Genomic DNA, 57,671 nt, shown 5'->3' with positions numbered 1-57,671 from the left:
CCAGTCTCATCGTGCGGATTTCGCAGGTTGGCACAAGGTAAGTGGCCGTAACGAATACCGGCTTTCAACCGCGGCACTGCGAAAGCTGGCAATAGAGATGGGCATGCAGCCCGGCAATAAGGCGATTACACCTGAGCTGGAGCAGGCGTCGTCGGACGGTTACGTTGGCTTTTTGCGTGGCTTTTTTGATGCAGATGGCTCGGTTCAAGGTGGTCAAGAAAAAGGGGTAAGTGTTCGTTTGGCGCAGTCCGACCTTGCCCGGCTTGAAGCTGTACAGCGCATGCTGCAGCGCCTAGGGGTTATCTCCACGCTGTATCAAGACAGGCGTAGTGCTGCACAGCGACATCTTCCGGATGGAAAGGGCGGGCACCGTGCTTATGACGCCTTGCCTCAACACGAATTAATGATCAGCGGTGATAACCTTCGGCGCTTTGCAAGCCTTATTGGTTTTGGCGATCAAGATAAGCAGGTGAAGCTGGAAAAATTACTAGGCAGTTATCAACGCGAGTTGAATCGTGAGCGCTTTGTGGCTCGGGTGGTGGGACATACAGAAGAAGGTGTCGAAGAGGTTTACGATGTCCAGATACCAGGGGTCAATACATTCGATGCTAATGGCTTTCATGCACACAACTGTGGCGAACAGCCGTTACCACCAGAGGGCGCCTGCCTGCTGGGCTCGGTGAACCTGACCAAGTTCGTCATCGAGCCTTTCAGCGACACGCCGCGGTTCGACTGGGATCGCTACCGCAAGGTGGTGGCGATTTTCACACGCATGCTGGATAACGTGGTCGAGATTGCCGGCTTGCCGCTGCCCCAGCAGCAGCGCGAAATCGAAGCCAAGCGCCGCCATGGCATGGGGTTTCTGGGCCTGGGCTCGACCCTGACCATGCTCAAGATTCCCTACGGTTCCCAGGCGTCGCTGGCCTTCACCGAAGAAGTCAGCCGCCATCTGGCCATTGAAGGCTGGAAGCAGGCGCTGGAACTGTCCCGGGAAAAAGGCATGGCGCCGGCGCTCGCCGACGAGCACCTGATCACCCCGAAGATGATGCGCGAGCGTCCGCAGCTGGCCAATGACGGCTATGAGGTGGGCGATAAGGTGCCCGGGCGTATTCTCCACGCCCGCTACAGCCAGTACATGAACAAGGTGGCCGAGCTTGAACCCGAACTCGTGGCGCAGCTCGCCGAACACGGGGCGCGCTTTACCCATCACAGTTCCATCGCGCCGACCGGCACGATTTCGCTGTCCATGGGCAACAACGCGTCCAACGGCATCGAGCCGTCGTTTTCGCACCGCTATTTCCGTAACATCATCCAGTCGGGCAAGAAGACCAAGGAGCAGGTCGAGGTCGTGTCCTTTGAGCTTGCGGCTTACCGTCACTTCATTGCCGCCGATGCGGTGGACAGCGACCTGCCCGATTACTTCATCACTGCCGATGCGGTGACACCCGAGCAGCACGTGGCGGTTCAGGCCGCCGCCCAGCAGTGGATCGATTCGGCGATCTCCAAGACGGTCAACGTGCCTACCGAGTTCGCTTATGAACAGTTTCAGGATCTTTATCTGCAAGCCTATGAAAGCCGTCTGAAAGGCTGCACGACCTTCCGCTTCAATCCGGAAGCCTTCCAGGGCGTACTGGTGCGCGAAGACGACCTTAAAAGCACCACCTATGTGTTTGAGCTGGAGAACGGCGAAACCCTCGAACTGACCGGCGATGAAAAGGTGATCTACGACGGTGAAGAGCACAACGCCGCCAACCTGTTTGACGGGCTGAAAGAAGGCACCTACGGCAAATGGTGATGCCGGGCCACGCCCCATCACGCACAGCCCTGCACCCCTTTGCCAAGTGGAGAACGTTATGACAGTTGAAATCACCTCGAAGATCGTTGGTTACCGTATCAAGCAGCAGGAGACGGCGGCGCCCAGCCCGGCCCTGCCCGAGGAAGACCCGCTGACGGTGCGCATTCCGTCGCGCCCGGAAGGCACACTGGAAGCCGTCTCGGAAAAGATTTCCTATGTCGGCGCCGAAGGCCGCAAAAAGGTTTATCTACTGGTGTCCTTCATGCCGGTAGAAGGCGTGGTCGGCGGCAAACGCGTGGTCATCGAGCGCCCGGTGGAGTTTTTCTTCCCCTCGGGCCAGCTGTCGAGCGAGCACCAGTGGATTACCGCCACCATGCGCAGCCTGTCGCTGGCGGCGCGGGGCGGCTACGTCACCCAAGCCGTCGCGGATCTGCGCAAGGTGGCATGGGATAAGGGCCTGGTGCGCTGCGGGACGAACCGCTGGAACAAACCCATGTTCCATGATTCCGAAGTGGCCGCCATTGCCTGGTCGATCCAGCAGATTCTGTATCGCCGGGGCTTTCTGGATCAGGACGGCAATCAGGTGCCGGTGGAAAGCCTGGTCGAGCGTTACGCGCATCGCATGCAGCACGGCCACGCCTGGCAGCCACCTGCGGATGATACCCTCGGCGAAGTCGGCAGCGGGGCGGTCGAACCCATCGGTCAGGCGGCGTCGACCACTGACCAGGCCAGCGGTCCGGCGGTTGTCGGCCACTGCCCCGAGTGCCGCGGTGAGCTCATCATGATGGATGGCTGCCCGACCTGCTATGCCGGTTGCGGCTGGTCGAAATGTGGTTGAGGCAATACGGCTGAGGTGGACGCCAGGCACCCGTCAAAACGCCGCGAGCTCAGGCAGCTCGCGGCGTTTTTTTATCCCATGGCGTTGGCTGCTCAGGCGGAGGCGTGAAAGAACGGGCGCACGTTATCGGTCAGGTAGGCATCGTCGAACTCGCCCTCCGTCGATAGCGCATTCAGGTCGGGAATCGTGACGTTATGTCGATCTCTGAACACCAGTCCGTCCTCGCTGAGGGCGGTGAACGTCCGGCTGACGTGAACCGGGCTCAATCCCAGAATATCGGCCAGCTGCTCCTGGGAAAGCGGGAGCCGGAAGTGGCCACTGATATCGTCGTTGGTCTGGCGCAGGCGCAGGTACATTTCATGGAGGAAATGCGCCATCTTCTGGCGCGCGCTGCGCCGGGCGATGTTCACCAGTCGCTCGGTGAGCAGGGCCTGCTGGCGGCTGCCGATGGCGAACATGACGGACGTCAGCGTCAGCGACTGGCGGAAAAGCTCGAGCATGCGACGATGGGGAAAGTGACAGATGACGCCATCGTTGATCATGCGCACGTTTTCCAGCCGTTGGGCAAAGGCAAACTCGCGCAGGCCAATGATATCCCCCGGTAAAAAGACTTCCAGAATCTGGCGGTCGCCGTTTTCGAGGTGGCGATAGGAATAGGCCCAGCCGCTTCGCAGGGTGCAGAATTCGTCGGCGCTGTCGCCCATTTCCCACAGCAGGGTGCCCGCTTTAATCTCGGAAGGCGATTCCTCGAGGTTGCGCAGCAACTGCTTTTCATCTTCGTTGAGTGAGCAATAATGGCTGAAGTGGCGAATAATGCAGCTTTTTTCTTGGCCCACGGCTGACGACCTCTACGTAGTGACACTAAAAATCGATTGTTCAATCAAAAGCTACTATATACGACGTGAATGCAAAATAGGTAGCAGCGCGATGAGTATGGCGGCCAGGGATGCCTGCCGGGGTGAGGCCGTCCATGGCGAGCGCCATGGACGCTGTGGTGTCAGGCGGAGGCGCGCTGATGACGGGCGAGCAGCGGCGCCAGGAAGCGCCCGGTGTGCGAGACGTCCTGTTTGGCGATCTGCTCCGGCGTGCCTTCGGCGATGATACGGCCGCCCCCGGAGCCGCCTTCAGGGCCTAGGTCGACGATCCAGTCGGCGGTCTTGATGACATCCAAGTTGTGCTCGATCACCACGATGGTGTTGCCGTGATCACGCAGGCGATGGAGCACCGTCAGCAGCTGGCGGATGTCCTCGAAGTGCAGGCCGGTGGTCGGCTCATCCAGGATATACAACGTCTTGCCGGTGTCGCGCTTGGCCAGCTCCCGGGCCAGCTTGACCCGCTGGGCTTCGCCGCCGGACAGCGTCGTGGCGCTTTGCCCCAGGCGAATATAGGATAGCCCCACGTCGAGCAGCGTCTGCAGGCGCCGGGCAATCGCCGGTACCGGGCTGAAAAATTCCAGCGCGTCCTCTACCGTCATGGCCAGCACTTCGTGGATCGTCTTGCCCTTGTAATGAATATCCAGGGTCTCGCGGTTGTAGCGCTTGCCCTTGCAGACGTCGCAGGGCACGTAGATATCCGGCAGAAAGTGCATCTCGACCTTGATCATGCCTTCGCCCTGGCAGGCCTCGCAGCGGCCGCCCTTGACGTTGAAGCTGAACCGGCCGGGCTTGTAACCCCGCGAGCGGGCTTCCTGAGTGCCGGCAAACAGCTCGCGGATGGGCGTAAAGATCCCCGTGTAGGTGGCCGGGTTGGAGCGCGGTGTCCGGCCGATGGGGCTCTGGTCGATGTCGATCACCTTGTCCAACTGATCCAGCCCCTCGATGCTTTGGTACGGCGCCGGTGTCAGGGTGGTGGCCCGGTTCAGTTCCCGGGCGGCAATCGGCATCAGGGTGCCGTTGATCAGGGTCGATTTGCCCGAGCCCGAGACCCCGGTGATGGCGATGAAAAGCCCCAGCGGCAGCGAGAGCGACACGTCCTGCAGGTTGTTGCCCGTGGCCCCGCGGACGATCAGCTGCTTTTCCGGGTTGCCGGGAATGCGGTAGGGCGGCACGGCGATTTGCCGGGTGCCGGAGAGATACTGGCCGGTCAGCGAGTCGGGGTTGTCCATCACGTCCTGGGGGGTGCCCTGGGCGACAATTTCACCGCCGTGGACGCCGGCCCCGGGGCCAATGTCGAGAACGTGGTCGGCGGCACGAATGGCGTCTTCGTCGTGCTCGACGACGATCACGGTATTGCCCAGGTCGCGGAGCCGCTCCAGGGTTTTCAGCAGTCGGTCGTTGTCACGCTGGTGCAGGCCGATCGACGGCTCGTCCAGAATATACATCACGCCGACCAGGCCGGCGCCGATCTGGCTGGCCAGGCGAATGCGCTGAGCTTCGCCGCCCGACAGGGTGTCGGCGCTGCGCTCCAGGTTGAGGTAGTCCAGTCCGACGTTGACCAGAAACTCCAGGCGCGCGTGGATTTCGTTGACGATCTTGCCGGCAATCTCGCCTTTGCGTCCGGGCAGGCTGAGGTCGGCAAAATAGTCCCAGGCCTCGCCAATCGGCAAATGCACCATATCGGCAATGTTGCGGTCGTCGACGTAGACGTGGCGCGACTCCTTGCGCAGCCGCGAGCCCTGGCATTTTGCGCAGGGCTGCACGGCGATGTATTTGGCCAGGTCGTCGCGCACCATGTTGGACTCGGTTTCCCGGTAGCGGCGCTGCATATTGGGCAGCACGCCTTCAAAAGCATGTTCGCGGGTCACCTTGCGGCCGCGGTCGCCGACGTAGACGAACGGAATCGCCTCGTCGCCGCTGCCGTGGAGAATGATGTCCTGTTCGTGACGGGCAAGCTCGTTCCAGGGCGTTTCCAGCTCGAAGCGGTAGTGTTTGGCGAGCGCCTGAAGCTGGGTAAAGTAATAGATGTTGCGCCGATCCCAGCCCTTGATCACGCCTTCGGCAAGCGACAGCTCCGGGTGGCTGATCAGCTTGGCCGGGTCGAAGTACTGCTGGACACCTAGCCCGTCGCAGGTGGGGCAGGCCCCCGCCGGGTTGTTGAACGAGAACATGCGTGGCTCGAGTTCCGCCAGCGAGTAGCCGCATACCGGACAGGCAAAGCGCGAGGAAAACGCGAGGTCTTCCTGTTCGCCGTCCATGAAATGGATCATCGCGGTGCCGTCGGCCAGGTTGAGCGCCGTTTCGAACGACTCGGCCAGCCGCTGGGCCAGGTCATCGCGCACCTTGAAGCGATCGACCACCACGCTGATATCGTGCTTCTTGCGCTTGTCCAGCGGGGCAATGTCATCAAGCTCGAGCACCTGGCCGTCGATCAGGGCGCGGACGAAGCCCTGGGCACGCAGCTCGGCCAGCAGTTGGAGGTGTTCGCCCTTGCGGCCCTTGATCACCGGGGCCAGCAGCATCAGCTTGGTGCCCTCGGCAAGGTTCATCACCTGGTCGACCATCTGCGAGATGGTTTGCGCTTCCAGATCCTCGCCGTGTTCGGGGCAGCGTGGGGTACCGGCGCGGGCAAACAGCAGGCGCAGGTAGTCGTAGATTTCGGTAATCGTGCCCACGGTCGAGCGTGGGTTATGCGAGGTGGACTTCTGCTCGATGGAAATCGCCGGCGACAGCCCCTCGATGTGATCCACATCGGGCTTTTCCATCATCGACAGAAACTGGCGTGCATAGGTGGAGAGCGATTCCACATAGCGGCGCTGGCCCTCGGCGTACAGGGTATCAAACGCCAGCGACGACTTGCCCGATCCCGATAGGCCGGTGATCACGATGAGCTTATCGCGGGGCAGCTCCACATCGATCTGCTTGAGGTTGTGGGTGCGGGCACCCCTGACCAGAATGCTGTCCATCAACACCTCGAATCGCGCGGCAAAAGCGTAATTATACGGCTGTCGGCCCCCTCCCGGCAAAACGGTTTCGGTTATCCGCCAAGAGGGCCAACGTTTCGCCGATTCATCCAACGCGCTAGAATGGACGGCTATCTCACCTCCGGCGGCCATTGATCACCGGCGGTGGTTATCCTGACGACGATCCCAAGGGCTTTATGCGCAAGGTTTCCGCACTGTTGCTGACCTCCGAGCGCCGCGCTATCAGTGGCTTGGCGGGTCTCTATGCGTCTCGCATGCTAGGGCTTTTCATGGTGCTGCCCGTGCTGGCGCTGTATGCCGACACGCTGGCCGGGTCGACGCCGCTGCTGATCGGGGTGGCGCTCGGTGTCTACGGCCTGACCCAGGCGCTGTTGCAGATTCCGTTCGGCCTATGGTCGGATCGCATCGGCCGCAAGCGGGTGATTGCCATCGGCCTGGTGCTGTTTGCGCTGGGCAGCATCGTGGCGGCCCTGGCCGATACCATCGGCGCCATGATCGCCGGCCGCGCACTGCAGGGCAGCGGCGCGGTGGCGGCGGCGATCATGGCGCTGCTGGCGGATCAGACCCGTGAGCAGGTGCGCACTGCGGCCATGGCGACAATCGGCCTGTCGATCGGCGTGGCGTTCGGCCTGGCCATGGTGATCGGCCCCTGGCTGGCCGCCTGGGCGGGGCTTCCCGGCGTGTTCTGGCTGACCGCCGTGCTGACGCTGGTGAGCCTGGTGGTGCTCTGGCGATGGGTGCCGCCCGCGCCGCGCCGCGTTCAGCATCGCGATGTGGGGATGGATCGCCAGCAGTTGCGCAATGTCCTGACGCGCCCGGACCTGTGGCGCCTGGATCTGTCGATCTTTGCCCTGCACTTCGTGCTGATGGCAATTTTCGTGGCCGTGCCGTTTCGCCTGGTTGACGCCGGCATCAGCGCCGCGCACCACGGCCTGGCCTACCTGGCCATCATGGGGCTGTCGTTTGTGGCGATGCTGCCGCTGATGATCGTGGCCGAGAAGCGCCAGCGCATCACCCGGGTTTGCGTGCTGTCGATTGGGGCCATCACGGTCAGTCTGGCGGGTCTCGGGCTGCCGGTCTCCGATGGCTACTGGCTGTTTGCGTGGCTGTTCATGTTCTTTACCGGCTTCAATCTGCTTGAAGCCACGCTACCGTCGATGCTCAGCAAGCTCGCGCCGGCCGGGGCCAAGGGCACGGCCATGGGTATCTATTCCACCAGTCAATTCCTGGGGGCGTTTCTGGGCGGTACCCTGGGCGGCATGCTGGCAAGTGTTGGGGGGCTTAACGCGGTATTTCTCGGCTGTGCGCTGCTCGCGCTGGTATGGTGGGGCGCGATGCTGAACATGCCGTCGCCGCCGCCGCTGGCCAGCGAGGTGGTGGCGCTGGATGACACCGGCGCTGATACTATGGAGGTGCTGCTTGAGCACCTGGCGGACGTGGCGGGCGTCGAGGATGTGATGGTCGTGCCCGAAGAGCGGCTCGCGTATTTAAAGGTCAATCGACAGCAGCTTGATGAAGCGGCGCTTGCCAGGCTGGTAACGCCCCCCAGGACGTAAACGGGCAATGATGCGTCGTCGCGACGCTGTCGACGTTTAACGATATCAATTGAAAGGAGCGCCTTATGGCTCGTGGCATCAACAAGGTCATCTTAATCGGCAACCTCGGGCAGGATCCTGAGGTGCGGTTCACGCCCTCCGGCACCGCCGTCGCCAATCTCAACCTGGCAACCACCGATACCTGGATGGATCGTCAAAGCGGGCAGCGCCAGGAGCGCACCGAGTGGCACCGGGTGGTGATGTTCAACAAGACCGCCGAGATTGCCCAGCAGTATCTGAAGAAAGGCTCCAAGGTATACATCGAAGGGCGCCTGCAGACGCGCAAATGGCAGGATCAGAACGGCCAGGATCGTTACTCGACGGAAATTGTCGCCAACGACATGCAGATGCTCGATGGTCGTGGCGGTGATGCCCCGCAGCAAGGTCAGTACGGTCAGGCAGCGCCGGCACAAAACGGCTACGGCCAGAACCAGCCGCCTGCGCCCCCTCAGCAGGGTGGCGGCTATCCCCAGCAGGGCGGTGGACAGGCGCGTCCCGCGCAGCCGGCCCCCCAGCAGGGGCATCAAGCCCCCCAGCCGAACCAGCAGAACAGCAGCTATGGGGCGCCTGATCCGGGTAACTTTGACGATTTCGACGATGAGATCCCGTTTTAAGTGACGCTCATCGAGGCGCGAAAAGGTAAGGGAGACAGGCCGTCTTGAAGCTTTTGATACTCGATGCAGGGCACTGCTTGAGCCTGGCGCTGGCGCGCGAGGCGAGCCGTCGTTCTGATACGGAGCTGGTCATTGAGCAGGGAACCCAGGTCAGCGCCAGGCGTCTGCGCGAGGTGGCGCCTGATGCGGTGCTTATCCCGCCGTTGGCGCACCCGTTGAACATGGCGCCTGCCGACGTGACCGCCCACGCCGATGCGGTAGAGGCATGTCTTGCGGCCTGCCATTCCCAGGACGTGGCGCTCGTCTGGTGCGTCTCGGACCAGCTTTACGAAGACGGCTTCGACGTGCCTATCGATGAGCACGTCGTGCCGGCGCCCCGGGACGAGAGCCTACGCCGGCTGGTGCAGACCGGCAACCGGATTCGTGCCGACTTCGACCGCCATCTGATCGTGCGTCTGGGGCCGCTGTTTGCGCTGGAGGGCAGCCATGCCTGGCTGAACGAGCTGCTCGACAGTCTGGTGATGGGCGACAACGTACGCGCGGCCGAGGACGTCATCTTCTGCCCCACCTCGGCGGATGCCGTCGCCCTTGCCTTGATCGGCATGCTCCAGCAGCAGTCCTGCGGCGCCGATGCCTGGGGCGCCTATCATCTGGCCGGCACCGAACCGGTCAGCGCCTTTACCTTCACCTCCATGGTCAGAACCCAGCTGTCGACCCACCTGGAAGGCCGCGGCGAGCAGGTGACGCTTGGCGATGTCCAGGCGTTGACGCATCACCACGATGCCAAGCTCCGCCGGGTGCTGAACTGCCGCCGGATGCTCGACGTGTTTGGCGTGCACCAAAAGCCATGGCGTCTGGAAGTCGGCCGCATGCTGGATGCATGGTGTCTGACGCGGGACGCCCAGGGTGTCGATGACACAGGAGCGTCGCCTTGATACAAGTGGTGCGTAGCGCGGTTTTTTATGCGGGGTATTTTACCGCCCTCTTGGTGATAGGCGTATTGTTCTTACCCATTGCGCCGTTTTTACCTCTGGCAGGGCGCTATCGCCTGCTGAATTTATACAATCATTTTCTGATGGTCTGGTTTCGGATTGCCTGCGGCGTGCGCTACGACATTCAAGGTGCGCATCATCTGCCCGAGGGGCCCTGCGTGATACAGGCGAATCATCAGAGCGAATGGGAAACGGTATTTCTGCAGGTGATGAAGCCGCCCGTGTGCACCGTGCTCAAGCAGGAGCTGCTGCTGATCCCCGTGTTTGGCTGGGGGCTGCGCCTGCTGCGGCCCATCAGCCTCGACCGGTCGAAGCCGGCGCGGGCCATGAAGCAGGTTCTCACTCAGGGCGTCGCGCGGTTGGGAACGGGGCTATCGGTGCTGATTTTTCCCGAAGGCACGCGTGTCGAGCCAGGCGAGCGCAAGCGCTACAACAAGAGCGGCAGCGTGGTGGCCTGCCGCGCCGGGGTGCCGGTGCTGCCAGTGGCCCACAATGCCGGCGAACGGTGGCCAGGGCGTCACTGGGTCAAGCGTCCAGGCGTGCTGCGCGTGCGCATCGGCGAGCCGATCCCGACCGCCGGGCGAACCTCGGATGAGGTACTGGCCGACGTGGAAGCGTGGATCGAGGGCCAGCTGGTGGACATCTCGGACGTGCCCAGGCCGCAATAGCCGTGTAGTTGCAGCGCCCGTATAAAAAACGCCCCCTGTGAGTCGTCACAGGGGGCGTTTTGCAGCTAGCGACCCGGGTCAGTCGGCGTAGCGCTGGAACACCAGGCAGGCGTTGGTGCCGCCGAAGCCAAAGCTGTTGGACAGCACCCGGTCAATCGTCACGCCATCGCGGCGCTCGGTGACGATATCGAAGCCGTCGGCCTGCTCGTCAAGCGTTTCTACGTTGGCCGATGCAGCCACAAAGCGATGTTGCATCATGAGCAGCGAGTAGACCGCTTCCTGAACGCCTGTAGCACCCAAGGAGTGGCCGGTGAGCGACTTGGTCGAGCTCATTGCCGGCGTCGAATTGCCGAATACTTCGCGGACTGCTTTCAGTTCGGCGACGTCACCCACCGGCGTCGAGGTGCCATGGGTGTTGATATAGTCGATGTCGCCGTCGACGGTGGCCATCGCCTGGCGCATACAGCGGGTTGCCCCTTCGCCCGACGGGGCAACCATGTCGTGGCCATCGGAGGTGGCGCCGTAGCCGACCAGCTCGCCGTAGATCTTGGCGCCCCGCGCCTTGGCGTGCTCCAGCTCCTCAAGCACCAGCATGCCGCCGCCGCCGGCGATGACAAAGCCGTCGCGGGTCTGGTCATAGGGCCGCGAGGCTTTCTCCGGCGTGTCGTTGTAGTGCGTGGACAGCGCCCCCATGGCGTCGAACAGGCAGGAAAGCGTCCAGTGTTCTTCTTCGCCACCGCCGGCAAAAACCACGTCCTGTTTGCCGAGCTGGATCTGCTCCATGGCGCTGCCGATGCAGTGCGCCGAGGTTGCGCAGGCCGACGAGATCGAGTAGTTGACGCCCTTGATCTGGAACGGCGTAGCCAGACAGGCCGACACGGTGCTGCCCATGGTGCGGGTCACTCGGTAGGGGCCGACACGGCGCAGGCCTTTTTCACGCATGACATCCGCCGCTTCCACCTGGTTGGCGCTGGAAGCACCACCGGAACCGGCGATCAGGCCAGTACGCTCGTTGGAGACCTGGTCGGCGGGCAGACCCGAGTCTTCGATGGCCTGCGCCATGGAAATGTAGGCGTAGGCCGCCGCATCGCCCATGAAGCGCAGCAGCTTACGGTCGATGAGCGATTCGAGGTCAATATCCACGCTGCCCGCAACCTGACTGCGAAAGCCCCGCTCAGCATACTCTTCCTTGAAGCGAATGCCGCTGCGGCCGCTTTTCAGCGCCTCGAGAACTTGCTGTTGGTCGTTGCCCAGGCAAGACACGATGCCAAGGCCGGTGACTACCACTCGTCGCATGGGAGCCTCCTGTTAAAAATTCGCGGTGGAGGTAAATAGGCCAACGCGCAGATCATTAGCCTGATAGATGTCGCGGCCGTCTACCGAGACGGTACCGTCAGCCATGCCTAGAATCAGCCGACGCGTTATAATACGTTTCATGTTAATACGGTATGTGACTTTCTGCGCATCAGGCAGTATCTGACCGCTGAATTTCACTTCGCCGCAGCCCAAGGCACGGCCTCGTCCAGGGTGGCCGAGCCAGCCCAGGTAGAAGCCCACCAGCTGCCACATGGCGTCAAGGCCCAGGCAGCCCGGCATGACGGGGTCGCCAGGAAAGTGGCAATCGAAAAACCATAGGTCGGGCGTGATATCCAATTCGGCAATCAGTTCGCCTTTGTTATGTTCGCCGCCTTCTTCGTGAATGTGCGTGATGCGGTCAAGCATCAGCATGTTGGGTGCTGGCAGTTGGGCATTGCCCGGGCCGAATAGTTCGCCGCGCGAGCAGGCCAGCAGTTCTTCGCGATCAAAGGAATGTTGCTTGGTCACTGAATCGTTCCGAGTATCTAGATGATGGTTGGCCGCGTGCGGCACCTGGAGCCGAGGCATAGCGCCGGCGCATGCGAGTACAGTCCAGCCGCGAGGCACGGCCCGCAAAGCCTTGCCTAGTCTACTTCCCGAGGCCGCTGATTGCACGCAACTGCCTTATTATCCCGTTGCGCTTTAGGTTTTTGATCAGCCGCCGAGAGTGTAAGGAGGCGCATAGTGTAGAGTCGAATGATCGGTTTTGCACAATAAACGCTTTATTGACGTAAGATTGACTGTTCAGGCGGCTGATTAGGCCGCATGATGAGGTGGATCCAATGCCTTGATGAGAGCAGTTTCAAGCCCGTTTTAATAGGATATCGTAAAATCAGCATGTGGCCTCCCGTTTCGCTTAATCGTCCATTGATCTGGGCGGCGTTGATCGCCCTGCCGGCCTGTATCTGGATTTCCGATGCAGCGCTGCGCATGGTGGCGGTCACGGTGGTGACGTTAGGGCTCTGGGATGCGTGGCGACAAGTGCGCCGTCAACGGCTGTGGGGGCGCCTGTCCCAGGATGCCATGGGCATTGCCAACGATGCCATGGTCATGAGCGATGTGGAAAACCGCGTCATTGCCGTAAACCCGGCGTTTACCGAGATCACCGGCTACGAAAGCCATGAAATGGTCGGCCGCAAGCTCGATACCCTCGCTGCCCCTCGTCACGATAAAACCTTTTATCAGCATTTCTGGAGCACCCTGAAAAGTACCGGGCGCTGGGAAGGCGAACTATGGAATCGCCGCAAGCACGGTGACGAATACCCCGAGTGGCTCAAGGTGCGTGCCGTCACCGACAAGCGCGGCAAAATCACTCACTACATCAGCCTGTTTACCGATATCTCGGCCCAGAAAGCCCGCGAGCGTGACCTTCGCCGCATTGGTTATGAAGACCCCTTGACCGGCTTGCCGAACCGGCGTCGACTGCACGATCTGATGGAGTCGCGCCTGCGCCAGCTACGCGCTGGGGAAAGCCTGGATATCGCGCTGGTCGATATCGACGGGCTCAAGTCGGTCAATGACAGCATGGGCGTCGAGCAGGGCGACCGCCTGCTGGCGCGCTTCGCTCAGCGGTTGACCAGCTATATGGCGGGAAGCGTCGTGGGCCGCCTGGGCGGCGACGAATTCATGGTCATTCGTACCACTACCTTTGATGACCACGACAAATGGATCACCAACCTGCGCGATCACATGAGCAGCCCGTTCGAGATCAACGAGCAGTCATTGCGGCTGGGCTTGACGATTGGCAGCTGCCGTGCGCCAGAGGACGGCCGCGACTCCGGCGTGCTGTTTCAGCGCCTGGAATCGGCGCTATACAACGCCAAGCGGCTGGGGCGCAACCACAGCCTGCGCTTTCGCCCCGCGCTGGATAAACAGGACAACCCGCAGCTGGCGCTGGTCAGCGATCTGCGCGCCGCGCTGGTCTCGGGGGATCAACTCGAACTGTACTTCCAGACCCAGCACCACCCCGGCACCGGTGAGCTGCTGGGCATGGAGGCCTTGCTACGCTGGAAGCATCCCCGTGACGGCATGATTTCCCCCGGCGAGTTCATTCCTCTGGCGGAGCGCCATGGCCTGATGGCGGAGCTGGGCAGTTGGGTGATTGAAAAGGCTTGTGCCCAGCAGGCGCACTGGGCCAATACTGAGATGCCGACGGTGACCATGTGGGTCAATATTTCGGCGCTGCAGCTCTTTCACGGTGACCTGGAAACCCTGTTGGCCACCTGCCTGAAACGCTACCGGCTTACCCCGGCGCATATCGGCCTCGAACTGACCGAGTCGGTGCTGTTGGACGAGCGTGCGGGGGACATGGGGCCACGCCTGAAGGCCCTGCGCGATCAGGGTTACGCGATTGCCATCGACGATTTTGGTACCGGCTACTCGTCGCTTGGCTACTTGAAGCGCCTGCCGGTGGACAAGATCAAGCTTGACCGGGCGTTCATTCGGGAGCTGCCGGGAGACCAGGCGGATGCCGCCATCGTCAAGGCGGTGCTCTCCATGGCAGAAGGTCTTTCGCTGGGCGTGGTGGCCGAAGGCGTCGAAACCAAGGAGCAGTGCGACTTTCTGGTCGAGGCGGGCTGCCACATCGTTCAGGGGTTCTACTTTGCCCGCCCGATTTCTGCGCAAGCCCTCGAACAGCGCTGGCTACCAACGCCCCCGTCGCCGTCGCGCAACGACGCCATGGCAAAAGCCGGCCCCTAGTCAGGCACGGCCTCCCTGGCATAGCGCTGCTCCCAGCGCCGGAAGTAGCGGCAAACGCCCAGGCACAGCACAGCCCAGATCAGCGCCTGCGCGGGCAACAACCACGACGCCAGGGTGACATCGGTGAGCGCTGCGCCCGCAAAATACGACAGTGGCCCCCCCACCGCGCCCAGGGCGGCGGCCATCCAGGGCCATCGCCATAGCCAGGCAAGTGAATGGTGCACCAGGGTGGCAAAGAGTGGCCACAGCATCCACAGCCACAGCGGCAACAGGCCGGCGATGAGCGTGCTGCCCTCAAACATCAGTCCGTCGGCCAGCTGCAGGCCGCCGTCGATGACCAGCCCCAGCAGGGCAAAGACCGCCACCAGCCGCCATTCGCCGGGTTTGCCCACGTATTTCAAGTGCAGCACGAGCCAGGCACTGCCGGCGATAGCCGCCACCCAGGAACCGCCCACCACGCATAGCGTCCAGATCACTTCAAAGCCCAGGGCATTGACGGCAATAGCCATGAGACGCCGCCGGGCAAGCATTACAGGGCTCCGGTCAGGGGCGATGGCTTGGCGGCGGGCTTGGCCAGCACCATATGGCAGGTGCCGATGGAGCGCTCGAGGAAGCCGCCTTCGCAATAGCACAAATAGTAGCGCCACATGCGGATAAAGCGCTCGTCGTAGCCCAGCGCATGGACATGCTCCAGGCGGGCTTCGAAGCGGTGGCGCCATTCGCGCAGGGTGCGCGCGTAGTGCTGACCGATTTCATCCAGCGATACCATGTTCAGCGAGGTCTTGCGCATCAGGCTGCTGGCGATGGCGTGATGCGACGGCAGAAAACCGCCCGGAAAGATATACCGCTTGATGAAGTCCATGTCGCGTTTGGCGTCTTCAAAGCGCTGGTCGCGGATGGTGATCGCCTGGAGCATGGCCTGACCGTCATCGGTCAGCAGGCTGTCGACCTTGTGCAGATAGGTATCGAGGTATTGATGGCCGACGGCTTCGATCATTTCGACGGAGATCAAGCGGTCAAAGCGTCCGGTCAGCTCGCGGTAGTCCTGTTTTAGCAGCGTGATCTGTGCTTCCAGTCCCTCTTCCTGAATGCGCTGAGCCGTATAGGCGTGCTGCTCCTCGGAAATCGTGGTGGTGGTCACCCGGCAGCCGCGGGTCTTGGCCGCGTGGATCGCCAGGCCTCCCCAGCCGGTACCGATTTCCAGCAGGTGATGCTCGGGCTGTACGTCGAGCTTGTCGAGCATGACATCCAGCTTGTAGGTCGAGGCTTCTTCCAGGCTGGCGTCCGGGTAGGGGAACACGGCGCTGGAGTACATCCAGTGGTGCTGGTCGAGAAAGGTCGCAAACAGGTCGTTGCCGATATCGTAGTGCGCAGCAATGTTGCGCTTTGAGCCGGTCAGGCTGTTGCGCTGAAAACGGTAGGCCCAGGCCATCAGCCAGCGGGTCATGCGGGCGCTGCCGTTTTCCAGGTTGCCGTTGACTTGATCCAGGTTGACCGCAAAGAGGCGCACCAGGGCGACCAGGTCGTCGGCGTCCCAGTCGTTGTCCATGTACGACTCGGCGGCGCCCACGGTGCCGCCGAAAGCCAGCCGCTTCCAGGCGCGGGCATGGCGAATAACCACGGTGACGTGGAGATCGCCGCCCTGGCCCAGATGGTGGCACTGGTTGCCTTCGATCAAGGTAATGTGGCCACCGGTAAACGCATCCAGCTGGGCGATCAGGCGCTTTTTCAGCCAGCGTGTCAGCCGGCCCTGGGCCGCGGGCTGGATATCGGGCGGTGTGGAACGCAGGGTCGTCATTTCGAGGTCTCCTTGCGCTTGGGGTGGTTATAGACAGGAATGCGTTTCAGCCACAGCCGTAACGCCTCGAAATGAATACCGGCCATCGTTTTCAGGCTGATCCATGGCTGGCGGGCCAGCGTGGCCAGCAGTATCCTGGGCGTTGCCGGGGACGCCTCGAGGGTCAGGGTGGCGTCGAAATGGCGCTGGTCAGCCTGCCAGTTTTCCATGTGCAGCAGGAGCTGGTCGTCGGGGGTGTTGAAGCGCCAGCGGTAGGTCATGTCCATGGGATTGAACGGCGAGACGTGCATGGCTTTCTCAAAGGTCGCGTGGTGGCGATGGCGTTGCGGGTCGACACGGCAGGCGTAACAGGTGCGCTCGCGCCAGGGCATATTGGTGACCTCGCCGAGCACCGCGGCCAACTGACCATCGCGGTCGTAGGCGTAATACATCGTCAGCGGGTTGAACATGGCGCCGAGCGTACGTAGCTGGGTAAGCACGCAGATGCGGCCCTCAGGGGCGCTGCCCAGCTGGCGGGTCAGTTCGTCGCGCACGGCGGTGACCAGCGGGCGGTCGCTGGGGCCGAGATAGTCCTCGCGACGAAAGCGCGCCAGGGCAGGCCCCCGGGCGCTGAAACCGGCCACGCCGTCAAACAGCGCCGGCAGCTCATCCAGGTCCAGCCAGGCCATCCATAGCGTATAGCTAAAGGCATGGTGGCGTGGCGTAAAGCGTCGGTGGCGCAGGGTGCCGCGATAAATACGCGAATGTGGCGTTGTGGTCATCCCGCGTCGCTCCCCTGATAGGCATCAAACAGCTCGCTGGTGGGCAGCGCGGTCGCAGGGCCCAGCGGCATGGCCGCTTCATCGCAGCCCAGCGCACGAGCCACGCGCAGGGCGCTCCACACCCCGTCTTCGTGAAAGCCGTTGCGCCAGTAGGCGCCGCAGAAATGCGTGCGCCGGGCAGGCGATGAAATCTCGTCGTGGCGCTGCTGTGCGGCCTGCCCGGCCAGGGTGAACTGCGGGTGGGCGTAGACGTAGCGGCCCAGGATCTTGGTCGGGTCGATGCTTTCCGAGTCGTTCAGCGTGACACAGAAGGTGGTGTCGCTTTCCAGCCGCTGGAGAATATTCATGTCGTAGGTGACTGATACCCGCTCGTCGGTGCCGCGACCGTCAAGGCGATAGTTCCAGCTGGCCCAGGCGCGCCGGCGACGCGGCAGCAGCGAGGTGTCGGTGTGTAGTACCACCTCGTTATCCTGGTAGGGCATCGCGCCAAGAATCTCGCGTTCGTCCGGCGTTGGGTCGCCGAGCATGGCCAGCGCCTGGTCGGCATGGCAGGCCAGCACCACCTGATCGAAGCGTTGGGTGCCCGCTTTAGTGGTGAGCGTCACGCCGGTGGCGTGGCGCTCGATGCGGGTCACCGGCGTGTTGAGATGAATACGCGCGGCGTAAGGTGCGGTCAACGCCGGGATATAGCCGCGCGAACCGCCCACCAGGGTGTGCCACTGGGGGCGATGGTTGACCGACAGCAGGCCGTGATTGCGGAAAAAACGCACGAAAAAGGTCAGCGGAAAGGCGCGCAGGTCGCTGATGCTGGCCGACCAGATGGCCGCCCCCATGGGCAGCAGGTAGCGCCGCTGGAAGGCCCGCCCGTAGCCGTTCTGGTCGAGGTAGTCCCCGAGGGTCATGTCCGACGGCAGGCGGTCGTTTTCCAGGTCGCGCGTCGCCTGCTTGTTGAAACGCATGATATCGGCCAGCAGGCGGTAGAACGACGGGTTGAGCAGGTTGCGCCGCTGGGCGAACAGCGAGGTCAGGGTATGCCCGTTGTATTCGAAGTCCACGCTGGTTTCATGCACCGAAAAGCTCATTTCGGTGGCTTGGCTTGGCACCCCCAGGGCATCCAGCAGGCGCTGAAAATGCGGGTAGGTCCAGTCGTTGAACACGATGAAGCCGGTGTCGATGGCGTAAGAGTGGCCGCCGACCTCGACGTCCATGGTCGCGGTATGCCCGCCCAGTCGCGCGTCGGCTTCGAACAGCGTGACCTCGTGCTGGGCGGATAGATACCATCCGGCCGCCATGCCGCTGATGCCGCTGCCGATAATGGCGATGCGTTGAGACGCCGTGTTGCTCATCAGGAAGCCTCTTGCGGTCGAGTCATGCGCAGGCCGATTCGGCGACGCAGGCCGGGCGGCAGGATACCGAGCAACTTGACCAGGTAGGTAAAGCGGCGCGGGAAGTGGATGTCCAGATGGCCCTTGACCAGACCATTGATAATGGCCTCGGCGGCGGCCTCGGCGCTGACCTGCATGGGCATGGGGAAGTCATTACGCTCGGTCAACGGCGTCTTGACAAAACCAGGGTGAATCAGGCTGACGTCGATGCCTTCCTGGTCGAGGTCGAGACGCAGCGATTCGAGAAAATAGCTGACGGCAGCCTTGGAGGCGCCATAGGCCTCGGCCCTGGGCAGCGGCAGGTAGGCGGAGGCGCTCGACGTCGCAGCGAGGCGGGCGGGTTTGCCTTCCCGGCGTGCTGCGCGCAGCAGAGGGAGCGCGGCTTCTACTCCATACAGGGTGCCGAACAGATTGGGCGTGAACACCCGCTCGACCAGATCCATGTCGAATTGTTGTGCATTGAGGTATTCGCAGGTACCGGCGTTGAACAGGGCAAGATCCAAAGCGCCCAGTTGCTCGCCGACCTGCTGGCCGGCCGCCAGCACGGCCTGGCGGTCGCTTACGTCAAGGGCCAGCGGATGGGCATCGGGATAGCCCTCGCAGAGTGCGTCCAGTGCTGCCTGGTTGCGCGCGCTGACCACCACCTGATGGCCCTCGGCAATGAGTTTTTTGGCCACGGCTTCACCGATGCCCGAGGTTGCCCCCGTCAGCCAGATGCGCTGGGGCGTTGTCCATGTGCTCATCGTCCCTCTCCAATTGCACCCCGCAGGCACGATCTCAGGCGTGCAAGCCAAGGTAATCGTTAATCCAGGCGCTGTTTCAACCAGCGGATGACGCGACCCATGAGGGGTAGGTGCTCGTAAAGCATGGCCCCGGCATCGAAGTAGTCGCGGTGCCGTGATACACGGCCGTCATTGGCAAATGTCAGGGCGCTGCAGCCATCGACCTCGATAGAGCGACCGCCTGCAAGGCGGGGATGCGCGAACGTCATGGTCCAGGTAACGAATGCCTGACGACCCTGGCACTGGCGACGGTGGTAGACGAACTGACAGTGCGCGACGTTTGCATACATGGCCGCGAAATAGCGCTGAAGTGCCTCGCGCCCCTCAATGTGGTGTAGTGGATCGTTGAATTCAATATCTTCAGTATATACCTCGTATAGTTTTTCTGTACAGGTATTGTCTAGTTTGTTGAAGAAGGCGCAAAAATCTTCCAGTGCCTTGTCCTGTGACATGACGACTCCCGAAGCAGTTAGGCGTGCAAGGGCGTTGGCGCTGCCTCAGGTGGACAGCGCCTTGAAGGCATCGAGCGCCCGCTGGCGTGCGGCCTTATGGTCAACGATCGGTGCAGGATAGTCGCGCGTGGTCAGCATGTCCCGGGGCGGTGCATGGCGCGCCTTGGCCGGCAGGCTTGCCAATTCGGGCAGCCAGTGGGCGATGAACTCACCGTCCGGGTCGAAGCGCGTGGATTGCGTGGTGGGGTTGAAGATGCGGAAATACGGCGCCGCATCGGTGCCCGTGGACGCAGCCCATTGCCAGCCGCCGTTGTTGGCGCAGAACTCCCCGTCCACCAGGTGGCGCAGGAAAAACGCTTCGCCGCGGCGCCAGTCGATCAGCAGGTGCTTGCTCAGGAACATCGCCGTCACCATGCGCAGGCGATTGTGCATCCAGCCGGTGGTGACCAGTTGGCGCATGGCGGCGTCCACCAGTGGGTAGCCGGTACGTCCTTCGCACCAGGCCTGAAAGCCCTCATCGTCATCTCGCCAGGCAAGCCCACGGGTATGGGACTGAAACGGCTGATAGCGGCATACCTGCGGAAACCCCACCGCCACGTGCTGATAGAATTCCCGCCAGATAAGCTCGCTCACCCAGGCGCAAAGTCCTTTGTCGCCATCGGCCAGGCGCCCGCCGTTTTCGCTCATGACCGCCTGAAAGCACTGGCGCGGCGAGAGCATGCCCAGGGCCAGGTAAGGTGAGAGCTCGCTGGTGCCGCGAACCTTGGGAAAGTCTCGCTGGTCGTGATAGTGGCGTCCCCGGAAGCGTAAAAAACGTTCCAGATGGTCGCCGGCGGCGTGTTCACCGGCGGGCCACCGGCGTTCATCGACCGGTGTGTCATCAAAAGTAGGCAGCGCGGGTAGCGGGTCGCTGTCGATGCCCAGCGGCGACTGGACCGCCGGCGTGTCGCGTAGCGCCAGCTGCTCCGGCGTGATGTGTTTGTGCCAGGCCTTGGCAAACGGCGTGAACACACCGTAATAGTCGCCCTTGCCGGTCAGCAGTGAGCCCGGAGCAAAGGCCACGGCGTCGTGGTGGCCGTGGACGTTGATGCCCGCCTGCTGGAAGGTTTCGCGCACGGCCTGATCGCGGCGCTGCTCGTTCAGCGGGTATTCGACATTGAAGTGAAGCTGGTCGATATGCTGCTCGCGGGCAATCGCCAGCAAGGCGTCGGGGGCCGCGTCAAAGGTGTCAATGTCGCGATGCAACAAGGGGATATTGAGCCCTTCGAGGGCCTCCTTGACGGCCGACACGCCGCGCATCCAGAAATCGATCTTGTTGGCTCCGTGGCCGTGGGACTGCCACTGGGCGACCGAGCGCAGAAATACCGCTACCACCGGCCCTTTGGCCGCCGCGGCCGCCAGGGCGGTGTTGTCGTGAATGCGCAGGTCACTGCGCAGCCAAACCAGCTGTCGAGGCATGGATACTCCTGCCGGGCGGTTCAAAGGAAGGCACCGCCGCGGCGACGGTGTCTGTCAGTGGGTCAAAGGACGCCCGACTCGCGAAGCAGCGGGCGCAATCGGGCAATGGCCTGGGGTAAATCGTCGCCCAGCATGTGCACGGCGGTATCACGCAGCTCGGCATCGCGCAGGCGCGCGACTTCGCCGCACACCCCGATGGGCACGTTGAGCGCCGCGGCGGCGTCGGGCAGCGCCTGGCGGATATAGCGATCGTCTTCCCGCTGGCCGCTGGACAGCAGTACCATCGACGAGTGAAGCCGGGCCACGGCCTGGGGAAGGTCCTCGAGCGGCAGCGAGTGGTCCAGCAGCTGTACCCGATAGCCCTGTTCGCTGGCCATGAGTGCGGCCATCAGCACCCACAGAGGGCCCGGGTCGTCCGGCATGACGTTGAGCAGGATCAGCGGGCCACGGGTGGCCTGGTTGGCGTAATGCAGGCGGATGCCAACCTGGCTGCGCAGAAATGACTCGAAGGTACGCCGCACGAGCTCGTCGGACTTCACCGCCCACTTGGCTTCCAGCGTCAGTATGACCGGCTGCCACAGCTCGTTGATGGCGGTGCTCAACGGATACAGCGCCAGGCTCTGATGATAGAACGCTTCGAGTCTGGGCAGGTCGAGCGCTTCGATGGTGGCCTGCAGCTGCTGGCGCTGACTGACCCAGTCGCCCGCATCGGGTACCGGGGCTTCCACGGTATCGGGCTGATCGAGCAGGTCCGCGACCTGGCTTACCGGAACGCCACGATTGAGCCACTGCAGAATGCGCTCGATGCGCGTGATGTCGTCCTGAGCATACAGGCGGTGCCCCTTGGGGGTACGCTGGGGGCGAATCAGCCCGTAACGTCGCTCCCAGGCGCGCAGGGTGACCGAGTTCACACCCGTCAGGCGGGAAACTTCCCGAATGGGATAAAGGGGGGTGTCGGGTGGGTGGGTCGCCTTGTTGCTCATGGGCGCCAGTGCCTCTTAGTTGTGTGCGGCGCCAAGCCGCATGGGTCTATCGTGGGTTGCTGCGCAGGGCAATGTGGTTTGCTATCCATAGCAATTACCTAATTAACCGATCAACAAATGTAAATAACTAACGTTCCTTTGTACAACTTGTGGCGCCAAGGTACAACCTTTGCATGCATAACCATAGGCGCAAGACGCGCGCGCCGCATCAAACCGACCGATCTACTAGCGCATGGGCCAACAGGGTTCCCGAACACCACGCCGACTCCACGCGGCTGGCCGTGAAGCTGTCGCCGCACATCGCCAGGCCGCTGTCGCTGTACAGGTATCGCCGGTCGTCGGCTTCGGCAGGCTGGGCATAACGCCAACGATGGGCGCCGCTGGCAATGCGCGCCGGAAGAGGCGTGCCGGGCGGATAAAGTGATTGGAAGGCGGCCCACAAGTCATCGGCAATGGTTTGCGGGTCGTGTTCCAGGTAGCGGTCGCTCCAGTCCAGCTGTGCCATCAGGCTGAGACTTTCCGGCTGGTGCTCGCGTCCGGGTTTGGTGTGATTGCGCGACACCAGGCGCAGCGCCGGATGGTCGGCCCGCGCCATGTGCCAGTCCTGGCGTGCACCGGGCGGGACGGGCAACGGCCGCTCGAGGATGGCCCAGGCTGCCCAGCAGCCGCGCTGGAGACGCTGGCGGCAGGCCTTGGCCAGCGTGCTGTCCCAGTCGGCAACCAGCGGCAGCGTTTGGGGCGGCGGCGTGGTGAACACCACTTGTTGATAGGGGCCGAAGGTATTGCCGGCGGTGTCGATCAACTGCCAGCCGTCCGAGAGACGCTTCAGCGCCTCGATCCGGGTCGCAAGCTTCAGCGTGCTGCGCTCATGGGCCTGAAAGGTATCGGCCAGATGACGCGTGATGGCGCTCATGCGGGGGACGCCGGTAAACCGGGCGTGGGGATCGTGCTGCAGCTGCCAGCCGTTTGGACTAGCCTGATAGCTGATGGTCGGCCAGCGAGCGGCAAGCCCGGCGGAAATCCAGCGGGCCAGGGCCTCCTGAAAGGCCGGATCCCGCGCGGTGAATGCCTGGGCGCCCAGATCCAGTTGCTCCTGGTTAAGGCGCTTGGTTGACATGCGCCCCCCGGGGCCGCGTCCCTTGTCGAACACGCTGACCGTGGCGCCGCGCTCGGCCAGGGCGTTGGCACAGGCAAGCCCGGCCATGCCGGCCCCCACAATCGCGATCGTCAACGGCGGTGAAATCTGTGCTGCTGTCATGCTGGCCTCTTGGGCATCTTGCCTGGCGGGACGCATAGCGTGGCTGGATAATCATGTACGCAATGCTTTATTTGTAATAGTTTTGTATAAATAGGCTTCAATGTAAACCTTTCACGGCGTCGCTTGTGCGTCGATACCAGAGGGAGAAACACCATGCGTGTACTAGTGACCGGCGGCAGTGGCTTTGTCGGCCAGCGGCTCTGCCCGATGTTGATTGCCCAGGGGCACGAGGTGCAGGTGGTTTCCCGCACCCCGCACACGGTACGCGAGCGGCTGCCCAAGGAATGCGATATCCGCGACAGCGCCCAGGCGTTTATCGATACCCCGCCCGAGGCGCTGGTCAACCTGGCGGGCGAGTCCATCGCCGCCAAGCGCTGGAGCGATCGTCAGAAAGACCGCCTGATCCGTTCGCGGGTCGAAGCGACCGAGCAACTGGTGTCGCTGTGTGAGCAGCTGCACGAAAACGGCCAGCCGCTGCCCAAGGTGCTGGTCAGCGGCTCGGCCATGGGCTACTACGGCGATCAGGGCGATCGGCGGGTCACCGAAGACACCCTGCCCCATGACGAATTTGCCCATCGGCTATGCGCCCAGTGGGAAGCAGCGGCCAAGCCCATCGAGGCCATGGGTGTGCGCCTGGCGATCCTGCGTATCGGATTGGTGCTGGGCCCGGACGGCGGCACGCTGCAGAAGATGCTGCCGCCCTTCAAGCTGGGGCTGGGCGGGCGCTTTGGCGACGGCAAGCAGTTCATGCCCTGGATTCATCGCGATGACCTGGTCAACGCCATCCTCTTCCTGCTCAGCGATGCGTCACTGTCGGGGCCTTTCAACGGCAGCGCGCCGCATCCGGTGACCAACGCGGAATTCACCCGAACCCTGGCCAGGACGCTGCATCGCCCGGCGGTATTGCCGGTGCCCGCCTGCGTATTGAAGGCGGGGCTGGGTGACATGTCCCAACTGCTGCTGACCGGTGCCGATATGCGCCCGGCGCGCCTTATCGACGCCGGGTTCACGTTCACCTACCCGACCCTCGACAAGGCACTCCAGGCGATTCTTGACGACTAGCCGTTGGGATCCACGGTAATGATCACCCGCACGGCATCGAGCCGCAGGCGGGTGTTTTCAATGGCGTCGCTGAGCGCTTGGCGCTCCTGTTTCAGGGCGTCGAGCTCCGCGCTGCGCACCGAGGGGTTGTGCTCCGCCAGCGCGGTCAGCCGGGCAAGCTCGGCGTCCAGCTGACTGCGCATGCGGGCCTCGGCAGCCTCGACGATGCTTGGCAGCTCGCGCTCGGCTTCGCCTTCGCCCTGGGTGAGCAGGCCGCGCAGCTGGTCGTGACGGCCCTTGATCAGGTCGCGGGCCAGCGATTTGTTGACCTTCTGCAGGTTTTTTCCCAGGCCGGTAAACGAAATCTTGTCGGTGAGGTTGGCGCCGGACTCATCCAGCAGCACGCGCACCGCGGTGGGCGGCAGGAAGCGATTCAGGTGCAGCGACCTGGGCGCCGGGCAGTGGGTGCGGAACACCAGTTCTGCCATCAGCCGGTCGCTGGGAATCGCCGGGTGGCCGAGTAACGCAAGCGCGGTGTTGCCCATGGTGCCATCGAGGATGCGGCCCATCATTTCACGCAGCAACGGGTGCTCCCAGGAAAGCCGCTGCACGTCATCCCGGGCGAGGGCCAGCTGGCGGTCGAACGTCGCCGAAAAGCCTTCCTCGCCTTTGACCAGCCCCGGCAGGCCATCCAGCATGTGCTGGCCGGGCTGCAGCAGCATCAGGCCGTTGCCGATTTCCTGGCTGTCGACGCCGAACACATCCAGGGCGCGTTCCACATAGCGGGGCAGGGCGGTATCGTCGTCCAGCTCGCGCACCGCCTCGATCACCTGCTGGGCACGCTCCGGGCGGCAGGCGTTGAGCTCCAGTAGACGGTTGCGGCCGGCATCCCGCTCGGCCAGCTTGGCGATGAACATCTCGCGGGTTTCGCCGATTATTTCATCCAGCATCTCGTCGTCGAGCAGCGCATCGGCCAGCGCGTCGCCGAAGGCGTTGAACAGGTCGCTGCCGATACCGTGAGGTGCGCTGAAGGCATCCATGCCTTCGTGATACCAGCGCATTAGCCGCTCGCCGGGGCTGCCGGTAAAGGTGGCGATGTGCATCTCGATGGCGTGGCGCTGGCCGATACGGTCAAGACGGCCAATGCGCTGCTCCAACTGGTCGGGATGCTGGGGCATGTCAAACATCACCAGGTGACGGCAGAACTGGAAGTTGCGCCCTTCGGAGCCAATTTCCGAGCAAACCAGCACCTGGCAGCCGTCTTCCTCGTCGGCGAACGCCGCGGCGGCGCGGTCGCGTTCGACCAGCGACAAACCTTCGTGGAACACCGGGGCGTGATAGCCGCCCAGCACGCGCAGGCCTTCGGCCAGCCCTTCGGCGGTTTCGCGGTGGTGGGCGATCACCAGCACCTTGTCGTTGGCAAAGCCGGCTGCGCTTTCGTCGCTGAGCTTCTCAAGCAGCCAGTTGACCCGTGGGTCGATGTGAAACCAGGGCTCGCTGTTGAGCGGGTCGTCGCTGAGCTCGCGGTAAGCAGCATCCGGGTAGATCAGCACGTCCGGATGATCCATGCCGGTTTCGATCAACAGCTCGTCGAGGTAGTCGTCGTCGCGCTCCAGGCGGCGCAGCGTGCGGCGATAGGCCGGTGGCAGGTCGAGGGCCGTCAGGTGCAGGCGGCGCTCGGGGAAGCCACCCACGTGGCGGCGGCTATTGCGGAACATCACCCGCCCGGTGCCGTGGCGGTCGAGCAGCGCATCGCGCAGCTGGCGGCGGGCGGCATCCTGCTGGGCGGCGCTGGCCTCGGAGTTGCACAGAGTCGCCAGTAGCGCCTGGCTGTCGCGGTCGTCGGCAACGGCCTCGACGTGGACCCTGGCGTCAGGTGAAGCGGGCAGCGAGTCGAGGGCATCGATGGCGCTGGCCACCGCGCCGTAGTGGCGCTCTTCGTCCTTGAAGCGTTCCAGGTCGTGGTAGCGCTCCGGGTCGAGCAGGCGCAGGCGGGCAAAGTGGCTTTCGATGCCCATCTGTTCGGGGGTGGCGGTGAGCAGCAGCAGGCCGGGGATATCCGCCGCCAGCTGCTCGACGCACTGATAGCCGGGGCCGCTGCCCTCATCGCTCCAGTCGAGATGGTGAGCCTCATCGACGATCAGCAGGTCGAAGTGGCTGGCCAGCGCCTGCGTCTGGCGGTGGGTGTTGGCAAACAGCCAGCCTTGGCTGGCAAGCACCAGCTGGGCGCTTTCGAAGGGGTTTTCGCTGCCGTGGGCCTGGCTTTGTTGCTCGTCGAGTAAGCTGACGTTGAGCGAGAAGCGCCGCAGCAGTTCCACCAGCCACTGGTGGGTCAGGCTATCGGGCACCAGGATCAGTGCCCGTTCAACACGCCCCGCGAGCAGCAGGCGGTGCAGAATCAGCCCGGCCTCAATGGTTTTGCCGAGCCCGACCTCATCCGCCAGCATGACCCGAGGGGCATGGCGACGGGCGACTTCGTCGGCGATATACAGCTGATGGGGCACCAGGTCGATGCGCGGGCCGGAAAAGCCCAGCGCGCTGTGCTGTTCGATACGCTGATGGTGGTGCAGGGTACGAAAGCGCAGGTCGAACCAGTCGTTGCGATCCACCTGGCCGGTCAGCAGGCGGTCGCGGGCCTGGTCGAACTGCATGGTGTCGGCGAGTTTGGCCTCCGGGAGCTCACGTGGCTGGCCCTGGCTGTCCTCGCCCACGTAGGTGATCAGGCCGCCTGCGGTTTGGCTGTCATCGACGATCATCTGCCAGCCGTCGGCCGACACGATGCGGTCGCCGGTGCCGAACATCACGCGGGTCAGCGGGGCCTGGCGGGTGTTATAGGTGCGGGTTTCCTGGCTGGCACTGAACAAGATGGTAACGCTACGGGCGTCGCAGTTAAGCACGGTGCCGAGCCCAAGCTCGGCTTCGCCGTCGCTAATCCAGCGTTGGCCGGGGGAAAAATCGCTCATGATGCCTCAAGGAAGTCTGCAATACAGGACGTACGCTGCCGGCCACAGGAGCCGGCAGCAACAGGGCGGGCGATTCTAACGCAAAGCCGCTGGGGGATTAAGGTGTATCGTCGTCAATCTTCAAGCCAGCGATCCAGGTGCGCCTGAGTGAGCTCGCCGACGTGGATGTCGAGGGTGTTACCGTCGCCGTCGAACAGCACGGTGGTGGGCAGCCCGGGGGCCTCGACCAGCGACAAGAGCATCTGGCCCGGGTCGCGCAGGGCATAGCGGAAGCGTAGCTGCTGCTCGTCCAGATAGCGCACGATGGGCAGCAGCTCCTCGCCCTGGTTGGCGACCACGACGGCCACGCCCGCGCGCTGATCCGCCTCGGCGAGCAAGGGCATTTCGCGCCGGCAGGGCGGGCACCAGGTGGCCCACAGGTTGACGATGATCCGGTCGTGGTCGTCGGCAAGCGACGGCAGATGAACCGAATTGCCGTCGATGTCTTCCAAGGTCACGTCGGGCAGGGCCTTGACGCTCGTGTCGTTGCCCAGCGGCGCCAGGGTCACCAGTACCAGCCACAGGCTTGAAGCGCCCACCAGAAGCGCCATGGCACCGCCCATGGCGATCAGCCGCGAGCGCAGCGTCCAGGCCGTCCATGCAAGTCCCGCGACCAGCCCCCAGAGCCCCTGGTAGCCCGGCTGCCAGACTTTCAGCGCCGTCAGCGGGGCGCCGCTGAAGCTGTCGAGGTGCATGACGACATGGCCAAGGCGAGCGGCGATCAGCCAGACGACCACCAGGCCCAGAAACCAGCGCTGATGATGGCGCGGAGGCAGTCCCAGCAAATAGCGCGTGCTGACCAGCAGGGTCAGGGCACAGGCAAGGGCGTAGAGGCGAGGGAGTGAAATCAACAGTGGGCCAAGGGTGATGGCGTTCATGGTTTTCCCGTTGAGCAGGTACACTGACGCACCATACCATGGAGCCGCCCATCACGGAGACCCCTATGCCTCAAGCTGCTTTTGACAAACTACGCGCGTTCGCCATCGGTTCCCAGGCGCTGGGCCTGACGCTGATCATCGCGCTGGAGACCTGGCTGAACGACGCGGCCCGCCCCTGGCAGGGCGTGGTGCTGGCGGCGATGCTGAGCACTGCCCTGGTCATCGCTCTGATCCGGCTGTATCGGCGCAACCTGGCGCGCAAGCGCTGGGCCGAGCGCGTCGAGGACGACGGCGACGGCTAGCGTTGGAAAACGTTGCTTGTATTTTTTGCGTTCCAGTTCCAGATTAATAGCAGACCCCAGCGTGTACCGATGGGGCGCTGAATCCTACAGGGAGCGATTAACAAGATGATGAACAAGCGCATATTAGCCACGGCCGTGGCCGTTTCTTCACTGGCACTGGCTGGGGCGGCCCAGGCTGAGGTCAAAGTGGGCTTTCTGGGGGGCTTTACCGGGGGTATTGAGAGTTTGACGCCGCCCATCTTTGATGGCGCACAGCTGGCGGTTACCCAGATCAACGAGCAGGGCGGCATCTTGGGCGGTCAGACGCTGGAAATGCCGTCGGGCGATACCACCTGTTCCGACGCTTCGGCCGCGTCTAACTCGGCGGACCGCATGGTCAACTCGGAAGACGTCACGGCGATTGTCGGGGCGCTGTGCACCGGTGCCACCATTGCGGCCGCCAACAACGCGGCCATTCCCGGCGGTGTGGTCATGGTCTCGCCAGCGTCTACCGCACCGGCGGTGACCGAGCTTGACGATAACGACCTGGTCTTCCGCACCGTGCCTTCTGATGCGTTCCAGGGAGAAATGCTGGCCAAGTTATTGATCGAGAAAGGTATCGATGAAGTCGCCGTGACCTTCGTCAACAATGATTACGGTCAGGGGCTGTCGGACGCGTTTACCGCGACCTTTGAGGCGGAAGGCGGCACCATCGTGGAAAGTCTGGCCCACGAGGACAACCGTGCCGACTACCGCTCCGAACTGGGCATCCTGTCCTCCACCGGCGTGCAGACGCTGGTCGTGCTGGCCTACGCCGATACCTCGGGGCAGACCGTGCTGCGTCAGGCCTCGGAAAGCGGCGTGTTCACCCAGTACGTAGGGGCCGACGGCATGGTCGGCAATAGCCTTGTCGAGGCCGTGGGCGCTAATGTACTGGAAGGCATGATCGCGACCCGCCCCGGCAGCCCGGATCTGCCCGGCACCGATATTTTCATTGAAGCCGCCGAAGCTGCCGGTATCGATCCTGAAGCGGTCTTTGCCGCCCAGGCCTATGACGCAGCTTTCCTTGTCGCGCTGGCTATCGAGCAGAACGGCAGTGCCGAGCGTGAAGGCTTATCCGAGGCGCTGCGCGATGTGGCCAGCGCACCGGGGGAAGCCATCCTGCCCGGCGAGTGGGAGAAGGCTGTCGAGCTGATCGCCCAGGGTGAAGAAATCAACTACGAAGGGGCTTCTGGCAGTCACGAGTTTGACGATAATGGTGACGTGCCCGGCATCGTGGTTGAAATGACCGTCGAAGATGGCGAGTTCAAGCGGGTTGGTGAGCTGGCTGAAGACTAGGATAAAGTGGCCAAGACCGCTATGACCGCCCCAGCCACGCGCTGGGGCGGTTTTTTATGGCTCAGTCGTGGTGCTTGATGCGCTCCGGCAGCAGCCCCTTGGGGGCAAAGCGCAACACCAGCGTGATCAGCACGCCAATCACCAATACCCGGGCCTGGAGGGCGCGACTATCGATGGTGGCGGGCGCCTGCCAGTCAAAGGCAAAGGCACCGAAGGCCACGGCGAGATCCATCAGGTAGAGGGCCAACGGCCCTGACATGATCCAGATAATATACACTGTGATGGCGCCGAAGATGGTGCCCAGGTTGTTGCCGGGCCCGCCCAGAATCACCATGACCAGCACCAGGAAGGTATGATTCAGCGGCAGATAGCCGTTGGGGTCGAACAGGCTGTTGAAGCTTGCCATTACCCCGCCGCCGACACCCATCAGGATGCAGCCCAGCACAAAAATCTCCAGGCGCCGCCGGTTGATATTCTTGCCCATGGCCGCTGAGGATAGTTCATTATCGCGAATGGCGCGGATCATGCGGCCCCAGGGAGCGTGATAGGCGCGGTGGAGCAGAAAGAAGATCGCCGCGATAATCACCGCCGTCAACGACAGGTAGATCGCCCGGGACAGGGTGAAGCCCAGGTCGGCGGGGCCGGGGGTCGGCCAGGGCAGCGGCGACACCGTCGCGGTGCCGCGGGTGAGCCAGTCGGAATTCTTCAAGAAGGCCTTGATGATCTCGGCAATCCCCAGGGTCGCAATGGCCAGGTAATCGCTGCGCAAGCCCAGGCAGACGTGGCCGATAAAGTAGCCGACGCCGCCCGCCAGGGCGCCGCCGACGATCCAACCTGTCCAGGCCGGCAGGCCCAGCCCACCCACAAAGCCCGCCTGGGACTCGATCGCGGCGGTCACCTCACGTAACTGGCTGATCACCACCATGTACAGCACGATGGCCAGCAGCACGGTGAATACGGTGCGGATCCGCTTGGGCACCCCCAACCGGGTGAGCCGCGAGGCCGCGACCACCAGCAGCGTGGCGCCGACGGCGTAGAGCAGTACCTTGCCAAGCTCGCCGGGGAGTTCGCTATCCCAGAAGGCCTCGTTGACCGGCACGCTGAACAGCATGGCGCTGACGCCGCCCAGGGCGACAAACCCCATGACACCGGCGTTGAACTGGCCGGCATAGCCCCACTGAATGGTCAGCCCCAAGGCCAGGATGGCGTAGCACGCGGCTTCCACCAGCATGCGCGTGCTGTAGGCAGGCCCCATGACGCCATAAACGCCGACAATCGTGACCAGCAGCAGGCCAAACAGGCAGAGCTCGCGTAGCGGCAGGCGCGATGCCTTGGGCGTCGCGTCCTGAGGGGTGTAGTTGTTGTCAGCCATCAGATCACCTTGCCTTTGAAGATGCCGGTGGGGCGCCAGACCAGAATGGCCACCAGAATGAAGAACGGCACCACGATTTTATATTCGGTGCCCACGAAGGCCAGGTTGGACGGTAACTCCAGCCAGGTGGGCAGGCTGTCGCGGAAGGGGCGCAGTAACACGGCCCAGTTGAACACTGCCAGATTTTCGGCAAAGGCGACGACGAAGCCGCCGGCGACGGCGCCGAAGGGGTGGCCCACGCCACCGACGATGGCGGCGGCGAAAATCGGCAGCAGCAGGAAGAAGCTGAGGTCGGGCTTGAACGTGACATCCAGCGACAGCAGCGTACCCGCAATGGCGGCAAGGCCCCCGGCAATCACCCAGGTAACGGCGACGATGGTGTTGGTGTTGATGCCCGAGGCCTGCGCTAGTTCGGGGTTATCGGACATCGCGCGCATGGCTTTGCCGAGCCGCGAGCGGCTCAGGAACAGATGCAGGGCAATGACCGCGACCAGGGTGATCACGAACAGATAAATCTGCGGCTCGGTAATCACGATGGGCACGCGCACGTTCTCAAACGGCAGCATGCGAAAAATTTCTTTGCGGTCGTCGACGTAAAGGCCCTGCCCGCCGGTGCCGGAAAACAGCCGGATAAGCCCCTGCAGGATCAGGGTGACGCCCAGCGAGGCGATAACCATGACGATGGGTTTGACGCCGTGGGCGCGCAGCGGCTTGTAAAACGCCTTGTCGATGCCGACCGCCAGGCAGGCCGTCAGCAGCATGGCCACAGGGAGCATAATGAGCGCGGTGGGCACGCCGATGCTCATGCCGATGCCGGGGAAGGCTGTGGTGAGCACCAGCACCATGAAGGCACCAAAGGTCATCATGTCGGCGTGGGCAAAGTGGGCAAAGCGCATGATGCTGAAAATCAGCGTGACGCCAATCGCCCCGATGGCGTAGATGGCGCCGGTGACACTGCCGGCGATCACCACGTTGTTGATAAAGAAAACCAGTTCATTCACGTTATTGTCCCCTGGGCTAGCCGCCCAAAAAGCTTTTGGCCACGTCTGGATCGGCAAGCAGTGCGGCGCCGGTATCGGTAAAGCGGTTCTGGCCTGCGGCCAACACAAAACCTTTATCGGCAATGGCGAGTGCCTGCTTGGCGTTTTGTTCGACCATCAGGATGCCGACCCCGGCCTCATTGATGTGCTTGACCCGGTCAAAGATCTCGTTCATGTAAAGCGGCGACAGCCCGGCGGTGGGTTCGTCAAGCAGCAGCAGGCTGGGTTCGGCCATCAGCGCACGGCCCATGGCGACCATCTGGCGCTGGCCGCCGGACAGCTCGCCCGCCGGCTGATGGCGCTTTTCCCTGAGAGGGGGAAAGAATTCGTAGACCTGGTCGAGCATGCGCTTGACGTTCTGGGGCTTCAGAAAGGCCCCCATCTCCAGGTTTTCCTGCACGGTCAGGCTGGGGAACACGTTCTTTTCCTGGGGCACAAAGCCCATACCGCGCTCGACGAGCTGGTTGGGCGCCAGGTTCTGGATGGGCGTGCCGTGGAGCAGAATATCGCCCTGATTGACGTGCAGCAGCCCGAAAATCGCTTTCAGCAGCGTTGATTTTCCCGCCCCGTTCGGACCGACGATCACCCCGACCTCGTCGGCGTCCAGCGACATGTTCACCCCGTTGAGGATGTTCATGCTGCCATAGCCGCCGAAGACGTCGCGTGCTTCAATTAAAGGCATGGTGAAAAAGTCTCTCGTGTAGAGCCACCTGGGGGGTGTGGCGTTGTTGGAAGCCTTGCGCCTTCATCCGTCACGCGGCTCCGGCGCCGAAGTAGGCGTCGATAACCTCGGGGTTGTTCTGGATATCCTCAATATGGCCTTCGACCATCACCTGGCCCTGGGCCAGCACGATGACGGGGTCGCAGAGTCTGGCAATCATGTCCATGTCGTGCTCGATGACCAGGAAGGTGTAGCCCATCTCGCGGTTGAGACGCTCGATGTTGCCGATCAGGTCGCCAAGCAGCGTGCGGTTGACCCCGGCGGCAATCTCGTCAAGCAGCACGATCTTGGCGTTGGTCATCATCGTGCGGCCCAGCTCCAGCAATTTCTTCTGCCCGCCGGAGAGGTTGCCGGCGAGCTCGTTGCGCACGTGATGAAGGCCGACAAAGTCGATGACCTCAAGCGCCCGCCGGCGAACCTCGGCTTCTTCATGGCGCACCAGGCCGGGTTTGAACCAGGCGGTGAACAGGTTTTCGCCTGCCTGCTCGGGCGGCACCATCATCAGGTTTTCCAGCGCGCTCATGTGGCTGAATTCGTGGGCGATCTGGAAGGTGCGCAGCAGACCCTTGTGAAAACGCTGGTCGGCGCTCAGCGCGGTAATATCCTCGCCGTCCAGCAGGATGCGCCCGCTGTCCGGCTGCAACGCGCCGGCCATCAGGTTGAATAATGTCGACTTGCCCGCGCCGTTGGGGCCGATCATGCCGGTAATCGAACCCTTCTCGACGCGAATAGAGCAGTCGTTGATGACCTGAAGGCCACCAAAGGCTTTATTGACCTGCTGAACCTCGATAAGCGGGGTCATGGGTTTCCTCATCTACTGGGCAAGGCGGTCAACGCCTGGGTGTCACTCCCTGCGCCGCCGTGGGTGGCGGGCGCCTCGGTCGGGCAGGCGTGCAGCACCCGCCGCGATTCAAACGCTTGTGTGAGCGAGATAATAGAATAATCCCCTGTGCTGAGGATAGCGCTACTTTGCGCTACCCTCAGCCTGCTTTCCAGGCGTCAACCGTTTAGGTTGCGTTGGGGGAGCGGCTTGGCAAACAGGGGGCATTCACGTGACCGCCAGATGGCAGGCAAAAAGAAGCCCGCGTTCAAGCGGGCTTCGGGAGGCGACTTACTTCTTGCTTGAGCGCTTGCGCTCGTTTTCCTTGAGCAACTTCTTGCGCAGACGGATATGGCTGGGTGTCACTTCCACCAGCTCATCCGAGTCCAGGAACTCGATGGCCTGCTCCAGGGTGAAGTTGATCGGCGGCGTCAGGACGATGTTTTCATCGTTACCCGTGGAACGCATGTTATCCAGCTTCTTGCCCTTGGTCGGGTTGACCACCATGTCGTTGGCACGGTTGTTGATGCCGATCAGCATGCCTTCGTAGACTTCCGTGGCGTGATCGACGATCAGCTTGCCGCGCTCCTGAAGCGTGTAAAGGGCGTAGGCCAGGGCTTTGCCGTCGACCATCGATACCATGACACCGTTACGCCGCTCGATTGAGGCGTCCGGCTTCAGCGGACCGTAGTGGTCAAAGCGGCTGGTCAGGATGCCGGTACCCGAGGTCAGGGTCAAAAACTGGCCGCGGAAGCCGATCAGGCCGCGCGCCGGGATGATGAAGTCCAGACGAACGCGGCCCTTGCCATCCGGGTTCATGTTGGTCATCTCGCCCTTGCGATAGCCAAGCTCTTCCATGATGGCGCCCTGGTGCTGCTCCTCACAGTCGATGATGACCTCTTCGTAGGGCTCCTGCTGTTCGCCGTCGATTTCACGGATGATGACCTCGGGGCGGCCAACGGCCAGCTCGAAGCCTTCCCGACGCATGGATTCGATCAGCACCGAGAGGTGCAGCTCACCGCGTCCCGAGACCTTGAATTTTTCCGGCGTGTCGCCCTGCTCAACGCGCAGCGCCACGTTGTGGATCAGCTCCTGCTCCAGGCGATCCTTGATATTGCGGCTGGTGACGAACTTGCCGTCCTTGCCGGCGAACGGCGAGTCGTTGACCTGGAACGTCATCGATACCGTCGGCTCGTCGACGGTCAGCGGCGGCAGCGCCTCCACTTGGTTGACGTCGCACAGGGTATCGGAAATCGCCAGGTTCTCGATGCCGGTGATGCAGATGATGTCGCCTGCGGTGGCTTCGTCGGTCTGTACCCGGTCGAGGCCCATATGGGTCATGACCTGGCCGATCTTGCCCTTGCGCGAATGGCCTTCCTTGGTCACCACGGTAATCTGCTGGTTGGGCTTGACGCTGCCGCGGGAAATGCGGCCAAGGCCGATGACGCCCACGTAGCTGTTATAGTCCAGCGCCGAGATCTGCATCTGGAAAGGCCCGTCGTTCTCGACCTTGGGCGCATCGACGATATTGACGATGGACTGGAACATGGGCGACATGTCGTCAGCCAGCTGATCGGGCTCGGGGCCGGCAATGCCGTTGAGCGCCGAGCAGTAGATGATCGGGAAGTCGAGCTGCTCGTCGGAGGCCCCCAGGTTGTCGAACAAGTCGAAGATCTGGTCGATGACCCAGTCGGGGCGCGCGCCGGGGCGGTCGATCTTGTTGACCACCACGATCGGCTTCAGGCCACGATCAAAGGCCTTCTGGGTCACGAAGCGGGTTTGCGGCATCGGGCCGTCGACGGCGTCAACCAGCAGCAGTACCGAGTCGACCATCGACATGACGCGCTCGACCTCGCCACCGAAATCGGCGTGCCCGGGCGTGTCCACGATGTTGATGTGGTAGTCGGTGCCGTTGCCATCCTGCCACTTGATAGCCGTGTTCTTGGCCAGGATGGTGATGCCACGCTCCTTTTCCTGGTCATTGGAGTCCATGATCCGCTCTTGGCCTTCGGCCTTGCGGTCGAGCGTGCCGGACTGGCTTAACAGTTTGTCGACCAGGGTAGTTTTACCGTGGTCAACGTGGGCGATGATGGCAATGTTGCGAAGATTCTCGATCACGACGCGATCCTGCTAGAAAAATAGGGCGGCATTATAGGGTCTCGGTGCGGTCCACTACCAGCACTGTATTATTTAAAGCATCAATACAATAACCTTTTGGCAGCAGTTTTCGCGCTGATGGCGCATCCGGTAAGATAGACGTTTTCCCAGATGGGGCAAGGACATGAGCATCGGCCACCTGATGCGGTTGCTAAGCGACGGCGACGTTCATTCCGGTGAACAGCTGGGTAACGCGCTGGGCGTCTCTCGCGCTGCGGTGTGGAAACAGTTAAAGAAATTGGAAGCGCTCGGCGTCGAACTGGTGGCGGTGAAGGGGCGTGGCTATCGACTGGCTCAGCCGTTGGAGCCTCTGGTCGGCGCCAGGATCGTCGAGCGCTTGCCCGCCCAGGCGCGCCACCATCTGGCGCGCCTGTTTGTCGAGGATCAGCTGCCGTCGAGCAATGCCTTCCTGCGCGAGCGGTTCGAGCAGGGCGCCGGCCATGCCGAGGTGTGCCTAGTCGAGCTGCAGACGGCCGGGCGCGGCCGGCGCGGGCGTGTATGGACAACCCCGTGGGGGCAAAGCCTGATGCTGTCCGTGGGCTGGCGCTTTGAGGCCGGTGTCACGGCGCTGGAAGGCTTGAGCCTGGCGGTGGGCGTGGTAGTCACCCAGGTGCTCGAGCATCACGGCGTGGCCGCGCAGCTTAAATGGCCCAACGACATTCTGCTTGCCCAGCGTGATAGCGACGCGCTGGGCAAGCTGGCCGGCATCCTGGTCGAGGTCACCGGCGATGCTGCAGGCCCTTGTGAAGTCGTCATCGGGATGGGCATGAATCTGCGGCTACCCGAGGCCATGCGCGAGGCCATCGAGCAGCCGGTGGCGGCGCTGTTTGATGAACTGCCATCGCTGTCACGCAATCAGCTGGCCGCGGACGTGGTCGCCGGGCTGCTCGACATGCTGGCGGGCTTTGAGCAGCAGGGCTTTGCACCCTGGCGGAAGGCCTGGAACCAGCGCCACGCATACGCTGATCAGCCCATCCGGGTTATCCAGGGGCGTCAGACCAATGAGGCGGTCGCCGGCGAAGTCGACGATAGTGGTCACCTGTGGGTGACCGAGTCGGGTCACCCGAGGCGTCTGTCGGGCGGCGAAATCAGCGTACGTAGGCGCTTATGATTCTTGACCTGGATATTGGCAATACGTTGTCCAAATGGCGGCTGAAAGACGCTGACAGCAGTGAAATCCGCTCGCGAGGTGCGGTATGGACCCGCGAAGAGTGGCGCCCCGGTGCCGACATTCCGGATCTTGACGTGGTCGAGGCGGTGCGTATTTCCAGCGTTGCCCGTGCGGCGGTACTCGACGAGACCGTGGGGCTGCTGCGGCGTCGCGTGCGCCATGTGCATGTGGCCCGCTCGACCGCAGAGGCGCTGGGCGTAGTGAACGGCTATGCAGAACCCGGGCGCCTGGGCGTTGACCGCTGGCTGGGTGCCCTGGCGGGGTATCAGCTGGCAGGGGGGTGCTGTGCGGTCGACTGCGGCAGTGCGATCACCATCGACTTTGTGCTGCCCGGCGGGCAGCATCTGGGCGGCTTTATCGTGCCGGGACTGAGGTTGATGAAAGAGAGCCTGAAGCTGGGTACGCGCAACGTCGCCATCGACCCCGAAAGCGAGGCGGACGAGCTGCTCGAGCCGGGGCGTCGCACGGTGGATGCGGTCAACCATGGCATCTACATGGCGGCGGTGAGCGCTATCAACCGAATTTACAGCGAAGTGTGTGACCAAGAGGGCGTGGCGCTGCCGATGCTGCTGACCGGGGGAGATGCGCGGGTCATTTCACGCGGGGTTCAGGTGCCCCATGCGGTATGGCCGGATATGGTGTACGGCGGGCTCGAGGCGCGTTTTCCGCTGACGCTCGCCGAGCGCGCCGGCAAGATGGCCGGTGCGCCGCGCGTACCCGATCCGGTGTCGCTTGAAAAAATTCGTGCGGGCCTTGCATTCTCGATGCTGCTTTGACAGAATGCAGCGCGTTCCAAGGCAGGCGGTCAGCAGTCGGCAGCATCGTGACGTCGAAGTGTTGAGCGGGATACATTGATAGCTTGCTAGTGCTATCAGTGACTTGACAATGCTTTTGGGGCTGGCATAATGTGCCGCCAAAGATGGAGAGGTTCCCGAGTGGCCAAAGGGAGCAGACTGTAAATCTGCCGCGAAAGCTTCGAAGGTTCGAATCCTTCCCTCTCCACCAGCTTTAGGCGCCATCGATTAAAGTCGGTGACGTGGAATGAAAACCGGTAGCGGGCGTTATAGAGAATGAGTGCGCATCGGCTGATCATTCTAAAGCCGGTAAGGCGGGCGTAGTTCAATGGTAGAACCTCAGCCTTCCAAGCTGATGGTGCGGGTTCGATTCCCGCCGCCCGCTCCAGTTAGGTGCTTGATCTTGTAGTACTTGGCTCATGTAGCTCAGGGGTAGAGCACACCCTTGGTAAGGGTGAGGTCGACGGTTCAAATCCGTCCATGAGCTCCAAATTGAAAAAGAAGCGAGCGATGCTCGCTTTTTTTGTCGCTGTCATCGGGCTTGAGTTCGGGTGGTGGCGTTGAAAGGGGGTTGTCAGGTGGTGATTTCTCCGCTACCATGGCGCCCGCTGTTGTGCAGGCTGAATAAGTTGTCTGTGCAGGCATTGATACAGGCCAGTAGCTCAATTGGCAGAGCAGCGGTCTCCAAAACCGCAGGTTGGGGGTTCGATTCCCTCCTGGCCTGCCAGTCTTCCCCAGGCTGGTATGTCTTTAAAGAATTCCTTTATCGCTCGCTGCACCCTGAGGAGTCTCGTTTTTATGAAGCCGAGTTCTGTGAAGCATGGCGCCGAGGTGCAACAGACGCGCCATGACGGGCTCAAGTGGGCGGCAGTTATTGCGTTGCTTGTTGTTGCCGTTGTAGGCAATACCTATTTTGCTGATATTGGCCTGATCTACCGTGTGTTGGGCGTTGTGGTGTTGTGTGTGCTGGCTGCCCTGCTGGCGCTGACAACCACCAAGGGTCGCGATCTGGTGGAGCTGGCGCGAAGCGCTAAGAAAGAGATTCAGCGCGTTGTATGGCCAACTCGGGCCGAAACTATCCAGACCACGGCCATTGTCCTTGTCGCCGTGCTGGTGGTCGGGCTGATGCTTTGGCTGATTGACACTCTTCTTGGCTGGGCGATGTCCGGCGTTATTGGTTAGGAGCTTTCATGTCCAAACGTTGGTACGTCGTTCACGCCTATTCCGGCTTCGAAAAGCATGTGATGCGCTCGCTGATCGAGCGCGTCAAGATGTATGGCGTTGAAGATCGCTTTGGCGAAATTCTGGTGCCCACCGAAGAAGTCGTTGAAATGCGTGACGGCAAGCGCCGCAAGAGTGAGCGCAAGTTCTATCCCGGCTATGTGCTGGTCGAGATGGAGATGGCCGACGATACCTGGCACCTGGTTAACGAAACCCCACGCGTGATGGGGTTTATCGGTGGTACCAAAGAAAAGCCCGCGCCGATCACCACCCGCGAGGCTGACGCCATTCTGCGGCGTGTGCAGGACGGCACCGACAAGCCGCGTCCCAAGACCATGTTTGAGCCGGGGCAATCGGTGCGTGTCGTCGACGGCCCCTTCGCCGACTTCAGCGGCGTGGTGGAAGAAGTCAATTACGAAAAGAGTCGCCTGCAGGTCAGCGTGCTGATCTTCGGGCGTGCTACGCCTGTCGAGCTCGAGTTCGCGCAGGTAGAGAAAGAGTAAACGCAAGAAGATTCGTGTCAGGTGGTGTCGTCGCCTGACAAAGACCGGGGAGCCGCAAGGCGTTACCACCCAACTGGAGTGAAAAGCGATGGCCAAGAAAGTACAGGCTTACATCAAGCTGCAGGTTGCAGCAGGTAAAGCCAATCCAAGTCCGCCCGTCGGCCCTGCGCTGGGTCAGCACGGCGTGAACATCATGGAATTCTGCAAGGCGTTCAACGCCGAGACTCAAGACATTGAGCCCGGCCTGCCGACGCCTGTCGTGATTACCGTCTACTCTGACCGTAGCTTCACGTTCGTTACCAAGACGGCACCCGCTGCGGTGCTGCTCAAGAAAGCCGCCGGCATCAAGTCGGGTTCAGGCGTGCCGAACAAGCAGAAAGTCGGCACGGTAACGCGCGAGCAGCTTGAAGAAATCGCCAAGACCAAAGAGCCTGACCTGACGGCGGCTGATATGGATGCAGCGGTTCGCACCATCGCGGGCAGCGCCCGTAGCATGGGCCTCAACGTGGAGGGTCTGTAATCATGGCGAAATTGACTAAGCGCGCGAAGCTGATTCGCGAAAAAGTCGACACCAACAAGGCCTACTCCATTGAAGAAGCGGTGGCGCTGCTCTCTGAGCTATCGACCGTCAAGTTCAAGGAGTCCGTGGATGTCGCGATCAACCTGGGCGTTGACCCGCGTAAATCCGATCAGGTCGTACGTGGCGCTACCGTTATGCCTAACGGTACCGGCAAGGACGTGCGCGTAGCCGTCTTTACTCAGGGTGCCAATGCCGACGCCGCCAAAGAAGCTGGCGCCGACATCGTGGGTATGGACGACCTGGCCGAACAGGTCAAGAAGGGCGTGATGGACTTTGACGTCGTCATCGCTTCGCCGGATGCCATGCGCGTGGTCGGTCAGCTGGGCCAGATTCTGGGTCCCCGCGGCCTGATGCCCAACCCGAAAGTGGGCACCGTGACGCCTGACGTCGCCACCGCCGTGAAAAACGCCAAAGCCGGTCAGGTGCGCTTCCGCACCGACAAGAACGGCATTATCCATACGACATTGGGTAAGGCGGATTTCGACGCGGCAGCGATCCACGGCAACCTGGAAGCACTGGTCGCCGACCTGAAGAAGCTCAAGCCGAGTACTTCCAAAGGTGTCTACCTCAAGAAAATGACCCTGTCCACTACCATGGGCCCGGGTCTGACCGTCGATCATTCCGCGTTTGTATAAGCGCTAGATCGTCAGGTTTCAGCAACAACCGAGCAATAACTTTGCGGTCCCTCGGCCGATGCCGAGGCGCCGTCAAAGACCGCAGGTGCCGTGGCTTCCATGAAGGCATGGCTTAATCGCTCTTCGAGCGCCTGCGCAGATGGTGTGGCCGCCAGTGGGTTAGCAACGCTGCTTTTCTGGTGAGCACCATCCTCTAAGGCTTCCTGCCGGCAGTACGGGTGGGAAGAGATGGTAACCACCGGAACCTTTAATGGGTTCCGGCACGAAGGAGTGATCACTGTGCCACTAGCACTTGAAGGCAAGAAAGCGATTGTTGCCGAGGTCAGTGAAGCGGCCAAGGACGCACTCTCCGTCGTAGTTGCCGATTCTCGCGGCGTGACGGTCGGCAAGATGACCGATCTGCGCAAGCAGGCGCGCGAGAATGGTGTCCAGATTCGTGTTGTTCGCAACACCCTGGCACGCCGCGCCCTCGAAGGCACCCAGTGGGAATGCCTGACCGAGAGCTTCGTTGGTCCAACGCTGTTGGCCTTCTCGACAGATCATCCGGGCGCTGCTGCTCGTTTGTTCAAAGAGTTTGCCAAGAGCGACAAAGACTTCGAAGTGAAAGCGCTGGCCTACGAAGGTGAGCTGATTCCGGCTGCTGACATCGACCGTCTGGCAACCCTGCCGACCTACGACGAAGCAATCGCCAAGCTGATGTCGGTAATGAAAGAAGCCTCCGCTGGCAAGCTGGTTCGCACCCTGGCCGCCCTGCGCGACCAGAAAGAAGAAGCGGCGTAAACGCTTCTTCCGGGCGGCATGAGCTGCTGTTGCAGACGGCTGCCTGAACCAGCCAATGAATCCTGAGTCGTCGGCAAACCGAGACTCCCGCAAAGTTAGGAATGAAACAATGGCACTGACCAAAGACGATATCATCAATGCTGTAGCCGACATGTCCGTCATGGAAGTTGTCGAGCTGATCGAAGCAATGGAAGAAAAATTCGGCGTCTCTGCCGCGGCAGCCGTTGTCGCTGGCCCGGGTGGCGGCGAAGCACCTGTTGAAGAAGAGCAGACTGAATTTGACCTGGTGCTGGCGTCTGCCGGTGACAAGAAAGTTAACGTCATCAAAGCAGTTCGCGAGATTACCGGTCTTGGCCTCAAGGAAGCCAAGGGTGCCGTTGACGGCGCGCCGGCGACCATCAAAGAAGCCATGTCCAAGGAAGACGCTGAAGCAGCGAAAGCGAAGCTGGAAGAAGCGGGCGCAAGCGTCGAGCTCAAGTAATTCTTGTGCCGGATGCTTTACGCGCTGCGTAAGCTTCCACGGCTGGCGGCGGGAAATCCCGCTGCCGGCCTTTTTCTGTTGTAACTGAACGGTGAAGCAGAATCGTTGTAGTACGGTTATCGAAAGACTGTTATCGACCAAGATTTTTGACGGCGAGCTACCCGACCAGGAGCTTGCTGTTCGCGTCTGACACGCCTGCAGGGCAGATGACCACGCATCGGTCACCCATGGTGAACAAGCTGGGGAATACAGATGGCTTACTCATATACTGAGAAAAAACGCATCCGCAAGGATTTCGGCAAACTGCCACAAGTGATGGATGTGCCTTACTTGCTGGCCATCCAGCTTGATTCCTATTACGACTTTCTCCAGCAAGATCGTTCGCCCGACGAGCGGCACGAGGTCGGCCTGCACGCGGCGTTCAAGTCCGTGTTTCCGATTGAGAGCTTCTCCGGAAATGCGGCGCTTGAGTATGTCAGCTACCGGTTCGGAACGCCGGCGTTCGATGTTAAGGAGTGCCAGCTGCGCGGGGTAACTTACTCCGCGCCGCTGCGCGTCAAGGTTCGCTTGATCATCTATGATCGCGATTCCTCGAATAAAGCAATCAAGGATATCAAAGAGCAAGAAGTCTATATGGGGGAAATTCCCCTGATGACGGAGAACGGTACCTTTGTGATCAACGGTACCGAGCGGGTTATCGTTTCCCAGCTCCACCGCAGCCCCGGTGTCTTCTTCGATCATGACAAGGGCAAGAGCCACTCCTCCGGTAAGCTGCTCTATTCAGCGCGGGTGATTCCTTACCGTGGCTCCTGGCTGGATTTCGAGTTCGATCCCAAGGACAACGTCTTCGTGCGTATCGACCGTCGCCGCAAGCTGCCGGCGTCCGTACTGATGCGTGCGCTGGGTATGAGCACGGAAGAGATTCTCGACGAATTCTTTGAAACCAGCGTTTTCCATGTCGAAAAGTCCGGCTTCTCGGTGGAGCTGGTGCCATCGCGCCTGCGCGGCGAAACGGCCACCTTCGACATCAAGGACGGCAACGGCGAGATTATCGTCGAAGAAGGCCGCCGGATCACCCAGAAGCATATCCGCCAGCTCGAAAAAGCCGGGCTCGAGCGTCTGGACGTGCCGATGGAGTATCTGTTCGGCAAGACGCTGGCCAAGGATCAGATCGACGGCAAGACCGGCGAGCTTATCTGCCCGTGCAACACCGAAATCACCCCGGACGTGCTGGAAGCCATGGCGCACGGCGGTATCAAGCGCATCGAGACGCTGTATACCAACGACCTCGACTGTGGCTCGTTCATTTCCGATACGCTCAAGCTGGATACCACCGGATCGCAGCTCGAAGCCCTGGTGGAAATCTACCGCATGATGCGCCCCGGCGAGCCGCCCACCAAGGAAGCCGCCGAGACGCTGTTCCACAACCTGTTCTTCACTGAGGATCGCTACGACCTGTCGGGCGTGGGCCGCATGAAGTTCAACCGTCGTCTGCGCCGCGAGGGCGACACCGGTTCCGGCGTGCTGGACCGTAAAGACATCCTCGACGTGCTGCGCGAGCTGATCAATATCCGTAACGGCTTCGGTGACGTTGACGATATCGATCACCTGGGCAACCGCCGTATTCGCTGCGTCGGCGAAATGGCCGAAAACCAGTTCCGTGTCGGTCTGGTGCGCGTTGAGCGTGCGGTTAAAGAGCGTCTTTCCATGGCGGAAAGCGAAGGCCTGATGCCGCAGGATCTGATCAACGCCAAGCCCGTGGCGGCGGCGGTAAAAGAGTTCTTTGGCTCAAGCCAGCTGTCCCAGTTCATGGATCAGAACAACCCGCTGTCGGAAGTTACCCACAAGCGCCGTGTGTCAGCCCTCGGCCCGGGTGGTCTAACCCGCGAGCGTGCTGGCTTCGAAGTGCGTGACGTACACGCCACGCACTACGGCCGTCTGTGCCCGATCGAGACGCCGGAAGGCCCGAACATCGGCCTGATCAACTCGCTGGCCACCTACAGCCATACAAACAGCTATGGCTTCCTGGAGACGCCTTACCGCAAGGTGGTTGACCGTAAGTTGACCGACGATGTAGTACACCTCTCGGCGATTGAGGAAGGTGACTTCGTCATTGCCCAGGCCTCGGCAGCCGTCGATGAGTCCGGCAATCTGAGCGATGACCTGGTGCAGGTGCGCCACAAAGGCGAGACCACCTTCATGCGTCCCGACCAGGTGACGCTGATGGACGTATCGCCGCGCCAGGTAGTGTCGGTGGCCGCAGCCCTGATTCCGTTCCTCGAGCACGATGACGCCAACCGCGCCCTGATGGGTTCCAACATGCAGCGTCAGGCGGTGCCGACCCTGCGTGCCGAGAAGCCGCTGGTGGGTACCGGCATGGAGCGCTTCGTTGCGCGTGACTCCGGTGTCTGTGCCGTGGCGGGGCGTGGCGGGGTTATCGACTCCGTGGACGCGCGCCGGGTAGTGGTTCGGGTCAATGAAGATGAAATCATCGGCGGTGAAGCCGGTGTGGATATCTACAACCTGACCAAGTACACCCGTTCGAACCAGAACACCTGCATGAACCAGCGCCCCATCGTGCGGCCTGGTGACAACGTGGCACGCGGCGATATTCTCGCTGACGGCCCGTCCGTGGATATGGGTGACCTGGCGCTTGGTCAGAACATGCGTATCGCGTTCATGCCCTGGAACGGTTACAACTTCGAGGACTCCATCCTGCTCTCCGAGCGAGTGGCCCAGGAAGACCGTTTCACGACCATCCACATTCAGGAACTGACTTGTGTGTCCCGGGATACCAAGTTGGGGCCGGAAGAGGTGACCTCGGACATCCCCAACGTCGGCGAGTCGGCGCTGGGCAAGCTGGACGAGGCGGGCGTCGTCTACATCGGTGCCGAAGTCGGCCCGGGCGATATTCTGGTCGGCAAGGTAACGCCCAAGGGCGAAACCCAGCTGACGCCGGAAGAAAAACTGCTACGTGCCATCTTCGGCGAGAAAGCGTCTGACGTTAAAGACACCTCGCTGCGTGCCCCGACCGGCATGAAAGGCACGGTGATCGACGTTCAGGTGTTTACTCGCGACGGCGTCGAGAAAGATTCGCGCGCCCTGTCCATCGAGCAGATGCAGCTGGATGAAGTGCGCAAGGACCTGCAGGAGACCTATCGTATCGCCGAAGATGCCACCTTTGAGCGTCTCAAGCGTACCCTGGAAGGTCAGGTGGTCAATGGCGGGCCCAACCTCAAGAAGGGCGATACCCTTGATGAGGCGTACCTCGACGAACTGCCGCGTCAGCAGTGGTTCAAGCTGCGTCTACAGGATGAGTCCTACAACGAGTTGCTGGCCCAGGCCGACGAGCAGCTGGAAAACCGTCGTAAAGAAATGGACGAGCGCTTTGAAGACAAGAAGCGCAAGCTGACCCAGGGCGACGACCTCGCGCCGGGCGTGCTGAAAATCGTCAAGGTCTACATGGCCGTCAAGCGTCGCATCCAGCCGGGCGACAAAATGGCCGGTCGTCACGGTAACAAGGGTGTTATTTCGGCGATCATGCCGGTTGAAGACATGCCGTTCGACGAGACAGGCGAGCCGGTGGATGTGGTATTGAACCCGCTGGGTGTTCCGTCGCGCATGAACGTCGGTCAGATTCTCGAAACCCACCTGGGGATGGCGGCGCGTGGCCTAGGCGTCAAGATCGATGCCATGCTGCGCGATGCACGCGGCCAGCAAGTGGCAGAGATCCGTGACTTCCTGGGTCAGGTGTACAACACGCCGGGCACCCGTGTGGAAGACATCGATTCGCTGAGCGATGACGAAGTGATTGCCCTGGCGAAAAACCTCAAGGCGGGCGTGCCGATGGCAACGCCGGTGTTTGACGGTGCTCAAGAGCACGAAATCAAGCACCTGCTCAAGCTGGCAGACATTCCCGAGTCGGGTCAGATGACATTGTACGATGGCCGAAGCGGCGATGCGTTTGATCGCCCGGTCACCGTTGGCTACATGTACATACTGAAGCTTAACCACTTGGTCGACGACAAGATGCACGCGCGTTCTACCGGTTCTTACTCGCTCGTCACCCAGCAGCCGCTGGGCGGTAAGGCGCAGTTCGGTGGTCAGCGCTTTGGTGAGATGGAAGTGTGGGCGCTGGAAGCTTACGGCGCGGCCTACACGCTGCAAGAGATGCTCACCGTCAAATCGGACGACGTCGAAGGCCGCACCAAGATGTACAAGAACATCGTGGATGGCGACCACACCATGCAGGCAGGCATGCCGGAATCCTTCAACGTACTCGTGAAGGAAATCCGCTCGCTGGGCATCGATATCGAGTTAGAGAGCTAGGAGCCGTCCCATGAAAGATTTGGTGAAAGTACTCAAATCGCAATCTCAGTCCGAAGAGTTTGACGCGATCAAGATTACCCTGGCGTCGCCGGACATGATTCGCTCCTGGTCGTTCGGCGAGGTGAAGAAGCCTGAGACCATCAACTACCGTACGTTCAAGCCGGAGCGGGATGGTCTGTTCTGTGCCAAGATCTTCGGCCCGGTGAAGGACTACGAGTGCCTGTGCGGCAAGTACAAGCGCATGAAGCACCGCGGCATCATCTGCGAGAAGTGCGGCGTTGAAGTGACCAAGGCGGCCGTGCGTCGTGAACGCATGGGCCACATCGAGCTGGCGTCCCCGGTGGCGCATATCTGGTTCCTGAAGTCACTGCCGTCGCGTATCGGCATGTTCCTCGACATGACCCTGCGTGATATCGAGCGCGTGCTCTACTTCGAAAGCTTTGTCGTTATCGATCCCGGCATGACCACGCTGGAGCGTGGTCAGCTGCTGAACGATGAGCAGTATTTTGAAGCGCTGGAAGAGTTTGGCGACGATTTCGACGCCCGCATGGGGGCCGAAGCCGTTCAAGAGCTGCTCAAGGACATCGATCTGGAAGAAGAGATCAATCATCTGCGCGAAGAAATTCCGCAGACCAACTCTGAAACCAAGATCAAGAAGCTTTCCAAGCGCCTGAAACTGCTTGAAGCCTTCTACCATTCCGGTAACGCGCCGGCGTGGATGGTCATGGAAGTGCTGCCCGTGCTGCCGCCGGATCTGCGTCCGCTGGTACCGCTCGACGGCGGCCGCTTCGCGACCTCGGATCTCAACGACCTTTACCGTCGTGTGATCAACCGTAACAACCGCCTGAAGCGTCTGCTTGATCTCAATGCGCCGGATATCATCGTGCGCAACGAGAAGCGGATGCTCCAGGAAGCGGTCGATGCGCTGCTGGATAACGGCCGTCGCGGTCGCGCGATCACGGGCTCCAACAAGCGCCCGCTGAAATCGCTCGCCGACATGATCAAGGGTAAGCAGGGGCGTTTCCGTCAGAACCTGCTGGGTAAGCGCGTCGACTACTCGGGCCGTTCGGTAATTACCGTGGGCCCGACCCTGCGTCTGCATCAGTGCGGCCTGCCCAAGAAGATGGCGCTGGAGCTGTTCAAGCCGTTCATCTACTCCAAGCTGCAGTCGTTGGGCTACGCCTCAACGATCAAGGCCGCCAAGAAGATGGTCGAGCGCGAGCTGCCGGAAGTGTGGGACATCCTTGCCGATGTTATCCGCGAACACCCGGTACTGCTGAACCGCGCGCCCACGCTTCACCGTCTGGGTATCCAGGCGTTCGAGCCGCTGCTGATCGAAGGTAAGGCCATCCAGCTGCACCCGCTGGTGTGTGCTGCCTACAACGCCGACTTCGACGGTGACCAGATGGCGGTTCACGTACCGCTTACCCTGGAAGCACAGCTTGAAGCCCGCGCGCTGATGATGGCGACCAACAACGTGCTGTCGCCGGCCAACGGCGAGCCGATTATCGTGCCGTCGCAGGACGTGGTGCTGGGTCTGTATTACATGACCCGTGAAAAGATCAACGCCAAGGGCGAAGGCATGATCTTCTCCGGCCTCGACGAGGTGGAGCGTGCCTTTGGTACCCAGTCGGTGTCACTCCACGCCCGCGTCAAGGTGCGTCTCGACGAGGTTGACGTCGACGAGGAAACCGGCGACAGGTCGTCTCACCGCCGTGTCTATGACACCACGGTGGGTCGTGCGCTGCTGTTCCGCATTCTGCCGGAAGGCGTGCCCTTCGAACTCATCGATCAGGCGATGAAGAAGAAGGCGATTTCCAGCCTGATCAACGAAGTCTATCGTCGGGCCGGCCTCAAGCCGACCGTTATCTTCGCTGACCAGCTGATGTACACCGGTTTCCGTCTGGCCACCTGGTCCGGCGCGTCCATCGGCGTGAACGACTTCGTCATTCCCGATGCGAAAACCGAGATCGTCGACGGCGCTGAAGCGGAAGTCAAAGAGATCGAAGACCAGTTCTCCTCCGGCCTGGTAACGGCGGGCGAGAAGTACAACAAGGTCATCGATATCTGGTCCAAGGCCAATGATAAGGTGGCCAAGGCGATGATGGCGGGCATCTCGAAAGAGACCGTCATCGACCGCGACGGCAACGAAGTCGAGCAGGACTCGTTCAACAGTGTCTTCATCATGGCCGACTCCGGTGCCCGTGGTAGTGCCGCCCAGATCCGTCAGTTGGCGGGCATGCGTGGCCTGATGGCCAAGCCGGACGGTTCGATCATCGAAACGCCGATCGTCGCCAACTTCCGTGAAGGTCTGAACGTACTGCAGTACTTCATCTCGACCCACGGCGCGCGTAAAGGACTTGCGGATACCGCACTTAAGACCGCCAATTCGGGCTACTTGACCCGTCGACTGGTCGACGTGGCCCAGGATCTGGTCATTACCGAGGCGGATTGCGGTACCGAAAACGGCCTGACGCTGCACCCGATCATCGAAGGCGGCGACATCATCGTGCCGCTGTCCCAGCGCGTGCTGGGTCGTGTGGTGGCCATCGATGTGGTCGATCCGAGCACGGAAGAGGTACTGATTCCGCGCGGTACGTTGCTTGACGAGAAGTGGTGCGCCGATCTCGACACCATGGGCGTCGATGAGATCATCGTGCGCTCGACCATTACCTGTGAAACGCCGCACGGCGTGTGTTCTGCCTGTTACGGGCGTGATCTGGCGCGCGGTCATCAGGTCAACATCGGCGAATCGGTGGGTGTTATCGCCGCCCAGTCCATTGGTGAGCCGGGTACCCAGCTGACCATGCGGACCTTCCACATCGGCGGCGCGGCATCGCGGTCGTCGGCCGTGGATAGCGTCCAGGTCAAGCACGGCGGCAAGGTACGTCTGCACAACATCAAGCACGTCGAACGTGCCGACGGCAAGCTGGTCGTGGTATCCCGCTCGAGCGCCCTGGCCGTTGCTGACGACCATGGACGTGAGCGTGAGTACTACAAGCTGCCCTACGGCGCCGAGCTGTCCGTTCGCGACGGCGACGTTGTCGATGCCGGTACTACGGTCGCCAAGTGGGATCCGCACACCCACCCGATCGTGGCCGAGGTGGAAGGTCAGGCGCAGTTCATCGACCTCGACGAGGGTGTCACCATGCACCGCACCGTCGACGAGATGACCGGCCTGTCGTCCATCGAGGTGATCGAATCAGCCGCACGTCCCATGGCAGGTCGCGACAAGCGCCCGATGGTCATGCTCAAGGACGCGGCGGGTGAGTACGTATCGGTCTCCGGGTCGAACACGCCGGTGCAGTACCTGCTGCCGGGTAAATCGATCATTTCCGCCGACGACGGCGCGACAATCGGTGTAGGTGAAGTGGTCGCCCGCATTCCGGTGGAAGCCTCGGGCAACAAGGATATTACCGGTGGTCTGCCGCGCGTGGCCGACCTGTTCGAAGCGCGTAAACCGAAAGAGTCGGCGATTCTGGCCGAAATCAGCGGTGTCGTAAGCTTCGGCAAGGAAACCAAGGGCAAGCGTCGCCTGACGATCACGCCCGAATCCGGGGATGCCTTTGAAACGCTGATCCCGAAATGGCGTCAGATTGCGGTATTCGAAGGCGAAGCCGTCGAGAAGGGCGAGGTCATTTCGGATGGCCCGAGCAACCCGCACGATATTCTGCGGCTGCTGGGCGTGGCCGAGCTTGCCAAGTACATCACGGCCGAAGTTCAGGACGTTTATCGTCTCCAGGGCGTTGGCATCAACGACAAGCACATCGAAGTGATCGTGCGTCAGATGCTGCGCAAGGTGGAAATCACCGACTCGGGCGACTCGGACTTCATCACTGGTGATCAGGCCGAGCTGGTTCGCGTGCTGGAACAGAACGAGCGCCTGGAGAAGGAAGAAAAATTCCCGGCCAAGTACCAACGCCTGCTGCTGGGTATCACCAAGGCCAGCCTGGCCACCGAGTCGTTCATTTCGGCGGCGTCGTTCCAGGAAACGACCCGCGTATTGACCGAGGCAGCGGTGACCGGCAAGCGCGATTATCTGCGTGGCCTGAAAGAAAACGTTGTAGTGGGTCGACTGATTCCGGCAGGTACCGGTCTGACTCACCACGCGGAACGTCGTCGCAAGCGCGAAGACGTAGAGCGCCTGTTCAACCCCTCGGCGACCGAGGTAGAGCAGGAGCTGGGAGCTCAGTTGACCGCGTTGGATTCCGACGACGAGCTCTAACATTGCTATCTGGCCTTTTATGAAGCCCTTGTCTTGCCGGTTTTGCGACCGGCAAGACTTGACGGCGACCAGGGTCAGCCATTAGAATGCGCAGCCTTTAACAGTGGGGTGGGTACGCCCGCAGCCGCTGAAAGGCCAAGGCAACCATTGGAGTCAGCTAAACACCATGGCAACGATTAATCAGCTAGTGCGCAAGCCGCGCAAGCGCCCCGTCACCAAGAGTGACGTGCCTGCGCTTCAGGCTTGTCCGCAAAAGCGCGGTGTATGTACGCGCGTTTACACCACTACCCCCAAGAAGCCTAACTCGGCGTTGCGTAAGGTTTGCCGTGTGCGCCTGACCAACGGTTTCGAGGTGTCTTCCTACATCGGTGGTGAAGGTCACAACCTCCAGGAGCACTCTGTTGTGCTGATTCGCGGCGGTCGAGTCAAGGATTTGCCGGGTGTGCGTTATCACACCGTTCGCGGCGCTCTTGACACCTCCGGCGTACAGAATCGTAAGCAGGGTCGTTCCAAGTACGGTACCAAGCGTCCGAAGTCTTAAGTCGACGCTGGTCGCGGTCGCCTAGGCGGCAGACGTACGAAACATTTATCACGCATATGATGGTCTGATAAGAGTAAGGTCGGGCGGTGGCTGATGAAAAACCGCTGCGAGTCCCGAGTTTACCTGAAGGATCCTTAAATTGAGGGCTTATCATGCCTAGAAGAAGAGTTGTAGCCAAGCGCGAGATTCTGCCGGATCCCAAGTTCGGAAGTGAGCGCCTGGCCAAGTTCATGAACCACCTGATGTTCAGCGGCAAGAAGTCCATAGCTGAGCGCATCGTGTATGGTGCGTTGGACAAGGTTGCCGAGCGTAGTAAAGAAGAGCCGCTGGAGATCTTCGACAAGGCGCTGGAAGCTATCCAGCCGATGGTCGAGGTCAAGTCGCGCCGTGTGGGTGGCGCGACCTATCAGGTGCCGGTTGAAGTACGTCCGTCACGCCGCCAGGCGCTTGCCATGCGCTGGCTGGTGGACGCGGCGCGTCGTCGCGGTGAGAAAACGATGGTTCAGCGTCTTGCTGGCGAAATGCTGGATGCCGCTGAAGGCAAGGGTTCTGCCGTCAAGAAGCGCGAAGACGTGCATCGGATGGCAGAAGCCAACAAGGCCTTCTCGCACTACCGTTTCTAAGGTCGCGTTGCTGGCTGCGGTTGCGATGTCGCAGGGTTGTTATTAGTCGATTCGCAACACACCGCCGCTATCTTGAGGGGTGGCGGCGGTGGCATAAGCAAGCACGCACCGTCAGATTCACGAGCATCGCCAACAAACGGGAGTTTCACCGTGGCTCGCAAGACACCACTTAATCGCTATCGCAATATCGGTATCGTCGCTCACGTTGACGCGGGTAAAACCACGACAACCGAGCGGGTACTGTTCTACACCGGCCTTTCCCACAAAGTGGGCGAGGTGCACGACGGTGCAGCGACCATGGACTGGATGGAGCAGGAGCAGGAGCGTGGCATCACAATCACCTCCGCTGCGACGACTTGCTTCTGGCAGGGCATGAACAAGCAGTTCCCCGAGCACCGCATCAATATCATCGACACCCCGGGGCACGTCGACTTCACCATCGAAGTCGAACGTTCCCTGCGTGTGCTTGATGGTGCGGTGGTCGTGCTGTGCGGCTCGTCCGGCGTCCAGCCGCAGACCGAGACCGTATGGCGCCAGGCCAATAAGTACGAAGTGCCGCGTATGGTCTTCGTCAACAAGATGGACCGTACCGGTGCCGACTACTTCATGGTCGTCAACCAGTTGAAAGAGCGCCTGGGCGCCAATGCCGTACCCATTCAGATCAACTGGGGCACGGAAGAAAACTTCAAGGGCGTTATCGACCTTATCCAGATGAAGGGCATCCTTTGGGACGAAGAAAACAAGGGCATGAATTATGACCTGGTTGATATTCCCGAAGACCTTCAGGAAACCGCCGAAACTTACCGCGAGCAGATGATCGAAGCCGCCGCGGAAGGTTCCGACGAGCTGATGGACAAGTATCTTGAAGGTGGTGAGTTGACCACCGAAGAGATCAAGGCAGGTCTGCGCGCGCGCACCCTGGCTAACGAAATCGTCCTGATCACCTGTGGCTCGGCGTTCAAGAACAAGGGCGTTCAGGCGGTACTGGACTGTGTTATCGAGTACATGCCGTCGCCCACCGAAGTCAAGGCGATCGAAGGCGAGCTTGACGACAAGGACGGCACCGTCGATACCCGCGAAGCGGATGACAACCAGCCGTTTGCTGCCCTGGCGTTCAAGATTGCCACCGACCCCTTCGTCGGTACCCTGACGTTCATTCGCGTCTATTCGGGCGTGTTGAATTCGGGTGATGGGGTATACAACTCGGTCAAGAGCAAGAAAGAGCGCGTGGGTCGTATCGTTCAGATGCACTCCAATTCGCGCGAAGAGATCAAGGAAGTGCGCGCCGGCGATATCGCTGCCTGTATCGGTCTGAAAGATGTCACCACGGGCGATACCCTGTGCGACATCAACAACAAGATCGTACTGGAGCGCATGGAGTTCCCGGATCCGGTTATCTCGGTAGCCGTTGAGCCGAAGTCCAAAGCCGATCAGGAGAAGATGGGTGTTGCCCTGGGCAAACTGGCTCAGGAGGATCCGTCCTTCCAGGTGAAAACCGACGAAGAGACTGGTCAGACCATCATTTCCGGTATGGGTGAGCTTCACCTCGATATCCTCGTTGACCGCATGCGTCGCGAGTTCAAGGTTGAGGCGAACATCGGTAAGCCGCAGGTGGCCTACCGTGAAACGATCCGCGGCAGCGTCGAGCAGGAAGGCAAGTTCGTACGCCAGTCCGGTGGTCGTGGTCAATACGGTCACGTAGTGATGCGTATCGAACCGCTAACCTATGACGAGAAGGGCGAAGGGGATGACGAGATCTTCTTCAAGTTCAACTCGGAAATCGTGGGTGGTGTCGTTCCCAAGGAATACATCCCGGCGGTAGAGAAAGGGGCTTACGAGCAGCTGCAGAACGGCGTCATTGCGGGCTACCCGATGATTGACGTTAAAGTGACGCTGTTTGATGGTTCCTACCATGACGTGGACTCCAACGAGACCGCGTTCAAGATTGCTTCTTCTATGGCAGTAAAAGAAGGTGCCAGGAAGGCCAAGGCCGTGCTGCTGGAGCCGGTGATGAAGGTCGAGGTCGTGACCCCCGAAGAGTTTATGGGTGACGTCATGGGCGACCTGAACCGTCGTCGCGGCCTGGTGCAGGGTATGGATGATTCCTCTTCGGGCAAGATCATCCGTGCAACGGTGCCGCTGGGTGAGATGTTCGGTTATGCAACCGATCTGCGCTCACAGACCCAGGGCCGTGCGAGCTACTCTATGGAGTTCGCGAAGTACGAGGAGGCGCCCTCCAGCGTCGTTGAAGCCGTCATCAACCAAAACGGTTAACCGTTAGCTAACGTAAAGAGGTTATAGCAGTGGCTAAGGAAAAATTTGAACGTTCCAAACCGCATATCAACGTCGGCACCATCGGTCACGTCGACCATGGTAAAACGACCCTGACTGCGGCCTTGACCCGTGTATCTGCTGAAGTATTCGGTGGTGACTGGAGCGAGTTCGACGCCATCGACAATGCTCCGGAAGAGCGTGAGCGCGGTATTACAATCGCTACCTCGCACGTTGAGTACCAGTCCGAGACGCGTCACTACGCGCACGTCGACTGCCCGGGGCACGCTGACTACGTCAAGAACATGATCACCGGTGCCGCGCAGATGGACGGCGCGATCCTGGTATGTTCTGCCGCAGACGGCCCGATGCCGCAGACGCGCGAGCACATCCTGCTGTCTCGTCAGGTCGGCGTTCCGTTTATCGTCGTGTTCCTGAACAAAGCGGACATGGTCGATGACGAAGAGCTGCTTGAGCTGGTCGAAATGGAAGTTCGCGAACTTCTCGACCAGTACGACTTCCCGGGTGACGACACGCCGATCATCACCGGTTCTGCGCTGATGGCGCTGAACGGCGAAGACGAAAAAGGCATGGGTACTACCGCCGTCGCTAACCTGATCAAGGCGCTGGACGAGTACATCCCCGAGCCGGAGCGTGCGATTGATCAGCCGTTCCTGATGCCGATCGAAGACGTGTTCTCCATCTCTGGTCGTGGTACCGTTGTGACCGGTCGTGTCGAGCGCGGCATCATCAAGGCGGGTGAAGAAGTCGAAATCGTCGGTATCAAAGATACCGTCAAGACCACCGTTACCGGCGTTGAAATGTTCCGCAAGCTGCTCGACGAAGGTCGTGCAGGCGAGAACGTTGGTGCCCTGCTGCGTGGTACCAAGCGCGATGACGTTGAGCGTGGTCAGGTTCTGGCCAAAACCGGCACCATCACACCGCACACCGTCTTTGAAGCGGAAGTCTACGTGCTGTCCAAAGAAGAAGGCGGTCGTCACACGCCGTTCTTCAAAGGCTACCGTCCGCAGTTCTACTTCCGTACCACTGACATCACCGGTACCTGTGAACTGCCGGAAGGCGTCGAGATGGTCATGCCGGGCGACAACGTCAAGATGGTTGTTACCCTGATCGCTCCGGTCGCCATGGATGACGGCCTGCGCTTCGCAATTCGTGAAGGCGGTCGTACCGTCGGCGCTGGCGTTGTGGCCAAGATCATTCAGTAAGCTGAATCGCTGAATGAGAAAGGGGGCTCGAGAGAGCCCCCTTTTCTGCGCACCCTTGGCAAATGTTTGACATGTGCTTTTGGCGTGCCTATAATGCGCATCCTTTGAATGCGTGGGTAGACGGCTCGCGCCGTCGACATCCATTGGAGTTTAGGGCAAATGCAGAACCAAAAGATTCGCATTCGGTTGAAAGCGTTCGACCATCGCCTGATCGATCAGTCCACAGCGGAGATCGTTGAAACCGCTAAGCGTACTGGTGCTCAGGTTCGTGGTCCGATTCCGCTTCCGACCAACCGCGAGCGCTACACCATTCTGATCTCGCCGCACGTCAATAAAGATGCGCGTGACCAGTATGAGATTCGTACGCACAAGCGTGTGCTCGACATCGTTGAGCCAACCGAGAAAACCGTTGACGCGCTGATGAAGCTCGATCTCGCCGCAGGCGTAGACGTGCAAATCAAGCTCGACTAACCACACTAGACACTTGCGGCCCAGCGCTCACCGCTTCGTTAGTGAGCAGCAGCCGCCGCGCCGTGAGGCGCCACACAATGTGCTAGTGGAATGCTCTGGAAAGGGCAGCCATAGCGGGTGATAGCCCCGTACACTATAGGAGAACTGAGAATGACTATCGGTTTAGTCGGTAAAAAGGCCGGGATGACCCGTGTCTTTACCGAAGACGGTGCATCTGTGCCCGTAACCGTTATTGAAGTTGATCCTAACCGTGTTACACGCGTCAAGTCTGTCGAATCCGACGGCTACGCGGCGGTTCAGGTCACAACTGGCTCTCGCAAGGCCAAACACCTCAGCAAAGCCCAGGCGGGTCAATTTGCTAAAGCGGGTGTTGAGGCTGGTCGTTCACTGATGGAGTTTCGTCTGGAAGAAGGCGAAGAGGCTCCAGAAGTCGGCGGCGAACTCACCGTATCCCTCTTTGAAGCTGGTCAGATGATCGACGTGACCGGCACCTCCAAGGGTAAAGGTTTCCAGGGTGCCGTTAAGCGCTGGAACTTCCGTACCCAAGACAACAGCCATGGTAACTCCCTGTCGCATCGCGCGCCGGGTTCTATCGGCATGTGTCAGACACCGGGTCGTGTATTCAAAGGCAAAAAGATGGCCGGACAGATGGGTAACGCCCGCTGCACCGTGCAGAGCCTTGAGATCGTCCGTGTCGACGCCGAGCGTAACCTGCTGCTGATCAAGGGCGCCGTGCCGGGTGCAACCGGCAGTGACGTTATCGTTCGCAGCGCCGTGAAAGCTGGCTGAAGGGGATAATTACCAATGAATCTGAATCTTGCTGCAGGCGCGGGTACCGTTGAAGTAGCCGACGCCACCTTTGGCAAAGAATTCAACGAAGCGCTGGTTCACCAGGTCGTCACTGCCTATCTGGCCGGTGGTCGTCAGGGCACCCGCGCTCAAAAGAACCGTTCCGACGTCCGTGGCGGTGGTAAAAAGCCGTGGCGTCAGAAAGGCACCGGCCGTGCACGTGCCGGTACTATCCGCTCTCCGCTCTGGCGTAGCGGCGGTGTCACCTTCGCGGCACGTCCGCAAGACTACACCCAGAAGGTGAACCGCAAGATGTACCGCGCTGCCATGCGCTCCATTTTGTCGGAGCTGGTGCGTCAAGAGCGTCTGGTCGCGGTTGAAGAGTTCAACGTCGAAGCGCCGAAAACCAAGCAGGTCGCTGCCAAGCTGAAAGAGCTCAACCTTGAAAAAGTGTTGATCGTCACTGAGAACGTCGACGAAAAGCTCTATCTAGCCGCACGCAACCTTCCCCACGTAGACGTGGTGGACGTTGCGGCCGCTGACCCGGTGAGCCTGGTTGCCTTTGATAAGGTCCTGGTCACCGTCTCCGCCCTGCGTAAATTCGAGGAGAAGCTGGCATGAACCAGGAACGCGTATTCAAGGTTCTGCTTGGACCGCACGTGACCGAGAAGGCCGCGATGGCTGCCGAGCGCAACCAGTACGTCTTTAAGGTGGCGACCGATGCCACCAAGCCCGAGATCAAGAAGGCCGTTGAAGTTCTGTTCGGCAAGAAGGTCAGCGGCGTTCAGGTGCTGAACGTCAAGGGCAAGACCAAGCGTACTGCAAACGGCGTTGGCTTGCGTAAGGGTTACCGTAAAGCGTATGTGACCCTGGCTGCGGGTGAAACGCTCGAAGACTTCTCTGGCGCCGAATAAGGGCAGGAGTACGGATAATGGCAATTGTCAAGACCAAACCCACATCCGCCGGTCGTCGCCACGTCGTCAAGATCGTTGGCGAGGCACTGTACAAGGGCCGTGCGTATGCACCGCTTTTGGAAAAGCAGTCCAAGTCCGGCGGCCGGAATAATTACGGTCGCATCACCACCCGC

At 61.3% G+C, this 57,671-nt stretch carries 49 protein-coding genes and 4 tRNA genes (2 of these 53 cut by a window edge); 33 read left to right on the top strand and 20 right to left on the bottom strand.

Annotated elements, in window-relative coordinates:
- Both QC815_RS09990 and QC815_RS09985 read left to right on the top strand, forming a co-directional pair.
- Positions 1 to 1,795, top strand: partial view of an LAGLIDADG family homing endonuclease gene (locus tag QC815_RS09990; protein ID WP_309768295.1) — the 3' portion only. Its footprint begins 1,448 nt before the window's first position; the window shows 1,795 of its 3,243 coding nt (coding positions 1,449-3,243); its start codon lies off the left edge, out of view; its stop codon occupies positions 1,793 to 1,795.
- A 58-nt stretch (positions 1,796 to 1,853) separates the two neighbouring features.
- Positions 1,854 to 2,633: a ribonucleoside-diphosphate reductase gene (locus tag QC815_RS09985; protein WP_230447644.1), complete on the top strand. Its 780-nt coding sequence runs from the start codon at positions 1,854 to 1,856 to the stop codon at positions 2,631 to 2,633.
- 92 nt (positions 2,634 to 2,725) lie between these two features.
- Here QC815_RS09985 and QC815_RS09980 read toward each other — a convergent pair whose 3' ends face one another.
- Positions 2,726 to 3,469, bottom strand: coding sequence for a Crp/Fnr family transcriptional regulator (locus tag QC815_RS09980; RefSeq protein WP_230447645.1), 744 nt, complete (start codon positions 3,467 to 3,469; stop codon positions 2,726 to 2,728).
- A gap of 161 nt (positions 3,470 to 3,630) precedes the next feature.
- A complete protein-coding gene (gene uvrA / locus QC815_RS09975) occupies positions 3,631 to 6,474 on the bottom strand; it encodes an excinuclease ABC subunit UvrA (RefSeq protein ID WP_230447646.1) in 2,844 nt (947 codons plus the stop codon).
- 194 nt (positions 6,475 to 6,668) lie between these two features.
- Between uvrA and QC815_RS09970 the strand changes: the two genes are divergently transcribed.
- The 4 genes from QC815_RS09970 to QC815_RS09955 all read left to right on the top strand — a co-directional run bounded on the left by QC815_RS09970 (position 6,669) and on the right by QC815_RS09955 (position 10,361).
- Positions 6,669 to 8,048, top strand: coding sequence for an MFS transporter (locus QC815_RS09970; RefSeq protein WP_230447647.1), 1,380 nt, complete (start codon positions 6,669 to 6,671; stop codon positions 8,046 to 8,048).
- A 65-nt stretch (positions 8,049 to 8,113) separates the two neighbouring features.
- A complete protein-coding gene (ssb, locus tag QC815_RS09965) occupies positions 8,114 to 8,701 on the top strand; it encodes a single-stranded DNA-binding protein (RefSeq protein WP_230447648.1) in 588 nt (195 codons plus the stop codon).
- Between the two features lie 44 nt (positions 8,702 to 8,745).
- Positions 8,746 to 9,636, top strand: coding sequence for a sugar nucleotide-binding protein (locus QC815_RS09960; RefSeq protein WP_230447649.1), 891 nt, complete (start codon positions 8,746 to 8,748; stop codon positions 9,634 to 9,636).
- A complete protein-coding gene (locus QC815_RS09955; RefSeq protein WP_230447650.1) occupies positions 9,633 to 10,361 on the top strand; it encodes a lysophospholipid acyltransferase family protein in 729 nt (242 codons plus the stop codon). The genes QC815_RS09960 and QC815_RS09955 overlap by 4 nt, the downstream gene beginning before the upstream one ends.
- A 78-nt stretch (positions 10,362 to 10,439) precedes the next feature.
- Here the strand turns inward: QC815_RS09955 and fabB are convergent, their stop codons facing one another.
- Entirely contained in the window at positions 10,440 to 11,657 is a 1,218-nt protein-coding gene (gene fabB, locus QC815_RS09950; protein WP_230447651.1) for a beta-ketoacyl-ACP synthase I, read from the bottom strand.
- A gap of 12 nt (positions 11,658 to 11,669) precedes the next feature.
- Complete coding sequence (gene fabA, locus QC815_RS09945) at positions 11,670 to 12,185, bottom strand: 3-hydroxyacyl-[acyl-carrier-protein] dehydratase FabA (RefSeq protein WP_230447652.1); 516 nt, start codon at positions 12,183 to 12,185, stop codon at positions 11,670 to 11,672.
- A gap of 369 nt (positions 12,186 to 12,554) precedes the next feature.
- Between fabA and QC815_RS09940 the strand changes: the two genes are divergently transcribed.
- Positions 12,555 to 14,417, top strand: a complete 1,863-nt coding sequence (locus QC815_RS09940; RefSeq protein WP_230447653.1) for a putative bifunctional diguanylate cyclase/phosphodiesterase — start codon at positions 12,555 to 12,557, stop codon at positions 14,415 to 14,417.
- Here the strand turns inward: QC815_RS09940 and QC815_RS09935 are convergent.
- The 9 genes from QC815_RS09935 to QC815_RS09895 form a co-directional block, all read right to left on the bottom strand.
- Positions 14,414 to 14,926, bottom strand: a complete 513-nt coding sequence (locus tag QC815_RS09935) for a DUF2878 domain-containing protein (protein WP_230447654.1) — start codon at positions 14,924 to 14,926, stop codon at positions 14,414 to 14,416. The two genes, QC815_RS09940 and QC815_RS09935, sit on opposite strands and share 4 nt — an antisense overlap.
- A 20-nt stretch (positions 14,927 to 14,946) precedes the next feature.
- Positions 14,947 to 16,215 carry an SAM-dependent methyltransferase gene (locus tag QC815_RS09930; protein WP_230447655.1) on the bottom strand — a complete coding sequence of 423 codons (1,269 nt, stop codon included), beginning with the start codon at positions 16,213 to 16,215 and terminating at the stop codon, positions 14,947 to 14,949.
- A complete protein-coding gene (locus QC815_RS09925; protein ID WP_230447656.1) occupies positions 16,212 to 16,976 on the bottom strand; it encodes a DUF1365 domain-containing protein in 765 nt (254 codons plus the stop codon). The genes QC815_RS09930 and QC815_RS09925 overlap by 4 nt, the downstream gene beginning before the upstream one ends.
- Positions 16,973 to 18,322 (bottom strand): NAD(P)/FAD-dependent oxidoreductase, encoded by a 1,350-nt coding sequence (locus tag QC815_RS09920; RefSeq protein WP_309768290.1) that lies wholly within the window; start codon positions 18,320 to 18,322, stop codon positions 16,973 to 16,975. Before QC815_RS09920 ends, QC815_RS09925 begins: the two co-directional genes overlap by 4 nt.
- Positions 18,322 to 19,104 carry an SDR family NAD(P)-dependent oxidoreductase gene (locus QC815_RS09915; RefSeq protein ID WP_230447658.1) on the bottom strand — a complete coding sequence of 261 codons (783 nt, stop codon included), beginning with the start codon at positions 19,102 to 19,104 and terminating at the stop codon, positions 18,322 to 18,324. The genes QC815_RS09920 and QC815_RS09915 overlap by 1 nt, the downstream gene beginning before the upstream one ends.
- Positions 19,105 to 19,163: 59 nt before the next feature.
- On the bottom strand, positions 19,164 to 19,595 hold the full coding sequence (locus QC815_RS09910; protein ID WP_230447659.1) for a nuclear transport factor 2 family protein: 432 nt from the start codon (positions 19,593 to 19,595) through the stop codon (positions 19,164 to 19,166).
- A gap of 45 nt (positions 19,596 to 19,640) precedes the next feature.
- Complete coding sequence (phrB, locus tag QC815_RS09905; RefSeq protein ID WP_309768287.1) at positions 19,641 to 21,053, bottom strand: deoxyribodipyrimidine photo-lyase; 1,413 nt, start codon at positions 21,051 to 21,053, stop codon at positions 19,641 to 19,643.
- A 62-nt stretch (positions 21,054 to 21,115) separates the two neighbouring features.
- On the bottom strand, positions 21,116 to 22,036 hold the full coding sequence (locus tag QC815_RS09900) for a MerR family transcriptional regulator (RefSeq protein ID WP_230447661.1): 921 nt from the start codon (positions 22,034 to 22,036) through the stop codon (positions 21,116 to 21,118).
- 208 nt (positions 22,037 to 22,244) lie between these two features.
- Complete coding sequence (locus tag QC815_RS09895; RefSeq protein WP_230447662.1) at positions 22,245 to 23,294, bottom strand: NAD(P)/FAD-dependent oxidoreductase; 1,050 nt, start codon at positions 23,292 to 23,294, stop codon at positions 22,245 to 22,247.
- A gap of 153 nt (positions 23,295 to 23,447) precedes the next feature.
- On the opposite strand from QC815_RS09895, the gene QC815_RS09890 reads away from it, so the two are divergent.
- Positions 23,448 to 24,356: a TIGR01777 family oxidoreductase gene (locus QC815_RS09890; RefSeq protein ID WP_309768285.1), complete on the top strand. Its 909-nt coding sequence runs from the start codon at positions 23,448 to 23,450 to the stop codon at positions 24,354 to 24,356.
- Here QC815_RS09890 and rapA read toward each other — a convergent pair.
- Positions 24,353 to 27,298 carry an RNA polymerase-associated protein RapA gene (gene rapA, locus QC815_RS09885; protein WP_309768283.1) on the bottom strand — a complete coding sequence of 982 codons (2,946 nt, stop codon included), beginning with the start codon at positions 27,296 to 27,298 and terminating at the stop codon, positions 24,353 to 24,355. The genes QC815_RS09890 and rapA overlap by 4 nt on opposite strands.
- 113 nt (positions 27,299 to 27,411) lie before the next feature.
- Positions 27,412 to 28,215 carry a TlpA disulfide reductase family protein gene (locus tag QC815_RS09880; protein ID WP_230447665.1) on the bottom strand — a complete coding sequence of 268 codons (804 nt, stop codon included), beginning with the start codon at positions 28,213 to 28,215 and terminating at the stop codon, positions 27,412 to 27,414.
- Between the two features lie 65 nt (positions 28,216 to 28,280).
- Between QC815_RS09880 and QC815_RS09875 the strand changes: the two genes are divergently transcribed.
- Together QC815_RS09875 and QC815_RS09870 are read left to right on the top strand one after the other, a co-directional pair.
- Positions 28,281 to 28,517, top strand: coding sequence for a hypothetical protein (locus QC815_RS09875; RefSeq protein WP_230447666.1), 237 nt, complete (start codon positions 28,281 to 28,283; stop codon positions 28,515 to 28,517).
- Between the two features lie 105 nt (positions 28,518 to 28,622).
- Positions 28,623 to 29,834, top strand: coding sequence for an ABC transporter substrate-binding protein (locus tag QC815_RS09870; protein WP_230447667.1), 1,212 nt, complete (start codon positions 28,623 to 28,625; stop codon positions 29,832 to 29,834).
- Positions 29,835 to 29,895: 61 nt separating this feature from the next.
- On the opposite strand, the gene QC815_RS09865 is transcribed toward QC815_RS09870, so the two are convergent.
- From QC815_RS09865 to typA, 5 genes are all read right to left on the bottom strand, one after another.
- Positions 29,896 to 31,206 carry a branched-chain amino acid ABC transporter permease gene (locus QC815_RS09865; RefSeq protein ID WP_230447668.1) on the bottom strand — a complete coding sequence of 437 codons (1,311 nt, stop codon included), beginning with the start codon at positions 31,204 to 31,206 and terminating at the stop codon, positions 29,896 to 29,898.
- Entirely contained in the window at positions 31,206 to 32,207 is a 1,002-nt protein-coding gene (locus QC815_RS09860) for a branched-chain amino acid ABC transporter permease (protein ID WP_230447669.1), read from the bottom strand. Before QC815_RS09860 ends, QC815_RS09865 begins: the two co-directional genes overlap by 1 nt.
- A gap of 16 nt (positions 32,208 to 32,223) precedes the next feature.
- Positions 32,224 to 32,928 carry an ABC transporter ATP-binding protein gene (locus QC815_RS09855; RefSeq protein WP_230447670.1) on the bottom strand — a complete coding sequence of 235 codons (705 nt, stop codon included), beginning with the start codon at positions 32,926 to 32,928 and terminating at the stop codon, positions 32,224 to 32,226.
- A 70-nt stretch (positions 32,929 to 32,998) separates the two neighbouring features.
- A complete protein-coding gene (locus tag QC815_RS09850; protein WP_230447671.1) occupies positions 32,999 to 33,769 on the bottom strand; it encodes an ABC transporter ATP-binding protein in 771 nt (256 codons plus the stop codon).
- Between the two features lie 309 nt (positions 33,770 to 34,078).
- Complete coding sequence (gene typA / locus QC815_RS09845) at positions 34,079 to 35,905, bottom strand: translational GTPase TypA (RefSeq protein ID WP_230447672.1); 1,827 nt, start codon at positions 35,903 to 35,905, stop codon at positions 34,079 to 34,081.
- 163 nt (positions 35,906 to 36,068) lie between these two features.
- Between typA and QC815_RS09840 the strand changes: the two genes are divergently transcribed.
- The 23 genes from QC815_RS09840 to rplB form a co-directional block, all read left to right on the top strand.
- A complete protein-coding gene (locus QC815_RS09840; RefSeq protein ID WP_230447673.1) occupies positions 36,069 to 37,055 on the top strand; it encodes a biotin--[acetyl-CoA-carboxylase] ligase in 987 nt (328 codons plus the stop codon).
- On the top strand, positions 37,052 to 37,891 hold the full coding sequence (locus tag QC815_RS09835; protein ID WP_230447674.1) for a type III pantothenate kinase: 840 nt from the start codon (positions 37,052 to 37,054) through the stop codon (positions 37,889 to 37,891). Before QC815_RS09840 ends, QC815_RS09835 begins: the two co-directional genes overlap by 4 nt.
- 145 nt (positions 37,892 to 38,036) lie before the next feature.
- Positions 38,037 to 38,120: transfer RNA gene (locus QC815_RS09830), tRNA-Tyr, on the top strand.
- A 103-nt stretch (positions 38,121 to 38,223) separates the two neighbouring features.
- Positions 38,224 to 38,297: transfer RNA gene (locus QC815_RS09825), tRNA-Gly, on the top strand.
- Between the two features lie 27 nt (positions 38,298 to 38,324).
- Positions 38,325 to 38,399, top strand: a tRNA-Thr gene (locus QC815_RS09820).
- A gap of 161 nt (positions 38,400 to 38,560) precedes the next feature.
- Positions 38,561 to 38,636 (top strand) — tRNA-Trp (locus QC815_RS09815).
- Positions 38,637 to 38,707: 71 nt separating this feature from the next.
- Positions 38,708 to 39,091 carry a preprotein translocase subunit SecE gene (gene secE / locus QC815_RS09810; RefSeq protein WP_027337496.1) on the top strand — a complete coding sequence of 128 codons (384 nt, stop codon included), beginning with the start codon at positions 38,708 to 38,710 and terminating at the stop codon, positions 39,089 to 39,091.
- 8 nt (positions 39,092 to 39,099) lie between these two features.
- A complete protein-coding gene (gene nusG, locus QC815_RS09805) occupies positions 39,100 to 39,633 on the top strand; it encodes a transcription termination/antitermination protein NusG (RefSeq protein ID WP_309768271.1) in 534 nt (177 codons plus the stop codon).
- 88 nt (positions 39,634 to 39,721) lie between these two features.
- Positions 39,722 to 40,153, top strand: a complete 432-nt coding sequence (rplK, locus tag QC815_RS09800; RefSeq protein ID WP_309768269.1) for a 50S ribosomal protein L11 — start codon at positions 39,722 to 39,724, stop codon at positions 40,151 to 40,153.
- Positions 40,154 to 40,155: 2 nt separating this feature from the next.
- Positions 40,156 to 40,848, top strand: a complete 693-nt coding sequence (gene rplA / locus QC815_RS09795) for a 50S ribosomal protein L1 (protein WP_230447677.1) — start codon at positions 40,156 to 40,158, stop codon at positions 40,846 to 40,848.
- 279 nt (positions 40,849 to 41,127) lie between these two features.
- Entirely contained in the window at positions 41,128 to 41,628 is a 501-nt protein-coding gene (gene rplJ / locus QC815_RS09790; protein ID WP_230447678.1) for a 50S ribosomal protein L10, read from the top strand.
- A 109-nt stretch (positions 41,629 to 41,737) separates the two neighbouring features.
- Positions 41,738 to 42,109 carry a 50S ribosomal protein L7/L12 gene (gene rplL, locus QC815_RS09785; RefSeq protein WP_230447679.1) on the top strand — a complete coding sequence of 124 codons (372 nt, stop codon included), beginning with the start codon at positions 41,738 to 41,740 and terminating at the stop codon, positions 42,107 to 42,109.
- 252 nt (positions 42,110 to 42,361) lie between these two features.
- Complete coding sequence (rpoB, locus tag QC815_RS09780) at positions 42,362 to 46,438, top strand: DNA-directed RNA polymerase subunit beta (RefSeq protein ID WP_230447680.1); 4,077 nt, start codon at positions 42,362 to 42,364, stop codon at positions 46,436 to 46,438.
- 10 nt (positions 46,439 to 46,448) lie between these two features.
- Positions 46,449 to 50,663, top strand: a complete 4,215-nt coding sequence (rpoC, locus tag QC815_RS09775; protein ID WP_309768266.1) for a DNA-directed RNA polymerase subunit beta' — start codon at positions 46,449 to 46,451, stop codon at positions 50,661 to 50,663.
- 166 nt (positions 50,664 to 50,829) lie between these two features.
- Complete coding sequence (rpsL, locus tag QC815_RS09770) at positions 50,830 to 51,204, top strand: 30S ribosomal protein S12 (protein ID WP_009098973.1); 375 nt, start codon at positions 50,830 to 50,832, stop codon at positions 51,202 to 51,204.
- A gap of 152 nt (positions 51,205 to 51,356) precedes the next feature.
- Positions 51,357 to 51,827, top strand: coding sequence for a 30S ribosomal protein S7 (rpsG, locus tag QC815_RS09765; protein ID WP_027337504.1), 471 nt, complete (start codon positions 51,357 to 51,359; stop codon positions 51,825 to 51,827).
- 150 nt (positions 51,828 to 51,977) lie between these two features.
- Entirely contained in the window at positions 51,978 to 54,101 is a 2,124-nt protein-coding gene (gene fusA, locus QC815_RS09760) for an elongation factor G (protein WP_230447682.1), read from the top strand.
- A 29-nt stretch (positions 54,102 to 54,130) separates the two neighbouring features.
- The gene (gene tuf, locus QC815_RS09755; protein ID WP_230447683.1) at positions 54,131 to 55,324 is read left to right on the top strand and encodes an elongation factor Tu; all 1,194 of its coding nucleotides are present in this window, start codon (positions 54,131 to 54,133) and stop codon (positions 55,322 to 55,324) included.
- Positions 55,325 to 55,483: 159 nt separating this feature from the next.
- On the top strand, positions 55,484 to 55,795 hold the full coding sequence (rpsJ, locus tag QC815_RS09750; RefSeq protein ID WP_009098983.1) for a 30S ribosomal protein S10: 312 nt from the start codon (positions 55,484 to 55,486) through the stop codon (positions 55,793 to 55,795).
- Between the two features lie 150 nt (positions 55,796 to 55,945).
- Complete coding sequence (gene rplC / locus QC815_RS09745) at positions 55,946 to 56,584, top strand: 50S ribosomal protein L3 (RefSeq protein WP_230447684.1); 639 nt, start codon at positions 55,946 to 55,948, stop codon at positions 56,582 to 56,584.
- A 15-nt stretch (positions 56,585 to 56,599) separates the two neighbouring features.
- Positions 56,600 to 57,205, top strand: a complete 606-nt coding sequence (rplD, locus tag QC815_RS09740) for a 50S ribosomal protein L4 (RefSeq protein WP_230447685.1) — start codon at positions 56,600 to 56,602, stop codon at positions 57,203 to 57,205.
- Positions 57,202 to 57,498, top strand: coding sequence for a 50S ribosomal protein L23 (gene rplW, locus QC815_RS09735; protein WP_230447686.1), 297 nt, complete (start codon positions 57,202 to 57,204; stop codon positions 57,496 to 57,498). Before rplD ends, rplW begins: the two co-directional genes overlap by 4 nt.
- A 17-nt stretch (positions 57,499 to 57,515) precedes the next feature.
- Positions 57,516 to 57,671, top strand: partial view of a 50S ribosomal protein L2 gene (rplB, locus tag QC815_RS09730; RefSeq protein ID WP_230447687.1) — the start only. It continues 672 nt past the right edge of the window; the window shows 156 of its 828 coding nt (coding positions 1-156); the start codon lies at positions 57,516 to 57,518; the stop codon falls past the right edge of the window.

This window comes from Vreelandella gomseomensis (genome assembly GCF_031451645.1).
Taxonomy (GTDB): Bacteria; Pseudomonadota; Gammaproteobacteria; order Pseudomonadales; family Halomonadaceae; genus Vreelandella; species Vreelandella gomseomensis.
The sequence above is the reverse complement of the archived record's forward strand: the minus strand, read 5'-3'. Positions and strand labels throughout refer to the sequence as shown.

What these genes read in the sequence shown, in the direction of transcription:
- secE (WP_027337496.1), top strand. Translation starts at nt 38,708, where the DNA reads ATGAAGCCGAGTTCTGTGAAGCATGGCGCCGAGGTGCAACAGACGCGC.
- QC815_RS09865 (WP_230447668.1), bottom strand. Translation starts at nt 31,206, where the DNA reads ATGGCTGACAACAACTACACCCCTCAGGACGCGACGCCCAAGGCATCG.
- QC815_RS09985 (WP_230447644.1), top strand. Translation starts at nt 1,854, where the DNA reads ATGACAGTTGAAATCACCTCGAAGATCGTTGGTTACCGTATCAAGCAG.
- QC815_RS09940 (WP_230447653.1), top strand. Translation starts at nt 12,555, where the DNA reads ATGTGGCCTCCCGTTTCGCTTAATCGTCCATTGATCTGGGCGGCGTTG.
- QC815_RS09935 (WP_230447654.1), bottom strand. Translation starts at nt 14,926, where the DNA reads ATGGCTATTGCCGTCAATGCCCTGGGCTTTGAAGTGATCTGGACGCTA.
- QC815_RS09870 (WP_230447667.1), top strand. Translation starts at nt 28,623, where the DNA reads ATGATGAACAAGCGCATATTAGCCACGGCCGTGGCCGTTTCTTCACTG.
- rpoC (WP_309768266.1), top strand. Translation starts at nt 46,449, where the DNA reads ATGAAAGATTTGGTGAAAGTACTCAAATCGCAATCTCAGTCCGAAGAG.
- rpsJ (WP_009098983.1), top strand. Translation starts at nt 55,484, where the DNA reads ATGCAGAACCAAAAGATTCGCATTCGGTTGAAAGCGTTCGACCATCGC.
- QC815_RS09850 (WP_230447671.1), bottom strand. Translation starts at nt 33,769, where the DNA reads ATGACCCCGCTTATCGAGGTTCAGCAGGTCAATAAAGCCTTTGGTGGC.
- rapA (WP_309768283.1), bottom strand. Translation starts at nt 27,298, where the DNA reads ATGAGCGATTTTTCCCCCGGCCAACGCTGGATTAGCGACGGCGAAGCC.
- rplD (WP_230447685.1), top strand. Translation starts at nt 56,600, where the DNA reads ATGAATCTGAATCTTGCTGCAGGCGCGGGTACCGTTGAAGTAGCCGAC.
- rpoB (WP_230447680.1), top strand. Translation starts at nt 42,362, where the DNA reads ATGGCTTACTCATATACTGAGAAAAAACGCATCCGCAAGGATTTCGGC.
- uvrA (WP_230447646.1), bottom strand. Translation starts at nt 6,474, where the DNA reads ATGGACAGCATTCTGGTCAGGGGTGCCCGCACCCACAACCTCAAGCAG.
- QC815_RS09875 (WP_230447666.1), top strand. Translation starts at nt 28,281, where the DNA reads ATGCCTCAAGCTGCTTTTGACAAACTACGCGCGTTCGCCATCGGTTCC.
- QC815_RS09895 (WP_230447662.1), bottom strand. Translation starts at nt 23,294, where the DNA reads ATGACAGCAGCACAGATTTCACCGCCGTTGACGATCGCGATTGTGGGG.
- QC815_RS09890 (WP_309768285.1), top strand. Translation starts at nt 23,448, where the DNA reads ATGCGTGTACTAGTGACCGGCGGCAGTGGCTTTGTCGGCCAGCGGCTC.
- QC815_RS09910 (WP_230447659.1), bottom strand. Translation starts at nt 19,595, where the DNA reads ATGTCACAGGACAAGGCACTGGAAGATTTTTGCGCCTTCTTCAACAAA.
- rpsL (WP_009098973.1), top strand. Translation starts at nt 50,830, where the DNA reads ATGGCAACGATTAATCAGCTAGTGCGCAAGCCGCGCAAGCGCCCCGTC.
- rplW (WP_230447686.1), top strand. Translation starts at nt 57,202, where the DNA reads ATGAACCAGGAACGCGTATTCAAGGTTCTGCTTGGACCGCACGTGACC.
- rplC (WP_230447684.1), top strand. Translation starts at nt 55,946, where the DNA reads ATGACTATCGGTTTAGTCGGTAAAAAGGCCGGGATGACCCGTGTCTTT.
- QC815_RS09915 (WP_230447658.1), bottom strand. Translation starts at nt 19,104, where the DNA reads ATGAGCACATGGACAACGCCCCAGCGCATCTGGCTGACGGGGGCAACC.
- nusG (WP_309768271.1), top strand. Translation starts at nt 39,100, where the DNA reads ATGTCCAAACGTTGGTACGTCGTTCACGCCTATTCCGGCTTCGAAAAG.
- QC815_RS09880 (WP_230447665.1), bottom strand. Translation starts at nt 28,215, where the DNA reads ATGAACGCCATCACCCTTGGCCCACTGTTGATTTCACTCCCTCGCCTC.
- QC815_RS09855 (WP_230447670.1), bottom strand. Translation starts at nt 32,928, where the DNA reads ATGCCTTTAATTGAAGCACGCGACGTCTTCGGCGGCTATGGCAGCATG.
- QC815_RS09840 (WP_230447673.1), top strand. Translation starts at nt 36,069, where the DNA reads ATGAGCATCGGCCACCTGATGCGGTTGCTAAGCGACGGCGACGTTCAT.
- fabB (WP_230447651.1), bottom strand. Translation starts at nt 11,657, where the DNA reads ATGCGACGAGTGGTAGTCACCGGCCTTGGCATCGTGTCTTGCCTGGGC.
- QC815_RS09900 (WP_230447661.1), bottom strand. Translation starts at nt 22,036, where the DNA reads ATGAGCAACAAGGCGACCCACCCACCCGACACCCCCCTTTATCCCATT.
- QC815_RS09970 (WP_230447647.1), top strand. Translation starts at nt 6,669, where the DNA reads ATGCGCAAGGTTTCCGCACTGTTGCTGACCTCCGAGCGCCGCGCTATC.
- QC815_RS09835 (WP_230447674.1), top strand. Translation starts at nt 37,052, where the DNA reads ATGATTCTTGACCTGGATATTGGCAATACGTTGTCCAAATGGCGGCTG.
- rplK (WP_309768269.1), top strand. Translation starts at nt 39,722, where the DNA reads ATGGCCAAGAAAGTACAGGCTTACATCAAGCTGCAGGTTGCAGCAGGT.
- phrB (WP_309768287.1), bottom strand. Translation starts at nt 21,053, where the DNA reads ATGCCTCGACAGCTGGTTTGGCTGCGCAGTGACCTGCGCATTCACGAC.
- QC815_RS09925 (WP_230447656.1), bottom strand. Translation starts at nt 16,976, where the DNA reads ATGACCACAACGCCACATTCGCGTATTTATCGCGGCACCCTGCGCCAC.
- rplA (WP_230447677.1), top strand. Translation starts at nt 40,156, where the DNA reads ATGGCGAAATTGACTAAGCGCGCGAAGCTGATTCGCGAAAAAGTCGAC.
- QC815_RS09930 (WP_230447655.1), bottom strand. Translation starts at nt 16,215, where the DNA reads ATGACGACCCTGCGTTCCACACCGCCCGATATCCAGCCCGCGGCCCAG.
- rpsG (WP_027337504.1), top strand. Translation starts at nt 51,357, where the DNA reads ATGCCTAGAAGAAGAGTTGTAGCCAAGCGCGAGATTCTGCCGGATCCC.
- QC815_RS09920 (WP_309768290.1), bottom strand. Translation starts at nt 18,322, where the DNA reads ATGAGCAACACGGCGTCTCAACGCATCGCCATTATCGGCAGCGGCATC.
- rplL (WP_230447679.1), top strand. Translation starts at nt 41,738, where the DNA reads ATGGCACTGACCAAAGACGATATCATCAATGCTGTAGCCGACATGTCC.
- ssb (WP_230447648.1), top strand. Translation starts at nt 8,114, where the DNA reads ATGGCTCGTGGCATCAACAAGGTCATCTTAATCGGCAACCTCGGGCAG.